This window comes from Taishania pollutisoli, from assembly GCF_014518315.1.
Lineage (GTDB): Bacteria > Bacteroidota > Bacteroidia > Flavobacteriales_D > Crocinitomicaceae > Taishania > Taishania pollutisoli.
Genome location: NZ_JACVEL010000003.1, coordinates 115,344 through 173,014, shown reverse-complemented (window position 1 = coordinate 173,014; position 57,671 = coordinate 115,344). Strand labels below are relative to the sequence as shown.

Sequence of the window (57,671 nt, the reverse complement as noted above, 5' to 3'; positions counted from 1 at the left end):
CTCAAAAAACAGTTCTGCCATTCAGGCCGGTGGTGGTGTACACTTCAATATAACGGAGCGGATGGATATCACATTTGTTGCCCAATACATGTTTCACCTCGGTCCGGATGTGCATGCGCACATTGAAAATGAACAGGTCATGCTTCACCGGGAAAAAGGAACCGGAATAGAAGGGCACTTGTTGTTAAATCTTGGTATTAACTATAAAATTGCAGACTTATGGCACGGAAAAAAGAAAAAATAAGCGTTCGGATTTTGCTTCTTTTCTGCTTATTCGGATCAACGGCTATGAGTCAGCAGCCTGGTTATATCAACCCGGGATTGTTGAGTGCTTCGACAACCCTCTCTCCGGCCGTTATGCTCAACAGAAGTGAGGTTAATTATTACGTAACCGGATTTTTGGAAGGAAGAATCGACAAACACATCAGTTTACGGGGAGAATTGCATTACATGCTTGGAAATGCCAATGACAAATTCCTGAAAAATAACCTGCGCAGCACATTTGGGATTCAGTATGGAATTCCGTTCGGTAATTTTGAATTACACGTGGGGTTTGCTCCCGGATTTTCTGTTATGCAATCCACTATTGATCCATCCAATACAGAATTTACCCCGTCTGCCCAGTTCAATTTCGGTGCGCGCTTTTATGTATGGAAACTCTTCCATTTCTTTACAAACATCAGCTATGTCCATTCAAAAATGAACAATCTTGACCGCGTTAACGGGATGTCAGACGAGTTAATGTTTTCTGTAGGATTGGGGCTTAATTTTCAGGTATTGAAAAAGTATCGTCAGCAACAATAAAAGGAGTAAACAACATTTTTTTACGTACTTTTAGCATGTGAAAATCGTGTTGGGAATAATCTATTTTGTTTACAAACTCTATCTGGGAATTCTATTCTCATTGACGGCATTGTTGTTTTACCCGTTTTTAGCATTCACAACTACCCGGGAAAAATATCACAAAGCTGCTTTTAACGGATTCGCTTTCTGGAGTATTTTATTCCGGATTCTTGCATTGTGGCCCTTGAAATTAAATCGTTCCGAAAAAGACCTTCCGAAAGGACCGTTTATCATTGTAGCCAATCATGCTTCGTATGCCGATATTTTCATCACACCTTCCTTGTTTTTACACCACCCACACCTGTTTCTGGGAAAGAGTGAAATTTTATCCTATCCCCTGATCCGCACGTATTTCAAGAATTACAACATTCCTGTTTTTCGTGATAATAAAATAAAAGCTGCGAAATCATTGATTGTAGCACGAAAAAAATTGAAAGCAGGATGGTCACTGATTATCTTTCCGGAAGGGGGGATTCCCGATCATGTACGCCCGAATATGCTACCATTTAAGGACGGCGCATTTATACTGGCAAAAGAAATGAATGTTCCGATTTTGCCCGTGACATTTGTAAACAATTATCGTTTGTTTACAGACCCGACCGATTTGTCAGGTTCTTGTCGCCCGGGATTTTCGAAAGTGGTTCTTCATCCGATTATCGAACCGGAAGAAATTCAGGAAAAATCAGTAGAAGAAATAAAAGACAAAGCATTCAATTTAATCAATGGAGCATTACCTGTTTCACGTGAAAAATAAACCTGCACTTCATTTTTAGCAGGAAAAGAAAAAATGATCTTAAAAGTTGGTCCTGAAAGAACCAAAACAGCGTTTTTTTTCGATTTAAGCACACTTTAAGACACTCGGAAGGAAAACACCTTAGAAGGGTGTCGTTCGTCGATTTTGGAGGACGTGTTTTTTGAGTAATTAAAAACAACTAATAAATTAATTATCAGTTAGTTAAATAAAAAATGGTTATCCTCCCCCCTTTATCCCCTCCAAAAAGGAAATAAAATCTATCGCAGGAAGAAAATGGGGGTGGGAAAATATTACCTTCCTAAAGTAATCAACAAAACAGAAATATCACTCGGACTCACTCCTGAAATCCGTGATGCTTGTCCGATGGTTGCCGGTCGGATTTTTGTCAACTTTTCTTTTGATTCGGATGAAATACTTTTCAAGGAAAAATAATCCATCGAATCCGGAATTTTGACATCTTCCAGTCGACTCATTTTTGCAGCCACTTCTTCTTCCCGCTGAATGTATCCTTCATACTTCAACTGAATTTCTGTCTGCATAACGATATCCGGGTGTACAGCCGTCAATTCCTGAGCCAGTACCTTTGATTCATTGCTTACGGGCAGTAAATCTTCCATCCCTATGTTCGGGCGTGAAATCAGTGAACTCAGTTTCACCTGCTGGGAAACTTCCGAACTGCTTTTTTCTCTCAGCACTGGATTAATCACATCCGGGGTTACTCCTTCCTTTCTCAACGATTGCTTCAATGCTTCCGTTCCTTTGAGTTTCTCCTCTACCCTTCTCAATGCTTCATCATCCTGTAGTCCGATGGCATGCGCCAAAGGTGTCAGACGAATATCTGCATTGTCCTGACGCAACAAAATCCGGTATTCCGCACGACTGGTAAACATCCGGTATGGTTCTTTCGTTCCTTTTGTAATCAGGTCATCAATCAACACACCGATATATGCTTCGTTCCGTGTGAGGATAAACGGACTTTCTTCTTTGATTTTTCTGGCCGCATTGATTCCTGCCATCAATCCCTGACTTGCTGCTTCTTCATACCCGGTAGTACCATTGATTTGTCCGGCAAAATAAAGATTTTCGATCAGTTTAGTTTCCAGTGTGTGCTTTAATTGCGTTGGCGGAAAATAATCGTATTCGATGGCATATCCCGGTCGGAACATTCTCACTTGTTCAAATCCGGGAATTGTTTTCATCGCAGCCAACTGCACTTCTTCCGGCAGGGAGGTACTAAACCCGTTTACATAAATCTCGACGGTATTCCACCCTTCCGGTTCCACAAAAATCTGGTGGCGGTCCCGGTCAGCAAAGCGATTGATTTTATCTTCAATACTCGGACAATATCTTGGTCCCGTACTTTTGATTGCTCCATTGAACATTGGTGATCGGTCAAAACCGGTTCGCAACAATTCATGTGTTTCCGTATTGGTGTACGTGATGTGACATGGTCGTTGTACTTCCAATGCTTTTGTATTTCCATAACTGAATTTGGAAGGATTTTCATCTCCGGGTTGTTCTTCCATTTTAGAGTAATCCAGAGATCGTCCATCCACACGGGGGGGGGTTCCTGTTTTCATTCTTCCGGATTCAAATCCGAACTGAATCAAATCTTCAGTGATTCCAGTCGCTGCTTTTTCTGCTGCACGTCCTCCGCCAAATTGTTTTTCTCCCAGGTGAATCAATCCATTCAAAAATGTACCGTTTGTCAACACAACGGCCTTTGATCGGATTTCAATTCCCATCTGAGTTTTCACTCCCACAATTTTATCCCCTTCCACGATCAACCCGTTGCACATGTCCTGCCAGAAATCCACATTCGGATTTCGTTCCAGCAACAAACGCCATTCCTCTGCAAACTTCATACGATCATTTTGCGTGCGCGGCGACCACATCGCAGGTCCTTTTGACAGGTTGAGCATTCGGAACTGAATTGCACTCAAATCGGAAACAATCCCAGAACCTCCTCCCAATGCATCAATTTCCCGGACAATTTGTCCTTTTGCCACTCCACCCATTGCCGGGTTACAGCTCATCTGAGCAATGGTATTCATATTCATTGTCACCAACAACACACTACATCCCATCTTAGCAGCAGCATTTGCAGCCTCACAACCGGCATGACCGGCACCCACAACAATTATATCGTATTCTTTTAACATTCGAAATTTTAAAATGTTTCACGTGAAACAATCTCCCGTGAAAAATAAAGTACAAAATTAGATAAAAACCAAGAGATAAAATAAAAAACGAACAGAATAAAAACAGTGTTTATGCATAGTAATGTTTCACGTGAAACATTACAATTAAATTAATTGTAACATTTGATCTTCTTTCGCACGCATCATCTGTTCTTCAGATTCTGATTTATCTTTATACCCACACAGATGTAAAACACCATGAACCACTACCCGATTCAATTCATGCAAAAAAGAAACGTTATTTTCTACTGCATTTTCACTCACGCGATCGACAGAAATAAATAAATCACCACTTACAAAGTCGTCTTCCGAATAATCAAACGTGATAATATCTGTATAATAATCGTGATCCAGGTATTGCTGATTAACGGTCAACAAATGTTCATCAGAAGTAAAAATCAAAGAAATATCTCCCAACTTTTTCTTTTCAAGGTTTGCCACCTGATCCAACCAGGATTCATAAAAATCGGGGTTCAGTTCTGTTAAAGTCTCTATTTCTTCAAAAAAAATATCTATCATAAAAGGAGTATTCTATTTATCACTGTAAGAAACGCAGTTTATTTATTAAAATAGATGATTACCCGTTTACCGTTGTTTTCAAATTCAACTTCATCTGCCAGGTTTTTCATCAGAAAAATGCCTCGTCCATTTTCCTTTTCCAGGTTTTCAGGAGCCGTCGGATCAGGTAATGTCGTATAATCAAATCCCATTCCTTCATCTTCCACACTAAAACAGAAAGACCCCGGGTTTTCGGCAGACTTGATAAATACCTGGGCGTTGGTTGTGTTTCTATTTCCATGTAAAATGGCATTATTGACAGCTTCAGTAACTGCAATCAATACATTTCCGAAACTTTCTCCCACTCCCATTTTGAAACAAACTGTATCGATGAGTGTTTCTACTTTTGGCATGGATTCAAAATTGGACGGAATGGATAATTCTTCTATTACGGTAAAGCCTTCCTTCATTTTTATTCGTATAAATCAAACAAACTATTCTACAAAACAGAATTGAAGTATTGATTGGCTTTGTCCTTGTAATATTTATTGTAAACCGGATCAACTGTTCGCAACAATTCAATTTGCTTCAATTTCTCCTTGTTATACTGATCAAAACGAATTAGGTTACTATTATTTTGATTTTTTCCTTCATTGGATTCTCTTTTTTCTTCGAAGCCACGCTCTCTCAATGCTTTTTCGGATTCCAATAAACGCGTTAAAATATCTTGCTGGCGACGGATAAATTCAGGAGAGAATCGTTTATTCACCAAATCATCCTGTTGTTTTTCCAATTCTTTCAGTAAAGGATTCAATTGATTTCCGGCACCCTTTCCTTCTTTGTTTAATTCATTTTTTAACTGCTCCAGCTTCTGACGAATCGCACTTTGCTCAGCTGCCATCTTAGCGATTTCTTTATTCCCCAATCCAAAACCACTTCCTTCTCCTTGTTTTTCACCAGGTGCATCTCCCGGTTTTTTACCTCCCGGATTCGATCCTTTTTCCAACTGCTCCAATTGTTTTTTGAGCATTTCTTTCATGTTGCCCATCCCCTGCCCGCTTCCCGGACTTGGTTTTCCACTACCTCCCGGATTTTCACAAGATCCTGATCCCTGCTGTTTCATCATTTGCTGCATTTGCTGCTGCATCTTCTGAAGAGATTCATTCAACATCAGAGCCAGGTTATTGTACGAAGTCATTGCCAATTGCTGGTGGGAAGAAATTTCTCTCATCTTACGTTCTCCTATTCCATCCAACGCTAATTTTTGATTGGACTTAATCCCTCTGAGTTCCTCATCTACAAACTTAGAAAGCATCGGTTGGCGTTTAGCCAGTTCATACAAACTATCGCTTACAGGAATTGTGTTGTCGACAATCGTTCGCTGTTCACGTGCATATCTCCGGTAATTCGGATCATTCTGCTGAATGGAAGAAAAACGATTCATGACTGCTTCCTGATCCAGGCTCAAGGTAACGAGTGATTCCAGAATTTCACGCAACAATTCCATGTCTTCTCCCTGTTGCTGTTTGTTTGAATCTTGCTGCGCTTTATCCATTTGCTCGGCCAGTTCTTTCATCTGTTCAGATGCTGACTTCTGGTTTTGTCCCGCTTTACTTTCTTTTCCTTTTGATAAATTTTCTTTCGCGTCGTTTAATTCTTTCTGAATAGATTGTTCTTTCTCTTCTGTAGAAGGTAAGTCCATTGGTCGGTTGAGTTCTTTATTTAGCTCATCCAACTTATCCAAATCGTCTTTCAGCTGATCAAATTGATCATTGATGTCTTTTTGTTTGTCTTCAGCAGCTTCTTTTGTCAATTTTTTTGACTCAATTTCTTGTTGTAATTTTTCCTGCTGTTCGGCTAACTTCTGCAATTCTTTTTCGATCGCATCAATTTTCTCATCCACCTGCATCTTTTTGAGCATTTCCAGGCTTCTGTCCAATTGCTTGTTCATTTCTTCGGAAGACATTTTCATTTCATCCAGTGCTTTCTGCTGTCCTTCCTTGTTATTTTGTTCCAGTAATTTATCAAGATCATCCAGTAATTTGCGAAGTTCGTCATCCATGAGCTGGTTCAGAAGTTCTTCTATCATCTGTTGTTTTTCCAGAAAAGATTCATCTTCCTGGGAAAGTTGCTGTTTTTCTTCTGAGCTATGCTGCAACATTTCTTTGGTTTGCTCCAGGGATTTCAATAAATCGGAATGTTGATTTTTCAATTGGTTCAACTGGTTCTTTTGCTTCCAATCAGAAGCTTTGGAATTCAATAAATCTTTCTGCAAACGCTCCAGATCTTTCTGAAAATCTTTCGTTTTATTGAGTAAATCAGCCAGGTTTTCCTTTCCCTGTTCCTGTGTTTTTTCCCGTTCCTGGTTTAATTCTTCCAATGTAGGCAGTTTGTACAGGAACGTTCTGCTACGTGTCGATTTACTTCCGTTCACTCCATCGTTGTCTGAAACAACAAAGTAATATTCTATTTGATCTTCCAGTTGAACGTTTTCACGCATAAAATCAACTCCAAAATCAAATGGAATCTCCAGACCGGTAACCGAGCGAACCGGTAACGTTTCAGTTCGTTTTTTACCATTTTTTGAAGTAATGGTATATACAAATTTAAGAGAAGTAAGTCCGTTATCGTCTCTGACCACTCCGGAGAAAAAACGCAGGCTTTTCGACAAGGAATCTTTTACTTCTTCCACCTGAATGGAAGGATACGCATCTTTGATGACATTGACATTAAAGTTCAGTGAATCGGTTACATTCATCTGACTTCCCTTCATTTTCAATGATACAACCGAAGAGTTTTTAAATTTTTTCTGAAAACGGAACCCCTGGTTGCTGAAATTCATCACTGAATCACCCAACTGAACGGAAACATGTTGTGTATTTTTTGTAACTACATTCCAGATAACCACTGCTCCTTCCGGAACGATCATATCTCCTGCATTGTTTATAATTTCATTGCTTTTCCCTAAGTATTTCGGATAAATAATTTCTGCTTTGAATTGTCCTAAAACAGGCCTTCCAAAAATAGAAAAATCATAATCTTTACTCGTGTATTCGTTTGCTTCAAAGTAAAAACTTCCCGACTCGCTCACTTTTGGTATAACGGCAGTAAATGTATTTCTTCCTGAAACGTTCATTAATTGTTTTCCCTGGGGAGAGATCAAATAGACTTTTTGAGGAATCTCCTCCCCTACCAGTTTTAATTGGAGTTCAATGTCACTTCCTTCGGCTACTTCTTTTTTAAAATCCTGTAACTGAAATTTAAATGGTGCTTCCGGAACATAGACTGTCGAATAATTTACCACACGTTTACTTCCTTCTGTAAACAAGTCCGGAGAAAAAACAGCAAGGATCAGAAACAATAAGAAAACAGGAGCGACCCATTTTGCATACTTCAAATTTTCCTTTACATCAATCGCATCCGAAAAAGGAATGGCGGATAAACTTTCCGAACGCTGCAGAACACTTGCACGCAAGAGTTCTATATTTCCTGTTTGTCCGGTCAGGTCATCATTTAATTGCAAGGTATTCAATAACCGGTCGGAAACATCCGGAAAAAACGTACCAATGATTTGTGACGCCTGATAGCGATTGATTCGTTTTCCGAATGCATACAGCTTTGATACAGGAACAACGATAAATTTAATGAGTACGAATACATTTGTCAGGATAAATGTAAAAAACAATACTGCTCTCACCGGAGTTCCGAAACGCCCGAAATATTCCAGGGTTGTTGTAATTAAAAACGTAGCCAATAAAATTCCTATGAACCAGATAATTCCTTTAATCATCTGATTTTTATAGAATTTACGGATAAATAAATCTATCTGGTCAATCAGTCTATCGAACGCGGCAGCAGACATATATGTTTACGTATAACTTATATAAACTTACTAAGTTATGAAGTATTTTACGAACGATAAAAGATTTAAGAAAAATTTAAAGTTACACTACTCAAATCATATTAATCCGGTTGCTCAATTCTTCGCGGTAAGAACCACCTATCGGAATCATTTTCTTTTCATCTTCCAGGTACAGATTTGGAAAATCAATCGATGCTATTTTGTCCAGTCTGACAATGAATGAACGGTGAACACGTACAAATTCATCCAGTCCCATTTTGATTTCAATGTCTTTCATAGTAGAATGGATGGTGTAACGGGTATCTTTTGTGTGAATAACTACGTAATCTTTCAACGCTTCTATGTAGTAAATATTTGATTTATTGATCTTTATCAATTTACTATTGGCTTTGATAAAAATGGAATCCGTCGTATTTGCTTCTTTATTTTCAACCAGGGAATGCAAAAAATCACGTTCCTTAATGACCTCTTGCTCTTTACCATGCTTGTAAATAGCCATCTCAATGGAAGTGTGAATGTCTATTTCTTTGAAAGGTTTGATAATGTATCCGTATGGCTCCGTTATTTTTGCTTTTGAAAGTGTCGCGCTGTCGGCATAAGCTGTCAGAAAAATCACGGGAATTTTAAATTCATTTTTAATATGGTCTGCCGCTTCTATTCCATTCATCTGTCCTTTCAACATAATGTCCATCAAAATGACATCCGGTTGGAGTGATTCTGCGAGTTCAATGGCCTTTTCTCCGCTCGGAGCAGCACCCACAACGCAATATCCTAATTTTGTAAGGCTGTTTTGAATATCTTTTGATACAATTGACTCATCCTCAACGACTAAAACATTAATTTTTCCCATTTATTTTATTCCTAAAGCTTCTCAAAACTAATTAAAAAATCAGTTCCCCCATCAATTTTATAATCCAAAGAAGCATCTAATTGTTCAACAAGCGTTACAACCAGCTGTAGTCCCAGTGTATCCGTTCTTCCTATTTCAAAATTGGCGGGAAGCCCGATACCGTTATCTTTTACACGCAGGTAAATAATACCTTCCTCCTCTTTCATGGAAATGATCAATTGGTTCTTTTTTACCTGTTTATTTACAAAAGCGTACTTGAGTGAATTAGTAATCAGTTCATTCATAATTAGACCGGAAGGAACCGCCTGGTCCAGTGAAATTTCAACCTGCTGCAGGTCGTAAATAATGTCTATTTTGTAATCTTCCCGTTGGTAAAGTGCGCTGAGATTAATTACCAGGTTTTTAATGTATCCTGCAAAATCAATGGATGAAAAATTAGTCGTCCGGTAGAGGTTTTCGTGAATAATGGCCATCGAACGGATCCTGTTTCTGCTCTCCTGCAAAATACTCAATGTTTTCGGATCGTATACAAATGAACTTTGCAGGTTGAGAATACTCGAAATCACCTGCAGGTTATTTTTCACCCGGTGGTGAATTTCTTTCAATAGAACTTCTTTTTCTTTCAGGGATTCAAATGTTTCTTTCTCTGCTTGCTTTTTGATTGTGATATCGTGACTCATTAGTGAAACTTCAGAGATCGTACCTTCAATATCATAAATCGGGTTCATAAATATTTCAATCCATTTGGATTCAATTTTATTATTGAATTCAATCTCAATTTGCCTGGATTTTCCATTCAACACTTTGATCAGGAGCTCCTGAAAAACAAGAATTTCAGATCGGTTAAACAACGACTTGAAATAATCTGTGATTTTCACCCCTTGCGTAATTGCCTCACCGATGATTCCTTCAAAATAATTCTGGCTGTGTTTGTTGAAATAAGTAATTCTTCCTTCCAAATCCAATGTCATCAGGAAAATGTTTGAAGAAGAATCGTAAATAGCTTTTGTCTTCAACAACAGGTTTTCCAGCTCTTTTTCCGTTTTTATACGCTCCTTGATTTCCTTCTCTAATTTTTTAGTATTCTCTTCGGCCAACTCTGCCCGCAGTACTTCTTTGGATAATTTCACCTGCAGGGAAACGTCTTTCATAATAATCAGTAACGCTTCCGTAGCACCAAAAATGGTATTCACAATTGTCAGATCCACCAAAAGGGATCCATCATTCAATTGAAGGTTCAGCTGACTTTGAATCGGTTTTCTACTTGTTATTTTTTGCTGTAAAAGCTGTTCAAACTGCACCTGATCTTCCGGAATAAACAGTGTTGCAACATCAATGTAATCTTTTCCTGTTAATTGATACACCTCATTGTTGGCATATAAAATCGTATCATCTTTTAAAATGAAAATTCCTTCCGGCGTACTTTCCAATACGGATTGAAAGTTACGTGTACTTTTTTCCAGTGCCCGAATGGTATTGTTCTTTTCTGTTACATCATGAATCACACATTGGTGAATCACCTGTCTTCCGATAATTAATTCAACGATCGCTACTTCTGCTTCTATCGGGTTAAATCTTCCTTTAAAAATCCAGCTGAACTTAACTGTTCCGGAATGTTTTAACTTATTTTTATAGAGCTTAAGTTTTGATTGTAGTTCATCCGTCATCATGTGGGTAAGGTCCCAAATCTCACTTGCAAGAAATTCTTCCTTTGGAATACCGAAGAGCTGCATTCCCCTTCTGTTTACATCAATTACTTTATCGCCGTCCAGGAGTAAAATGGCATCGTTGGATTCTTCGTAAATCAATTTGTATTTTTCTTCACTTTTCCGAAGTGCGTTAGAGGCCTTCTGAATTTCTGATACATCTACTACCGAACCTTCAATCAGATTATTCTGGGTATCAAAATAGAAGTTAAAAACAAGCCATTTAATGGTTCCGTTCTTTAATGTAAAATGTGTTTGATAATTGTTGAATCGTTGCTTTTGTGAAATGATATCAAGCAGCTCCTTCATTTCATCGTCATCGTCAACAAAGACAGTTCCTATCTGGAATGTTCCTTCAAACATCTGTTCAAAGGTTTTATTGTAGTTGACAAGGTTGAATGAAAGATTCAGTGTAAAAACGCCGGCCTGGTTTTCATTGTACAGGTTTCTGTATTTTTCTTCGCTCAGGATCAGTTCTTCCTGTTCTTTGATTCGTTCAGTTACGTTATTGGTTTTCACCAGGAAGTAATCTTTCTTGTGTAATTTGATAGTGGAAAGAATCAGCTCAAAATTATTTTCATTGATCTTAACAATTTTGGTGATGTACTGATCTTCATTCAGAGAAAGCAGGTTTTTGATATCATTCTTCGTGAGTTTCTCATTGAAAATTTCAGAAAATTCATCTTTGGTATTGTTCTCCTTACCAGTTAAGGTTACACCGATATTTTCATCGTAATCAAGGATCTTCACCCGGTCATTTTCAACTTTAAACAAGAAAAAACCAAATTTATCTCCTTGTGAAAGTTTCTTCAGGTAGCTATTGAAATCAAAAATGGATAAGAGCATCCTGTTACGTGCATACAATGCCAGAAGTCCGGACAACGAAAGGGCGCTGATAAAACCAAGCATCAGCTCTTTCGAAATCGGTTGTTCATCATTGACAAACTGGAACGAGTAAACAAGCATGGTCAATACAAAAACAATATAAACCATTCCGAAATAGAACCGCTGAATGACAAAAATACTGATCGCAAATAAACAGTAAAAACTGTACAGATCAATGATTCTGAAATTGTGTTCAACAAGATCCAGGAATGCAAAAAATGTCATCCCGAATACATGAAAAATAAAGAAAAAGAACAATTTATTTCTGAAATACGGCACATACCAGCAAAAAGCGATGTACAACGGAAAAATCAGTGTATACGAGAGCCCCAGGTAAAAATAGGTGATGGATATTTCAGTATCTTTAACCAGGTAGCAAAAGAAAGGACTGATGAGCAGGCATACCACCAAATTAATGTATGCCAATCGCTTAAAATCATTTTCTTTCTGACGATAGGGTCTGAAATCTATTTCGTTACTTCTTAATTTCTTTAAAAATTTAAACATTTATCTGATTATCAGAATAGAATTACTGAACAAACTATATCGTTTGGATAAAATTAAGTAAAATAATTTCAATGAGATGATTTTCAGAAGTTCCTACTCTTGATAAAGAATAAAAAGAAAGAATTTAAATATTTAAAATTTTTATTCCTTTTATTAAGGCTGTTAATATGTTCAAAGAATTTTTGAATTTTCCTTTTAATTCTTAAAAAGCGGAACTTATTAGTGAGTTATCAACGGAATTTTTCGTTCAAAATACTATGTAATATAGGTTTTTAGGAGGATTATCAACAATTATTAATCGTATATCAATGTTGATTAAATATTTTTGAAATATAGCCTTAATAATGTAGAAACATGGTGAATAAGTCACACTAAAAAACCTGCTAATTTTCTTTGATATGTGCGTTTTGATTTAGTATGGTAAAATAGTTTACTTTTCCTAACATTACTTTTTGATTTTTATAAACACTAATTAACAATTTTATAAAAATTCAGGTGGATAATTTATTTTTAAACCCCTTGAATAATATGGCTGTACAGATGGACTGGATTCAGTAATGTTGAAAAGTACAGACGAATGTTGATTGGCAATGATTGTTAATATTCGGAACAGATTATATAAATAAAAGGGTTGTTTTTAGATTCTATTCCGGAAGTTCAGAGGTATTTTTCACTACGAAAAAATGTCACCACTTAACAGTTAATAGAGGTAATTCATGAATCTGTGGTTATGGAACAACGAACAGCACTGTACAAAAGTAGCTTCACTACAGTCAAGCATTTGTGCAATTTATTCAACACGATTTTATCACTCAACTTTTAGAAAAAACTTAAAATAAAGAAGCCCCCATCGATTGACGGAGGCTTCTTGTTTAATTTAGAGTGGTAAATCAGTTTACCCATTTATCATTTTTCATTTCACCAAGAACAACAACTTCTTTTGTTCTTGCATACTCTTCAGCAGCCATTAACATCTGCTCTTGAGTATCTCTTCTGATGATGATTGCTCCTGAACCTGGATTTTTCACTTCAATGTAAAATCCATTTTTTAATCTGGCAGGTTTTGAAGGTGGTCTTCCCATGATTTCAACAATTTATTTATGTAACCGTAATTGCCATAAATTTATAAAAATTCATGAATTTTCAAAGGATATTTAACATATTTTGTGCTTAAAACGCTTTGGAAAAGAAGATACTATCTCCCTGAAATGTGTAGCTTATTTTTCCGGAATAAATGAGTTGTGCCAACAGATAATCCAGTTTTTCCCGCTTGATTTTAGTTTGTTTAACCAATTTTGTTAGCGATAGCTGTTGTGCTTCAAGTTGATCAACCAGGTCATTCATTTCAGCTGTCATTTCAGTCTCAGCCGGAACTTTGTTTTTTACAATTTCCAGGTATTTTTTGAGAACAGAATTTATTTTAAAAATGGTTTTATCGCTCCGGATAACCACATTCCAGTTTCCCTCTTTGTCCTGACTGGAGTGGATGTTTTTACTTGTTGCAACACTGATTTCAACAACAAACTTATAAGTGGATTGATGCACATTGATTTCAAAAGGAACAACAGGTTTACACAAATTTTCAGTAATGTACATCAATGTACTGTAACTTTCAGAAGGTTCAGTTCCGATCACTTTTCCGTTTTTCTTTACTCCAATGAAAACAGATCCTCCTTCCGTGTTGGCAAAAGCACATAAAACATCGGCTATTTCGTGTAAATGTTCCGTATTCAGTAAAAATTCTGACTGTTGTCCCTCTCCGGCATGAATGCGTGCTTCCAGTGCATTTTCCATTTTTATTCTTGTAAATAAAAAAAGAGTTTAACTGCTTAAACTCTCTTTTTGAATGAATCTATTCTGTTTGTATTAATCGTCGTTTCTTCCCAGTAACATGGAGAGGTAATAAATCACAGTTGTGATGGCACCCAATGCAGCTACTACATAAGTTGTTGCAGCCCATTTCAAAGCATCTTTTGACTGTTCGTATTCACCATGTGTGGAAATACCGCTGTCTTTGATCCACGCTAATGCACGTTTGGATGCGTCAAACTCCACCGGAAGAGTAACAACACTAAACAAAGCAATGGCTCCGTAAGCAATACATACAATCCATAAAAGTGTATCAATTGGGAATAAGTTGTGTAAAAAAGCACCTCCAAAAATTGTTGCCATCATAATGACATTCAAAATCATACCGCTTGCATGTTGCAACGGAACCATTTTGGAACGCCAGTTCAACGGAGCATAAGCCGTTGCATGCTGTACTGCGTGACCACATTCGTGTGCCGCTACTGCTGCTGCTGCTGCGTTTCTTCCATTGTATACATCCTGTGAAAGGTTCACGGTTTTATTCATCGGGTTGTAGTGGTCTGTCAATTGCCCTTCCACACAAATCACTTTTACATCATAAATACCGTTGTCGCGGAGCATCATTTCTGCAATTTCCTTACCTGAAAGTCCCCGTTGAGAAGGAATTTCACTGTATTTCTGAAACTTTCTTTTCAAAATGAACCCTACGAGCAAACCCAGCCCCATAAAGACCAATCCAATGATCATTGCCGGTCCGAAAGAAAATCCTGTCATTTTTCTAAAATTTTAATTTAACGTAAATATAGAACAGTGACAGCAAATTCCATACATTTTCCTGTTAAAGAATGTTGGCATGCCATTTTTACACTGATCTCTGACAAAAAGACCTGCTTTTTAGCTGAAAGAATCGGTTTTAGTGCACAATACGTCAGTGCAGCTTTGCCTGGATCAAATTGATGAATTCTTTCCGGGTAGCATCGCTATCCAGGAAAATACCCGTAAAAGCGGAGGTTGTAGTGGTGGAATTTTGTTTCTGAACACCTCTCATTTGCATGCACATATGTGCACATTCAATTACAACAGCAACACCAACCGGGTCCAACGTGCGTTGAATACAATCTCTGATTTCGAGTGTAAGGCGCTCCTGAACCTGCAATCTTCTTGCAAAAGCATCAACAATGCGCGGAATTTTGCTCAAACCGACAATTTTTCCATTCGGAATATAAGCAATGTGCGCTTTTCCGAAAAACGGAAGCATGTGATGTTCGCACATCGAGTATACCTCAATGTCTTTAACGATGACCATTTCCGAATATTCTTCATGAAAAATAGCCTGGTTCATGATCTCATCCGGGTTCAGGTCATAGCCATGGGTCAGGTATTGCAATGCTTTAGCCACACGCTCAGGTGTTTTTTCCAATCCCTCCCGCTTGGGGTCTTCTCCGAGCTGCGTTAAAATATCCGTATAGTGATTCGCAATGCGTTCAGTGAGCTGATCGTTGTATTCAATTTTCTCTTTCATAAACTGATGGTTGATTGAAAGTTAATAGATATCCTTACCGCCGTAGTATTCAACGAAATTATTTTCTGTTTCTACCAGCTTTATTTTTACCAATTCTCCCCCTGCGGCATGAATCGGTTCTTTGATCCGGTCCCAAACCTGAATCACAATATTTTCAGTAGATGCCAGCATTCCCTGTAAAAAAGGAACATCTAAATTGAGGTTTTTGTGATCCAACGGCTCAATTACTTCCTGTTTGATAATTTCACTCAAGTCTTTCAGATTAATCACAAAACCGGTTTCTTCACTGGGAAATCCTTTTACGGTAACATAAATTGTAAAATTATGCCCGTGCCAGTTTTTGTTACTGCATCTTCCGAATACTTCAAAATTTTTCTCTTCTGACCAATCTTCCCTCCACAACTTATGTGCAGCGTTGAATGTTTCCCTTCTTGTTATATAAACTGTCTTCACAAATCAAAATAAAGTGCAAAGGTAGTAAATTAGAAGCAAGTTAGAAAAAGCTGTAAAAACAAGAAAGTCACTCAGATCATTCTGAATGACTTTCTTGGTTCAATCTAACCTGTTGTTATTTTTCAACAGCTAAAAACGTTCCGTTTTTGTCAAAGATAAGATCTTTTCCGTTGTTGAGCCCGATTTCTTGCCGATCATTTGATTTGGATGACCATTCTTTGATGACTGCTCCCGGGTAATTGGCAGCAACGTATTGCTTTATTTGCGCCGGAATAACACTTGCAGGAAGGGCTTGATTTGACTCTATTTCGATGATTTGATTAATACTGTTAAATGTTAATTCCACACCATTTTTCAAATTTATTTCATAAACAAAAGAAGGTGTTGACTCCTTTTCTTTATAAGCATCCTTGATGGAAGTTGCCGGGAAATGTTGTGTCACATAGGTAGTGATTTCAGCGGGAATGCTTTCCAGGGCAACCGATTCTTTTTGTTGGGAAAAACCGGTTGTAAGCGCAGTAAGGAAAAATGTAAAAACGACAAATAAATTTTTCATGACGATTTTTGTTTAGTGTTCTTGGTTTTAATGACGCAAGTTACAACATTTAGTTGGTTGATCTCTAAATTATTCACAAAAAATAACGATTAATGACCACCGGAGACAACCTTGGCTCCTTTTTTATGGCGAATCAGGAATACAACGGGAATACAGATTAAAATCAGGCAACCCACAATGAAAAATCCCTGGTCATAACTCACAATCATTTGTTGCCGGGTCAGTAAGTTATCCAGGGTCTGGTTGGCCATCTGTTGTGCTTCAATCAGTGAATATCCCTTGGATTGAAAATTTTGAATGAGCAACTGTATGCGGTCGGAAACAACATCCCGGTATTGGTTAATGTGTGCCACCATGTCGCCTCTTACTACTCCATTTGAATTGGTTAAAAATAAATTGATGAGTGCAATACCAAATGAACCCCCTAACTGACGGATCATATTGGAAAGTCCGATTGCCTGCGGAACATCTTTTCCGTCAATGCCCGAAACGGCAAGGGTTAAAATCGGTGACATCATGAATGCCATACCGATTCCTCTCAGTACAAACGGCAGGTAAAAATCACTTTCTGCGGAATCAGGAGATGAGAAGGCGAGCATCATCAGGAAAATGAAGGTCATAGATACACCCGAAATGATGATGGATTTAGGATTGACACCCGATCCCAGCATTTTTCCGACAATCGGCATGGCAAATGCGGAACACAAAGCTCCGGGAATCATAAACAAACCGGTTTGGGTTGCTGTCCAACCCAGGGAAATCTGCACAAACAGCGGAAAAATAAATACCGTTCCGAACAACATCAATCCCAGCATAAAATTCATGATTGAACCCATTACCATGTTGTAATTTTTGTACAAACGGATGTTAACAGCCGGATAATCAATGGTCAGTTCCCGGTATATAAAGGCCACCAGGCAAGCAATGGAAACGATTGTAAAGAAGGTAATTTCATGACTTTCAAACCAATCCTCGGATGTCCCTTCTTCCAGCACATACTGCAAAGAGCCGACAGCTCCGATCAAGAAAATAATTCCCCACCAGTCTATTTTTTTCGGTTTGACGGCTCCCGGTCGGTCTTTGACGAAGTTGTAACTTAAAATAGTTGCAACGATTCCGATCGGAATGTTGACAAAGAAAATCCAATGCCAGGAAAAGTTATCAGTGATATAACCTCCGATGGTGGGACCAAATGTAGGACCGAGAATCAATCCCATTCCGAATATGGCATTCGCCGTGGAAATTTTTTCCGGAGGAAACGCCTCGACGATAATTGATTGTGCGGTCGAAAGTAATCCACCACCACCTAATCCCTGGATGAACCGCCAGAATACAAGCGTCCACAAGCTGGTGGAAAGGGCACACATCAGGGAAGCAAATGTAAAAACGATGACTGACCCGGTGAAGTAATTCCGGCGACCGAACAGGTCACTGAACATACTCGTCAGTGGAATAATGATTACATTGGAGATGGCATAAGAAGTAACCACCCAGGCAATTTCTGTTGTTGTTGCTCCCACACTCCCACTGATTTCCCGCAGCGAAACATTTACAACAGTTGTGTCTAATAATTCAAGAATAGCGCAACTGATAGCAGTGACGATCAGAATCCATTTTTCCGCTCCTTTCGGATAGGTGATGGCCTCTTTTGTTAATGCGATACTATTCACGGTGTGTTTTTAGTTAACTTTTACAGATACGTAGGCACTCAGTCCCGGAAATAAAACTTCTGCCTCTTTTTCCGATAACTGATCAATCGTAATTTTTACAGGCACCCGTTGAACAATTTTTACAAAATTTCCGGTTGCATTGTCCGGAGGAAGCAATGAAAACTTTGCACCTGTTGCACCGACGAATGAATTGAGTTTTCCCTTGATCTTTAGTTTCGGGAATGCATCGATCTTGATTGTTACCGGTTGCCCGATTTGCATGTGTTCTATCTGTGTTTCTTTGAAGTTGGCAGTAATCCACAGATTGGTATTGTCAATAACAGAACAAACAGGTGATCCGGTAGTAATAAACTGCCCGACTTCGATGCTTCTTTTGGTAACAATTCCGTCGCAGGGAGCTTCTATTGTTGCATAATCCAGTTGTGTTTTAGCCAGGTTTAATTCTGCTTCCCGTTGACGAATCATGGCTTGTGCCAGTGACACCATTGCTTCCTGTCCCATTGCCTGTGATTGGCTTCCTGCAGATTGAGATTGAGAAACTTTCAGCATTTTCAATGCCGAATCATATTGTGCCTGTGCAACTTCCAGTTCAGCGGTCGCGTTGTCCCATTCTGCTTTGGTCGCCGCTTTTTCTTTATACATGTTTTGCACGCGCTTGTAATCTTCCTGAACCTTTGTTAAACGGGCTTTTGCAGAGTTGATGGATGACTGTGACGTTTCGGTAGAAAAGACGGATGCGAGGGCATTTTCCCGGGAGGCATTCGCGTTATTCTTTACAGCATCCAGGTTGGCTTTTGCATTTTCGAGAGCTGCTTCGGCTTGTGCAACTTTTGTCAGAAACTCCGTTTCATCAACGGTGATCAGTAATTGTCCTTTTTTTACCGGTTGATTGTCTGTAAAATGTACTTCTTTTACATAGCCCGAAATGGCTGTCCGGATGGGAATGATGTCTGCATCGATCTGGGCGTTATTGGTCGATTCTTCTCCGCCGCTCATAAAAAACAAGGCACCGGTGATGGCAATGACAGCAAGCGCACCGATGATAATGATCTTTTTTCGTTTTCCTTTTTTGTTTTCGTTTGTATTTTCCATTTTCGAGCGATTTAAAAATTGAATGAACCGGATGTTGCATTGATTGAAGAAATCAGGTTCATCCGTTGTATTTCGTGTACTTTTTTATTTAATGTTGCCTGTAATTCGGCGTTGAGTTGTGAGAGGTAATTGACGACAGTTATTTTCCCGTTTTCCATCTGGGAAGAAGCGGTTGCGGTTACCCGTTGTCTTTTCTCGATGATTTCATTGTCTTTTTCAATGATGCGGGAGTAAGCTTCCAATTGGGATGTTTGTGTGTTCAATGATGCCTGAATGTTGAATAAAAAAGCTTCTTTTTGAAGTTCTACCAGGCTTTTATTTAATTCCAACTTTGTCTTTTCGCGGTTCAACCCGTACAGTGAACTGATGTTCCATCTCAAGGTAAGATTGGCGCTACCGAAGAAGCGCAAATCCTGGTTGATGAAATTCGGTCCCGGTCGTCCGTAATTCCCGGATGCACCCAATGAAAGTGTTGGAATCGCATTTTTGTTGATCAGCTTGTAGCGTTGTTCCAGTAGGGTTGTTTGCAAGTCAAATAACTTCATTTCAGGACGGTTGATTTCCAGTTGAATGGCCTCCCCTCCGATCGGCTGTACCATCAATTCTGTCTGATCACTTATTTCTTTTCCGGTATACAATGAAAGCGTTTTGTACAATCCCAGCAATTGAAAAACAGACTGATCAATGTTTTGTTCGGTTTTTAATATTTCCGCAGACAGTTCGTCCAGTGCACTGGGCAGTACCATTCCGTTTTCAACACCCAATCGGATGTTTTTAGCGCGATTTTCCAGGTCCTCTTTGTACAACTGCAGGACGTTTATGTTTTCTCTACCCAGTAAAATATTGATGTATAACTGATTGATCCGTTCAACCAGTTTGTACAATTCAACTTCATTTTGCCGAATGGTTATTTCAGAAGAAGTCCGTTCTATGTTTCCCTGTGCTTTGATTCTTCCACCGTCAATGAGGGTTTGCTCCAGGCTGAGCGCCGTCATGTAAGCGTCGTGCGGAAAATCAATATTCATTCCCGGAAAATTAAATTGAACAACTTCCGTGTTATAGGTCGCCTGTGCCATAAAAGAGAGCTTTGGAAGCCAATTTTCACGCACAGCTTTTTCGTTTTGTTCGAGGAGCTGAGAAGTAACCGCATTTTGCCTGAACAAAGGATAATTTTCTTTCGCCCAATGAATACAGGAGTCAATCGTAATGGTTTCCTGTCCGGTAACAGTGGCACTGCTGATGGCAAGAACACAGATGACACGAATTAATTTATGCATACATCATTGAAATTTAAAGGTTATGAACTCTTTTACCGAATCTTTTATTTTTTCGATGTTGTCGTGTGTATTTCCCCATTCATAACCGTGTGAAATGAACATGTTTTTATAAATGGGCCCCGCAATAAAGGGGTAAGCACACAGCGATTGCAGGTTGATCATGAAGACAAACGGATCGAAGGATTTGATTTCTTTTTTATCCATGGCATCCTGTAATACATCAATCAGGAAGGGTTGATTGCTTTTGATTTGCTTGATTTTTTGTTTGAATACATCCTGGTTGAGCGTCACTTCTTTGAGAATGAAGATCGCCATCATCGGGTATTCTTCTAAAAACGTAAACATATTGTCGACAAATACAAACAGCCGGTCTTTTACAGGAAGTGAAGTATCTCCGATGACCATCATTTGCTCAAAGTATTTTTTCAGCGCACCTTCAAATACCGCATCAAATAATTTTTCTTTGTTCCGGAAATAATAGTGTAATAAGGCTTTATTGATACCGGCGATATCTGCTATCTCCTGCATCCGGGCACCATACAGACCATGCTTGGTAAATACCTCTTTTGCTGCTTTTAAAATTTTTACTTCCGTTTTTTCGTCTTTCAATTTCATTGTTTAACCTTATAGTTTAACCAAATGGTTAATTTTGGCAAAAGTAAATGATTTAATCGGGATATAAACAAAAAAGTAGAAATTAACAGATTTTTTACGATTGCTAACAACCTGAATGTGTGTCGATCAGGTAAAAACGGAAGAATGGTAAGGGTTAGCTTTTGTAGATTTTCAAGCGTAGCGGAGGCAATTCAGAATCAAAAATAGCGGAAACGAGATAAATTCCGTCCGGTTGACGGGATAAGTTGATTTCTTCACAATCAGCAGGATGTTCAATGATGATTAAGGCATTACCGAAGAGATCAAAAACAATGATTTTGATGACTTTAAATTCGAAGTCGGTAAAAGAAAGCCTGAAAACACCTTTTATCTCTTGTTGAAGCACACTCATTGTCAAAATGATTTATACAAAATAAGAGAATAATAAATGCGGATACAATACGCTGTTTTACGTAAAAACAAGGGAAATTATACGGCGATGAAACGGATAAAAAAGTACTTTTATCAAGATTTAGTCGTTCTAATACCAATCATGCGAAAGCCAAGGGCAATTGTTTCTGTTACCAATGACCTCTACACGGATCAACGTGTGGATAAGGTATGTACGTTCCTGGTGAGTCGTGGATATGATGTGCTTTTGGTTGGAAGAAATCGCAAAAACAGTTTGAAACTACCGGAACGCAATTACCGGATGCACCGGATGCACTTATTGTTTGATAAAGGTGCATTGTTTTATGCAGAATATAACCTGCGCTTGTTTTTCTTTTTGTTGGTCCGGAAGGCAACCATTTTTGTCGCTAATGACCTGGATACACTGCTGGCAAATTACACTGCAAAAGTGTTTAAGCCCGGTACCGGGTTGTATTACGATTCACACGAGTACTTTACGGAAGTTCCGGAATTACAAGGGAGAAGGGCGAAGAAAGTATGGGAAAAGATAGAGGGCTTTATTTTTCCGAAGTTGAAAACCATTTATACGGTCAATGAATCCATTGCAGAAATGTACCGTAAAAAATACGGAAAAGAAATTTTCGTCGTTCGAAATGTATCTCCGCTCTGGAACGGAACGGATTTGTCGGGAAAAGCAGAGTTAGGTCTTCCGGAAGATCGTCCCGTGATCATTATGCAGGGCGCCGGAATCAACATCGACAGGGGAGGAGAGGAGGCTGTGGAAGCAATGAAATATGTGGAAAATGCCTGCCTGGCCATTGTCGGAGACGGGGATGTTGTTCCGCAGCTGAAAGAATACGTGACGGAAAACGGATTACAGGAAAAAGTCCTGTTTTTCGGAAAGCAACCGTATCAGCGAATGATGAACTATACCCACCATGCAACAATCGGACTGACACTCGATAAAGACACAAATATCAATTACCGGTTTTCATTGCCTAACAAACTCTTTGATTACATCCATACACATACAGCTGTTATCTGTACATCACTGGTTGAAGTAAAGCGAATTGTGGAAACGTATGGTGTCGGGCGTGTGCTGGAAACACTAAGCCCTGAAGAACTGGCGGCAACCATCAATGAATTACTCGCTGATGCGCAGGAATTAACTGAAATATGCGAAAATTGTGAGCAGGCAAAAAAAGTGTTGAACTGGAAAAATGAAACAGAGGTATTGAAACAAATCTATCCGAAAGTTGAATAGCAAGGTCATTCATATCGTTTCTCTGGACGTTCCGTTTCCTCCGGATTATGGTGGAATGATTGATGTTTTCTATCGAATCAAAGCATTACATAAACTCGGGTTTTCGATTCATTTACATTGTTTTACCTATGGAAGAGGAAAACCGGTAGAATTGAAAAACTATTGTTCGAAAATTCATTTTTATGAACGAAAAAAACGAATGTCGGATTTCTTTTCATCCCGTCCGTTTGTTGTCCAGACCAGAAGATCAGACGATCTGTTGAAACGATTACTGGCAGATGATCACCCTGTTTTGTTGGAAGGATTGCATTGTTGCTGGTACCTGGAACATCCGGAAATACGGAAGAAAACAACGATTGTCCGGACGCACAATGTAGAACACGATTATTACCAGGAGCTGATGAAGTCTGCTGCCGGATTCAAAAAATTGTTTTTTCGCTCGGAATACAAGAAGTTGAAACGTTACGAATCCATTTTATCACAGGCCGATTATCTGCTGGCTATAAAAGAGGGGGACAGGGCGTATTTCGAAATCCTCAATAGCAACACATATGTGTTGCCGGCTTCGCTTCCGAAAATGGAACAGCAAGAGATAACCGAACCAAAGGGCTATTGCTTGTTTCATGGAAATTTATCCGTTGAAGAAAACAATGCATCCGCCCGGTGGTTACTGGAACATGTAATTCCGAAACTGAATGGGATTCCAGTTGTGATTGCCGGAAAGAATCCGGGGCGGGAGTTGGTTGAAGCAGCAAAAAAATGGCGTGTAAATATCGTTGTCAATCCGTCGGAAGCACACATGAATCAATTGATTGCCGAAGCGCGGATTCACGTGCTTCCTTCCACACAGGCAACAGGATTAAAGTTGAAATTGCTGGCGGCATTACAGACAGTGGGAACCGTAATTGTCAACTCCAACATGATTCAGGGAAATGACCTTGGGCAGTACTGTATTGTTGTTGATTCAGCGGAAGAATTTGTCGCTGCAATTCAGCGGGAATTTCATAAACCGATTGATTTAGCAGATCGAAAAAGGCAGATCGAAGCATTCTTAGCGCAACACGATACAACAGATGCAATCGTCCGGGTTTTTCGTGAAATACACCTGATGTAGATAGTTTTTACTAATTTCGGCTAACAAAACCAATGCATTGTAATGATTAAAAATTTCCTCAAAGACCATTTTCTTATTCTAAAAATCAGGAATCGATTCAACCCTTCTGTTCAGATTACCCAACGACAATTATTCCTGGATTATCAGAAGCGGGCGGAAAAGAATGAATTGCCGGCATTTTCCGATACCGGGTTCCGGGTGTTTTCCCAGTTTGAAGAAGACGGACTGTTGTTGTTTATCTTTTCTGTAATTGGTATGGAAAACAAACAATTCGTGGAAATTGGATCAGACGATGGTGTGAACAGTAATTCTGCTAACCTGTATTTTAATTTCAGATGGCACGGGCTATTCATTGACGGAAATCCCAAAGCGATAAAACGGGGAAAAAAATTTTTCAGCAAGTATCCGCACACATGGTTTTACCAACCGACCTTTGTTTGTTCAAAGGTAAACCGGGAAAATGTCAATGAATTAATAACAAGTGCCGGCTTCAGGGGTGAAATCGGGCTGTTATCCATTGACATCGACGGAAACGATTACTGGGTATGGGACGCAATTACTGTTGTTGATCCGAAAGTGGTGATCATCGAAACACACAATGAATTCGGGATGGAAAACATCGTGGTTCCGTATGATCCACATTATTTTTACCCGGGAAAACATCCTGTTTATCACGGTGCGTCACCCGTTGCGATGACCAAACTGGCCAATAAAAAAGGATACCGCCTGGTGGGAGCCAATGAACTGGGATCCAACTTTATTTTTGTCAAAAACGGACTGGCCGATGAGCTGATCCCGGAAGTGAGCGTCGAATCGGTCTTGAATCACCCTTCCATTCAGAAAGGACATCAAACATTCCTTCCGATCAAAGATTGGGAATACATCCGGCCGTGATTACAAATCGCGTTTTTTCAGTAACCGGTACGACAGCCAGATAAACAGCGCGGTGTAGAAAACGGTAGAAAGGACAAACATCCAATCGACGGATGAGGACACAAAAATCGATTTTCCGGTGATAAACCCTTGTGGATTCATTGTCGGGAAATTGATCAGGTTGGCAGAAGACTTCAGCGGTAAAAAATTACTTATAAAAAAGCCTTCCGGATCTATATTTCCATTGTTGCGCGCCATGATGATCAGTACTTCAACAACACTGATGATTCCTTCAACGACCCACCAGACAAACAGTCCCAGCAGGGAAAAAGCGCTTTTTCGAAGCAATAAGGCCAGGAACAAACAGAAAGAGAAGAAGAAAGCTAACTTTATAAAGTAAGCACCGATGAATTCAACACCTCTGAAAACAGCATCCTGCGAATTGGAAAAAACAAATCCGAGGATCAACGAAATCGCAAAAACAAATAGGGTGGAAACGGCTGCAAAAATAAAATTTGTCAGGAGTTTAGATTGTAAGAACTCTTTTTTACTCAATCCGTCGATGAGGTTTTGTTTAAGTGTTCCGTTGGAAAATTCATTGGTAACATTCATGATGACAATGACCCCCAGGAAGATTTTTCCGATGGCAACGACGTACGCAATGTTTTGCCAGATGTCCGGAAAATTGAAAAATCCAAGTTGAGCGATGTCCAGTTCTATACCGCCGATTTCCGGTTTAATGTAGGCCAATACTACACCAACAGCAGCCAACATAAGGAAGTATAGGATTGTAAAAATGCGGGCTGATTTATAATAAAAAATCTTGTTCCACTCAATATTCAGTAGTCGTTTCATCCGTTTTGATTTTTGGTAATTTGTAAAAATTGCTGTTCCAGGCTTTCTTTTCGTTTCACAAGGTGTTTGAGTACAATCCCCTGCTCAAACAATTGCTTGTTCAGGACTTCCCCGCTCAGGTCTTCTCGCAGAATTGCTTTCAGCAAACCGTTTCCGTTTTCGGAAGAAACCCGGTCGAAATGGGGCAGGGAAAGCAGTACTTCTTGCAAGCGGTGGTTGTCACCGGAACTGATTTCAAAATACCCGAACCCGGCAGTCATTTCATCTACACGACCACTGTAGAGCGTTTTTCCTTTTTCCAGGATGACGACATGTGAACAGACCTTTTCCACTTCATCGAGTAAGTGACTGGCGAGAATAATGGTGGTTCCCATGGATGCGATCTGCAGAATAAGTTCCCGGATCTGAATGATTCCCTGCGGATCCAGCCCGTTGGTTGGTTCATCCAGGATCAATACCTCCGGATCGTTCAACAGTGCTGCCCCAATTGCCAATCGCTGTTTCATTCCCAGTGAAAACGTGCGAAATTTATCGTGCTTTCGGTCAAACAAGCCAACGAGTTTTAGTTTTTCGTCAATTTTATGTTTTGCAGCACCTTTGATTTGCGCAACGATTTCCAGGTTTTTTTCAGCAGACAGGTACGGATAAAAATTCGGACGTTCGATGATGGCCCCGATTTTTTTGAGGGAATTGGTCGTAGGATCTTCTCCGAACCATTTCCAGGAGCCGATTGTCGGATTAACAACATTCAGGATGATTCCCAATGTTGTTGATTTTCCGCTTCCGTTTGGCCCGAGCAATCCGTAGATATTGCCTTTTTCTACGGAGAAACTCAGGTTGTCAACGGCAGTCATTTTTCCAAATTTTTTGGTCAGGTGGCCAATTTCAAGCACTTTTTCCATAAGTATTTTTCGTACAAAGTTGTTCGTTAAATGTATTCATTATTTTGATTCCGTTAGTAACACAATACAGAATACAGGAAAAGTAACGCCGATTTTTATCATTTGTTATGATTGCATTACGATAGGGCATAAAAAAACCACCTGTGTTTTTCACAGATGGTTTTTATTCAGCGTTTTGCTTGAATTATTTCTTAGCTGCGCAACAAGACTTTGCTGATGTAGAACCAGAGCAAGATTTCCCTGAAGTTGTTGTTGTTGCAGTTGATGACTTTTTCTCGTCTTTCTTCTTTTTATCCTTATCTCCGTTGTTTACAACTGTATAATTAGAAGACGTTGCAGCGTAAACAGCGTTAGAAACGTATCCTCCAGCTACAACAAGAGCCAATGCCAATGCGATCTTTTTCATAATTTTAATTTTAAGTTTTGTGCTACTAATGTATACTTTAATTGTGTTTTCAACAAATTTTTAACAGAATTTTATGCTTTATTCCACAATTAAGATGTAATTATTCTTTTTTCCTTTTCCAAGTAAGACATATTTCCCATTGATCAGGTGCTCATCGGAAAAGGCAAATTCCTCACCGACTTTTTCCTTATTAACAGAAATGGCACCTGCTTTTAACTCTCGGCGCACTTCGCTGTTGGAAGACAGAAAACCTGTCTTTCCGGCCAGTGCATCGAGGATTCCGATGGATTGGAACTCTTCTTTTGAGATCGTTGCCTGTGGAACTCCTGAGAAAACAGCAAAGAAATCACGTTCTGACAAGGCCTTCAGATCGTCAGACGTCGATTTTCCAAACAAAATATTGGATGCGGCGATAGCTGTTCTCAACGCTTCTTCTCCATGAACGGCAATTGTGATATCTTCTGTCAGTGCTTTTTGAAGCAAACGCAAATGCGGTTCTTCCTGGTGCTTGCTGATCAATGCTTCAATTTCTGCTTTTGGGCGGAATGTAAAAATTTTGATGTAGTTTTCTGCATCAGCGTCACTTGCATTCAACCAGAACTGGTAAAATTCGTACGGACTGGTTTTTTCCGGATCCAGCCAAATGTTCCCGCTTTCGGATTTTCCGAATTTCGTTCCGTCTGCCTTTGTGATCAACGGACAGGTCAGGGCGTATGCTTTTCCGCTTTCTTTCCTGCGAATTAATTCCGTTCCGGTAGTAATATTTCCCCACTGGTCGGAACCACCCATCTGCAACGTACAGTTTTTTGCTTTGTACAAGTGCAGAAAGTCATATCCCTGAACCAGCTGGTAGGTGAATTCTGTAAAACTCATCCCGTCGTTGGCCTCTCCCGTCAAACGTTTTTTAACGGAGTCTTTCGCCATCATGTAATTGACGGTAATGTGCTTTCCGACATCGCGGATGAACTCCAGGAATGAAAATTCCTTCATCCAGTCGTAATTGTTGACCAATTCTGCCGCGTTGGGCGCATCGGAATTAAAATCCAGGAATTTTTCCAATTGCTTTTTAATGCTTTCCTGGTTGTGACGCAATGTGGCCTCATCCAGCAAGTTGCGTTCGTCGGATTTTCCGGAAGGGTCTCCGATCATCCCGGTAGCACCACCAATCAGCGCCAGAGGCTTATGCCCTGCATTTTGAAAATGCTTCAGCAACATCACACTTACCAGGTGACCGACATGCAATGAATCCGCTGTCGGGTCGATTCCAACATATGCTGAACGCATTTGTTCCAGCAAATGTTCTTCCGTACCCGGCATTACGTCATGGAGCATTCCTCTCCAGCTTACTTCTTCTATAAAATTTTTCATTGATGAAACGGTATTGATCCTCCTGTTTGATTCCTCATTTCAATGTCCGAAAAGTGCTCATGTTGAACGAGGAAAATAGATTCAACTCCCCCTTTGGAGGGGCAGGGGGAGGAATGGGAGGACGATTTATTAGTTATGCTTTTACAGCAAATTTCTCTTTGTAATCAATAACGCTTTGCTCGAAAATGCGAATTGCTTCTGCTTTGTTCAGGAATCCTTTTACCTCTGTTGATTTCTTTTCCAGTTTTTTATAATCTTCAAAGAAAACGCGGATTTCATCCAAAACATGCGGATTCAAATCCGACAAATCGTTGATGTGATTCCAGTTTTTATCACCTTTTGCAACAGCAATGATCTTGTCGTCCATTTCTCCTCCGTCGATCATTTGCATCACACCGATGATTTTGGCTTCAACCAGGCACAATGGCACAATCTCAATATCAGACAAAACAAGGATATCCAATGGATCTTTATCATCGCAATAAGTACGTGGAATAAACCCGTAATTTGCAGGATAGGACATGGTAGACGCGATCACTCTGTCCAGCAGAATCATTCCCGTTTCTTTATCCAGTTCATATTTTGCTCTGCTATTTTTAGGTATTTCAATGATTCCTGTTACTACTTCTGGTGCGTTTTCTCCGAAAGAAACATCATGCCATGCATTAAAACTCATGTTGTCAGATTTTAATTGTGATTGTTTATTTGTATTTACTTTTTATTGGTCGTCAGTTCTTTAAAAACTTCTTCCAATGATTTTTCTTCAATTTTTAATGTCAGTGTCAACCAGTTGTTGTCAGAAGCATACTTGGAAATAACCCTTCTCAGGTCGATTTCTTCAATTGTTTCCAGCAACCATCCACCTCTTACCTGTTCCACTTTTCGCACATGCGGAACTTTCTGCAGTTGTGATTTGCTGATTTGGTCTTCAAACTCAACATAAACAGTTTGAACAGTTGTCCGCTTTTGCAATTCGGAAGCTTTGTTATCGGCAACAATTTCTCCTTTGTTGATGATCACCACCCGGTCGCAGATTGCTTCCACCTCTTGCATGATATGCGTGGAGAGCATCACTGTTTTTTTCTTCCCGATGGACTTGATCAAATCGCGGATTTCCACCAATTGATTCGGATCCAGACCAGAAGTCGGTTCATCCAAAATCAACACCTCCGGATCATGAATAATGGCGGCCGCCAAACCAACCCGTTGACGGTATCCTTTGGACAGCATTCCGATTTTCTTCCCTTGTTCGACTTCCAGGCCAACTGCTTTGATCATTTCCTCCACACGTTGCCGCACGTTTTTGATTTTGTAGATGTTCCCTACAAATTCGAGGTATTCTTTTACGTACATGTCCAGGTACAGCGGGTTGTGTTCGGGCAGGTAGCCGATTTTTTTACGCGTTTCGAGCGAATCGACATCTACCGGTATGCCGCACACCTTTACTTCTCCTTCGCTGGCAGGAATGAAGCCGGTAATGATCTTCATGGTTGTGGATTTCCCGGCACCGTTAGGTCCCAAAAAACCAACAATTTCTCCGGAATTAACCGTGAAGGAAGCATCTTTTACCGCGGCTTGCTCACCGTAATATTTGTATAAATTTTTTACCTCAATAGACATGCAACAAGCATTTTGAACGCACGAAGATACACAATATTGAGTTTTTTATGAAAAGAAGGAGTATTTTTTGTCTGCTTTTCTAAAACACGGAGTAACAAAAAACCACGGATAAAATATCCGTGGTTCAGATGATCTGTATAGTTGAACAGAAACTAGTCTTTCAACCCCTTGAATTTTTTAGACAATTCTTCTAATTGTTTAATGTTCTTTTCTGCTTTTACAATTCCCGCATTGTCTTTGTTTTTTTCCACTTCCGCAAGTACAGCCTTTTCTGCATTTAAACGCACATCAATTTGTTGCAACAGGAAGTCAACGTTTTGAGGAAAGAACATTTTGGTGTACATCCCGCCACTGTTTTTCAAGTAATTGTATGTATCAAATGATTGTTCCATTAATGCATTATCCTGTCCTGAAAGATAGCTGGTAAACAGGTTCATCATTCCCAGCTCGTCAAATCCGGACATGGTTCCATTGGTCAGGTTTTTCTGAAAGAAAGAGAACTTGCCTGCATCTCCGTTTTCGGCGTACAACCCGGCAATTCCGACAATCATATTTGTGGAACGTTCATTTTCCAACTCAGCAGCCTTTTGCATCGCCAATGTCGGATTCACCTTTCCAAGGTATTTCAGCGCAGAGGAAACGACGCTGTACGAGGAGTCTTTCAGTGAAGCCAGGTAAATGGATTCAGCATTTTCTACACCCATTCTGTCAATAAAGTTCAATGCCGCAGCACGTACCGATGATTCCGGATCGCTTGTTGCCAATGCTTTGATGAGTTCAATTGCCTGCTGCTTGTTTGCATCTTTCAATCGGACAGCCTTTTCAATGGCCGTACTTCTGATAGACCAGAACGGATCTTTCAAGGCGTCCAGAATCAGTTTTTGTGCTGTTTCGTCTATCTTTTTCGTTCCAAAGTTCAATGCACGTGTCCGCGTTCTCCATTTTTCGGAATTATAGTATTGCTCGACAAATTGAGCTTGTGGCTTTTTCTCGTTTACTTCTGCCAGCAATGCTTCCTGGTAATCTGTGATCACTGTTTTAAGTGTTCCTCTTACCGGGAAACGAAATTCATTCTCAATTTTATCAACGGTCACATTGTGAACCTGTTTTCCTTCCGAATCAACAACCGCAATTTGCATCGGCAATTTAAAAATAGGGAATTCCGCCAGGTTTTGTTTTTGCGCAATCGAAACAATGACCTGCCCGTTTTCTTCCCGTTGATTGATGTCTAATGTCGGATGACCGGAAGCCGTAAACCACTGTTGGAAAAACCAGTTCAGGTCTTCACCGGTAACTTCTTCAAATGCCAATCGCAAGTGATGATACTCGGCAGCTTTATACTTGTTATCAGTCAGGTACTTGTTCAGTGAAAGGAAAAACGCTTCATCACCGACGTAACTTCTCAGCATGTGCAGGATACGTCCCCCTTTGTTGTAAGAGTGACCATCAAACATTTCTTCTTTTTCGTCGTAATCATACCAGATCAGGTCATGATAACCCTGCATCTGTGCTTGTTGCAAGTACCCGTTTGCCTCAGAACTTGCATGAAAATCCGCTTCATCTTTTCCGTGTTTGTATTCATCCCACAGGTATTGCGAATAATTGGCAAATGCTTCGTTTAACGGGAGGTTGGACCAGGATTCGCAGGTTACCAGGTCGCCAAACCAGTGGTGAAATAATTCATGTGCAATAATGGATTCACTTGTTCCGTCCAGTGATTCACGATCCGTTTTGTAAACAAAATCACCAAACACAACCGCTCCGGTATTTTCCATTGCTCCGGAAACGTAATCTCTCACAACAATCTGGTGGTATTTATCCCATGGGTATTCAACGCCTAATTTTTCAGAGAAGAATTGAATCATTTCAGGTGTATGTCCGAAAATGGATTTGGCATATTTTTCCCATTCCGGTTCTACGTAATAATGAACATCGATTTTTTTCCCGTCCTTTCGGGTATACGTATCTTTTACGATTTTAAATTCACCGATTCCCAACATAAACAGGTACGGAGCATGTGGCAATTCCTGTTTCCAGTGGTCGGTTCTTGTTCCATCTGTGTTTTTCTTGCTGCTTACCAATTTTCCGTTGGAAAGCGTTACAAATTTATCTTCAACGGTCACAAAAATTTCCTGTGAGGTTTTTGCGTTTGGTGCATCAATGGTCGGGAACCAGACAGAACTTGCTTCCGTTTCTCCCTGCGTCCAGATTTGCGGCATTTTATTGGCTTCTGAGCCGTCATTGTTGATAAAATACAATCCCTTATCAGAAGTGATTGCTGCGCTTCCTCCCGTTTTACGTTCGTTCGGTTTGGCAATGTAGTCTACAACGATGGTGTACTGCTCATTGCGGGTATATGTTTTTCCCAGTTTAATCTTCAGGAAATCATCTTTGTAGGTGTATGTCAAATCCTTTCCGTCGAGTTTAACAGAGTTAATCGTCATTCCTTTTGCATCCAGAATCAAGCTGTCGGAAGGATAAAAATGAGGTTTTGCAGTGATGGTTGCTTTTCCGTACAAATATGCCTTTGCCCAATCCACGTTTACATCCAGACGGGTGTGGATCAGGTTGGTAAGAATGGTTTCAGAGGCGTGAAAAACAGCACGTTCCGTAGGAATACTCTTGGATGGCTCTGCCACCTCTGTGGTCGGAGGAGGAGTCGGAACTGTCGCAACAGGACTGATGGGAGCATCCGTTTTCTTTGCTCCGCATGCTGTGAGCACTAATAGGGCAACTGCAAAATATGATTTTCTCATTTTCAAAAGTAAATTACATGGACAAAAATGCAAAAATTAATAGAACAGCAGATAAAAATGTGACGAATGGTCAGGATTTGTTGTGGAAAAGGTCCTTTTCTGTTTCGGGGTTTGTTTTTAGCGATAAACAACGGAAATTCTCAAATACAGGGATGACAGTATAAAATGAAAGCAATGATTCCTTATCTTTGACAAAAAAACACAGGTAAATGACACACGCGAAATGGAACTTTGACGGACAGGAAACACTTGCAAGCGATGGTGCTGTTATTAAATGGGAGGATGAGACTTTTTTCACGATCTCCTACAACGGGAATACATTTTTCGGAGAGATCTTAGAGGAAAATACAGAGAGCAACCTCTTAAAGTTAAAAATCAACCACCGCGTTTTTACCGTTGGTAAAAAAGGACCGTTAGATGAATTGATTTCTTCCCTTGGGATGGACGTGCCGAAAGTTCGCAAGTTAAAAGAACTGCAGGCTCCAATGCCGGGACGTATTGTTAATATTGCTGTGCAAGTCGGGCAGGAAGTGAATGTCGGAGATGAAATCTTATCATTGGAAGCCATGAAAATGGAGAACGTTTTGAAAGCGGAAGGAACAGGAATTGTAAAAGAAATTTTTGCAAAACCGGAACAAGTGGTTGAAAAAGGGCAGGTGATTATTGAATTTGAGTAAATCTTTTATCAAGATAATTTTATAGAATACAGATTCCCCGAATGAAACTTTGTATAGCCGAAAAACCTTCTGTTGCGAAAGACATTGCTGAAATTATCGGGGCAAAAACCCGTCGTGACGGATACTACGAAGGAAACGGCTATGCGGTTACATGGACCTTCGGACATTTGTGCACCCTCAAAGAACCGCACGATTATAAAGAATCCTGGAAGTTTTGGAGGTTGGAGGATTTACCGATTATCCCCCCTAATTTCGGAATTAAAGTCATCAAAGACAATGGAGTCCAAAAGCAATTTACAACTATTGAGAACCTGGTCGCACAATGCGAAGAAGTGATCAACTGCGGGGATGCCGGGCAGGAGGGAGAGCTCATCCAGCGTTGGGTGTTGCTGAAGGCAAAATGCAAGGTTCCGATCAAGCGTTTGTGGATTTCTTCATTAACAGAAGAAGCAATCCGGGAGGGGTTTGATAAACTAAAAGATTCCACACAATACGATAATTTATACGCGGCAGGGAGCGCCCGTGCTATTGGTGACTGGATGTTGGGAATCAATGCAACGCGGCTGTTCACGGTTAAATTCGGAAGAGGACAATCAACCTTATCTATCGGACGCGTACAAACACCGACGCTGGCATTGATTGTGCAGCGGCAGAAAGAAATTGATGCATTTCGGGGAGAAGACTACTGGGAATTGAAAACCAATTACCGGGAAACAGAATTTCTGTGTCAGATCGACCGGTTGAAAACGGCGGAAAAAGCGGAAAAGGGACTGGAATACCTCAAAGACAAAGAATTTGAAGTAACATCCTTTGAGCAAAAAGAAGGAAAAGAAGGTAATCCGCGCTTGTATGACTTGACGTCTTTACAGGTGGAATCCAATAAAAAATATGGGTATTCGGCAGATGAGACACTACGTCACATTCAAAGCTTATACGAAAAGAAAATCGTGACTTATCCACGTGTGGATACAACTTACTTGTCAGAAGATTTACACCCGAAAGTTCCGGGAATCCTGCGTCAAATGACTTATTATTCCCGCTTGACGGAAAGTCTGCTCACACAACCGATCCCCAAACTGAAATCCGTTTTCGACGATAAGAAAGTAACGGATCACCACGCCATCATCCCAACGGGAATCGTACCTTCCGGCATTACTCCGGATGAGCAGAAAATATATGACCTGGTTGCACGACGCTTCATTGCGGTCTTTTACCCGGAATGTAAAGTTTCAAATACGACCGTCATGGGTAAAGTTGGTGATTTACAGTTCAAAGCAACCGGAAAGCAAATCATCGAACAGGGATGGCGGGAAGTGTATGCTGATATGAAGGCAAAAAAGGAAGCGGAAGAAGATAAGATTATGCCTGCATTCACCGAAGGGGAGAAAGGGCCTCACGAACCGTTCATTCACCAGGGGAAAACGACTCCGCCGAAGTATTACACGGAAGCAACATTGCTGCGGGCGATGGAGACGGCCGGTAAACAGGTAGAAGATGAGGAAATGCGGGAACTGATGAAAGACAATGGAATCGGGCGTCCGTCTACGCGGGCAAATATCATTGAAACGTTATTCAAACGAAAATACATCGAGAAAAAACGAAAGAATATTATTGCCACACCAACCGGAATCGCATTGATTGATACCATTCAGAATGAGTTGTTGAAAAGTGCTGAGCTAACCGGATTATGGGAGCGAAAACTGAGATTGATCGAAAAAGGAGAATACCAGCCGGATGTATTCAAACAGGAGTTGTACCAAATGGTACGTGAACTGACCGATGAGGTAATTTTTAATACAAGTGCGCAGTCCTTCAATATTGAAGCTGCACCTGCTCAAACGGCTCCCAAGCGCGAGCGAAAACCCGCAGAAAAAGTGAACCTGGAAGAATTGGATTGCCCGAAGTGTAAATCGGCAAAAATTATGAAAGGTAAATCGGCAGTGGGATGTTCTGATTTTAACGTTTGTGGGTTTAAAATACCATTTGAATTATTGGGGAAAAAATTAACCGAAGCACAATTAATTCAGTTGATAACGAAAGGAAAAACAAACCAGATAAAGGGGTTTGTGATTCCGGGAAGCAGTGAACCGAAGAACGGGAAATTGATTTTAGATGCTACCTGGAATGTGGGATTGGAATAAAAGTCAATTGTGAATTATCAATCTGTTTCAATCAATAACCCACAATTGACAATAGTATTATAAGCTGGTTATTCTATTCAGCTTGTTGCCGTTTTGAAGAAATCGCGGAAGGTTTCTTTTCACTGGTACTTCCGGTATTTTCTTTTGATTCCGTTTGCTGTACCTGAATTGTTTTACGGGTTGAGTTTAAAGGGACTGCTGTTGCCGGACTTTCTTCTGCCGGTGTGCCAACTGCCGAATGCTCTTCCGAAACGGGAACTTTTCGATTACTGCCGGAGGTTTGTTGAGAAAAAGATGTTGCGGAACAAATACATACAACACCCATCAAGATAATCGTCTTCATAATCATCAGTTTAAAACCATAATTGTCATTTCTCCGGGGTTAACATCAGTTGAAGGGTTTCCACCAATCGTTACAGTAGATGTTCCCGAAGACCTGTTTGTTCTAAGATCAATAGTGTGCGTTCCTGCCGGAAGGCTGATCATTGTGTTAAGCGCACAGATACCAAGCCCTGTTGTAGCAGATGTATTGGTTATAAACATTCGGTTCCACCCACCATTTGCCAACGGATTTCCATTCACATGCACAACCATATCAACGGTCGAGTAACCAGTTGTTGTCATCGTTGTGTTTAATGCCCCGATACTTGCCCACACAATTACTGTTGCAGGAGCAGCTAACGTAAAAGTTTGCGTCATACCAGGTTGTAGTGTTAATGCAGTAGACGCTATATTTGTTCTACCCGCAGTTGAATAAACGTGGTATTTTTGAATAACTCCGGATGGTCCTTGTGGTCCGGTTGCCCCTGCTGGTCCAGCAGCTCCAGTAGCCCCCGCTGGCCCTTGTGGCCCTGTTAAATTAGCCGTCGTAAAACTGGTTCCATCACTGTAATTAATGGTAAACGTACCATTTCCATTATCGACAGTGGAAACAACACCAACGCCATTTGTCCCATTCGCTCCTGCTGGCCCTTGTGGCCCTGTTAAATTAGCCGTCGTAAAACTGGTTCCATCACTGTAATTAATGGTAAACGTACCATTTCCATTATCGACAGTGGAAACAACACCAACGCCATTTGTCCCATTCGCTCCTGCTGGCCCTTGTGGCCCTGTTAAATTAGCCGTCGTAAAACTGGTTCCATCACTGTAATTAATGGTAAACGTACCATTTCCATTATCGACAGTGGAAACAACACCAACGCCATTTGTCCCATTCGCTCCTGCTGGCCCCGCCGGTCCTTGTGGTCCCATAGCTCCAGTTGCACCTGCTGGTCCTTGTGGTCCTGCCGGTCCTTGTGCACCCGTTGCTCCTGTTGTCCCCGCTGGCCCTTGCGGTCCGGTTGCTCCAATCGCTCCGGCAGGCCCTGCCGGTCCTTGTGGGCCTACTGCTCCTGTCGCTCCTGTCGCACCAGCGGGTCCTTGTGGTCCTGCCGGTCCCTGAGGGCCGGTTCCACCGGAATTACATAAATTTTGCCAGGCTGCAGCAGTACTTTCGTAAAAGAAAAAACAATCTACATCGATATCGTAAACAAGTAATCCTTCCGTGGGAGTTGCAATTGCTGTTCGTTGAGCGGTTGTCAAACGAGGCACCAATACTCCCTGATTGGTTGATTGTATGTCCAATGCAGCATTCGGGTTTGGAGTTGTTGTTCCGATACCGACATTGTTTTGTGAGAAAACAGCAGATGTTGTCAGACCAAGAACAAGTGCGTATAGTGAAAGTTTCAGGGTTTTCATAATTCGTTATTTAATAGATTATTTATTTCCGTTTATTGTGATGTGGCCGTGTTTAACAACATCCGTTGTATTTTGTTTTGCTTTCAGTGAATAAAAGTAAACACCGTCACTGCATTTATTTCCATTAACCGTTCCATCCCATGCCTGATTCGGATCGTTGGTTTCAAAAACGAGCTCCCCCCACCGGTTGGCAATGAACAAATTAAAATCCGTCAGACCGGAGGACGTAATAAAAAAAACATCGTTGACCCCGTCACCATTTGGGGTAAACACATTGGGAATGCTAAACGGATGTGTTGTATTGATCAAGGCATACTGAAAATCACTTGTTGGAAACCCCCAGCTATTCTTCTGGATAAATTTGAAATTACCGGAAGTGTTTTCAGAGGTGTTGGTAACATCCTTCCATTGTTGTTCGGAACCATACCAGTGAGCAAAACTTGTCCAGTCATTATCTGCTGCAGGAACAAAGAAGAGTTTAATATCCGGATCAGAAGTACCGCTTACCCGGTCAATGGAATGGAAAAAAAGCGGGTTTACCACATCAATGGTCGATTCATGCTGTGCCAGGAAATAATTTTCATTGTCGGTGGAGAAGTTATTGAAACGCACTTCATATACCTGTTCCGCCGCTGTATTCGGATTCATCATCACCGGCCGGTAGCGACGTGTACCATCACTCGAACCTACAGGAAACAGGTAATCTGTCTGCTGATTGGTTTTTCGAATGAGAAAACCGTTGGTTGAGCTGCTTACAAAGCCTTCATTGTTGAATGTTGTTGCATTTGAAATCGCAGTCGGGGCAGTATTGTCAACCATGAAGAGATGAATACCGGTATGTAATTCCCGGTCATTTAAATTCAACACACCTGTTGTTCCGGTCGTTGCGTTTACATTTACCAGTGTTTTTCTTCGATTGGTGTTTGTACCGTTCCCGGAAAGGGTCAGGTTGTTGAACGTTGTCATCGTTCCTGTAGTGGATGTAATCAATTGTTCAGTGTTTCCGAACAAAATCACTTCACCGGCATTTCCGTTAAATGTAGCATCATTGATCCAGTCTTGTTCTACCCGGTAGATCCCGTTTCCCGAAACAATGGAATTGGAATTGATCTCAAAATTTCCGGGTTGGGCAAAAGTAGAATTTTTTGTTGCTGTCAGCGTACCCTGATTGGTTAGCTGTGTTGCATTGGAGAGTGTTATGCCACCATTGCAATACAACACTCCGCCAGTACTTACATGTAGTGTTCCGCCGTTTGAATAGATGGTTTGCGCATGTATAAAAACAGATGGGATGGAACAAATAAGAGTTAATAGTTGCTTTTTCATTTCACTCATAGATGGGTTATACCATCACAGACGTAAAATGCTGTTTAAAGGATGCATGAATGTGAAATTATTAAACCGTTAAGGGTTGTTTGCACAAAAATTTCATAAACCAAGGTGTTCAGAAGGTGAAAATACGGTTAATACCACCTGAAGAATCCGGCAATCATCCCCTTTGCCATCGGGGTATTTCCCATTTGGCGGGTAATTTCATCAGCAAACCCTTGTTTGGTATAGACTTTTGTTTTTCCGGTATCGTATTTAAACGCGCTGTCTTCCACTTTTGTGAATTCAACGGATTTAGCAAAATAAACAACCCCTCCGTCTTCCGTTGCCAATCCTAAGATTGTTCCGGGTAAGCCGCTAAATGTCTCCGGTCCGACAGAAGGAACCAGTTCTTCCGCGTACCACGCATACAGGTTAGTGGAATCGTTCTTGCGATAAATAGCCATGCGACATTCATAACCGGCCAGTTTTCGGGTGTTGTCTGTCATTGTCCACGAAATTTTATTGACCGTATCCTGGATGAAAATTTTATTTCCCATCATGTCGAGCATGGTCATCCGGTCTTTTGTGACATGGTTTGAGTAAACGGTGTTTTTAGTACTCAACATATCAGCCGGATTGTTTGTCATGGCCGCTTTTGGGACAAAAACAGATCCGTTTTCATTGAAAGTCAGCACAAACTCATCGACGTTGTATTTCTTTTCCTCTGCGATCTGTTTCAGGAACGGCGGCAGGTTCGGAATTTTCAACAAATTGGTCTTGCGTTCATACACAATCTTTCCTGATTCGATAAATTGTCCGAATCCAAGGGTGATGGTCAACAGGAAAAAGCCCGCTGACATTATTGATTTAGAAAGGGAATTTCGGTTCATCTTCTCGTGTCTTATTATTGTTAAATCGATACGTCAGTTTCAATAAGAAATAACGTGTAATTACTTGTGTTCTGTTGTCAACAACCATGTTTCCGGTTACGGTACGTCCTGCGTTCACATTTTGATTCAGAATGTCATTTCCGATGACGGACAACAACAGGTTTTCCGTTTTCAGGAATGTTTTTCCGATCTCAGCATTCCAGATGAAATAACTCAGGTTGTATCCATCTGCCAGCTGACCGTTGATGGTGTATCGGAAGTCGGATTTAATAATAAACCCTAATGGCATTCGCCAGGTAATGCGTCCGTTGTAGACCTGAACACCATAAGGGGTATTGGACGCGGTGCTCAAAGAACTCTTCGGACTGTTCCAGTCGTAACGCCCTCCGATGTTAAACTCCAGTGAATCCCAGAAGAAACGGAATTCTCCACCCCCTCCGATGTTGATGTTATCCGTTATGTTTTTCTCGTTGTTAATGAAATTGGAGTAGTGGTTGTATCCCGCAATAATGTTCGGATGTACCTGGATTGTTTTTCCTTTCAGCGGAATCCCTGCACCCCCATATACGCTTCCGTAGAAGTTTCCGTCCACATTGACTGTTTGTGTCACCATCCGTCCGAATTGGTCATACGTGGTTGAGCTTGCAAATGCATTGTTATCCAGGTATAAATTTGTTCCTGCCCAGATAAAACTTCCTTTCATCGGGTTCCAGGAATTGAACCAGGCATTCAGGCTGTGTCCGTAGTTTGGAACCAGGTCCGGGTTACCGATTTTTAACCTGTTCGGATTGGAGTTGTCCTGTACCGGTTGCAAATCATTGATGGCAGGCTGGTTGGAATAGGTATTGTATGTTACCTGGAATTGTTTGCTCATGCTCGGCCTGAACTGGTAACGGGCACTTGGTAAAATGTTGGTGATGTTTTGGTGAATGCTGTTATTGTTGACCATATTGATGTTGGCAATATCCACATTTCTCACATCTGCACGAATGAATGCCATGTGCTTGGTTTTGTCAAACTGGAATTTCAATCCTGCTTTGTGCTCATTTCTGTTGGTTTCAAAAATGTTGGATAAATCAGCGCGGTACTCCGAATACGTTCCATTGGCAAAATCGTATGTGGATTTATCCTGGTCAAAATTTTCAATTTTGTAGTTGTACATGATCGTTCCTTTGAACAGTTCCCCCAATGGTTCGGTATAGGATGCAAAGAAGTTGTTAGTCATCTCTGTATTCAGGTTTCCTTTCGACTGATCGACCGTGTCGTTCAACATTGGAATGGCAGGAATGGTTGTACGAGTCAACAGATTTCCAGCAGTTTTGTTATCGACATAATTAAAGTAATAATCCACTTTTACTTCGCGTCTCGGCTTCATGAATTTTCGTGTCAGACTCATGGTCAGTTCACCGTCAATTCCTGTAGATTTGTTTTTTGTATTGGCGAATGACTGCAACGAAGGAATACTGTCCTCTCCCAGATAGCTCGTCAGGGTATTGTTGTCTGTAAATCCTTTGTCAAAGCGAAATGTTGGACGTACAACTAAATTGGTGAGTGAATCCAGTTGAGAATCCAATGAGAAATTAATCGTGTGACTTTCATTTCGCGAAAGATTGTTGGTTGAATCATCCGTAAAGTAAGTGGTATCTGTCAAAAAGAATTTTGTCCGGCTTCCGGAATACGTTTGCAGTTCCGTGTTATAATACGTATAGTTGAAACCGATTTTCGTATTTTTCTTTTTACCGATTTTGTCGGAGAAATAGATTCCGGCTTTCAATGTTCTTGGAATCCCGTTGGCAGAATTGTTTTCAAACGGGTTAAACGGATTGCCGTCAGTTGATTCATTGTCGAGTCCGAACCGGTTGGCGTCTCCCCATCCGAAATTGGACCGGGGGGTGTTTGTTCCCAACGCAAATACGGACAACTTTTGTGTACTGTTGAACCGGTTGAAGAGTAATTCTCCTTCGTAATACGGACGTTTTATATTGGCGAGTCCGAAATCGGAGGCTGCGGATGCTTTTCCGAAATACCCTTTCTTGGCATCGTCTTTCAGTTTCAGGTCGAGTACTTTTATTTTATCTTCACTTCCAAATTGCCCGACATCTGTTTTCTCATATACTTCCACCGTTTCAATGGCATTGGCACCTAAGTTTTTAGTGGCAATGGTCGGGTCGCTTCCAAAGAATTCATCCCCGTCGACTAAAACTTTTGAAATTTCCTGTCCCTGGGATTTGATTTTTCCATCCTGGTCAACTTCAATTCCGGGAAGTCTTTTCAATAAATCTTCCACAACGGCATTCGGTCCTACTTTGAATGAGTCGGCAATATATACGAGGGTGTCACCTTTAAAGTAAATAGGATCTTTATAGGCGTAAATAACCATTTCTTCAATCTCGGTAGCTTTGTTGGGCATTTTTATAAGCGGGATGTCAATTTCCAGGTTTTCAGGATTACCGATAATGAAAAAACTACGCTCATCGTATTTTGGATGGCTGATGGTTAACATGAACGTGTCCATCGGAAGGTTGTTCATTTCAAATTTTCCGTCCTGATCTGTTCGTTGAAAACCCAGCAAAAGTGAATCCTTTACACGAACCGCCATGGCAAGTGAATTGGGTAGGGGAGTGACACCATTTGTATCAACGACCACACCGGAAATACGCATTTCCTGCCCGAAAGAGGTGTACGATAAAAACAAAGTCGTACATATAATTAAAAGTCTGTTTAACATGTTCAGTTGAAATTACCGAAACAAATGTAGCGATTCAATATAAACAAGCGAAAAAGAATATATTAATGGTTGAATGACGGTGTTGAGTGGTTGAATAAGCGGTTTATTCTGTTCCAAAAGAAATTTTCGTTAAATTTTTATTGATATATTAACATTTGATTAACTTTATAACAAAATAAAACGATAACTCGAAGCTTATGAAGAAATTAACACTCCTTTTTTCTGCGGTTTTAATAAGTATCAGTGCATTTTCGCAAAGCTATAAATATAGCTTTTCAATAGAAGGTGTAGAAGATGCAGTAAGGGGAAAAGAGGTAATGGGGGACTATGTACATCCCTTTTTTAATTCAGGAGGAAACAGCCTGGTCAGATTTAAATTCTACGTTGATACAAAAACGTACAAAGTTGAAACCAAACAACAGGTTTCAGAAGAATCACTATCCGATTATTTTAATGACAAAGGATTGACAGTTCTATCCTTTAAGGAGGAGGAATAACAACGCAAGTTCAAAAACAAACGAAAACCACTTTATGAAACAAGGAACGAAGTTCAAAAAAACGAGACTGCTTTTTTGTTCTCTGGTTTGTCTGGTACAAACAACCGTCATTGCCCAACCGGCAAATGATGCATGTGCAAATGCCACAACATTAGCATGTGGCACAACTAATTTAGCAGGTACAACTGTATCGGCAGCCCAAAGTCCTGCGGATCCGGCCGGGTGTGCAAGTCGCCGGGGTGTTTGGTACCGGTTTACCGGAGATGGCCAGCAAACAACAATCTCATCAACAGCGAGCGGATGGGATCATGAAATGGTTATCTATTCAGGAGCTTGTGGTTCACTTACAAATATTGTTTGCAGGGATAATAACGGGTCAGGAGGAACAGAAACGTACACGTTCACAACGGTTAACGGTACAAACTATTTGATATATATTGCGTACATGAATACAAATGGGAATGCGTCAGATACTGGTCCTTTTACCATTTCCAGAACCTGTTTGGCAATAACAGTACCACCGAATGATGCATGTGCAGATGCGGTTAGTTTACCGTGTGGAACATCCAATTTATCAGGGACAACTAATTTTGCGGTACAGGGCCCTGTTGACCCGGCCGGGTGTGCAAGTCGGTATGGTGTCTGGTACCGGTTTACCGGAGATGGCCAGCAAACAACGATTTCGGTGACACCAACAGGATGGGATCCGGAGTTGGTTGTATATTCGGGTTCGTGCGGTTCACTTACAAATATTGTTTGCAGGGACGGAGGCTCTTCGGGAGCAGTAGAATCCTATACGTTTGTAACGGTTAACGGTACTACTTATTATGTATATGTGGGCCACTACAGCACAAGTGGGGCATCAACAGATACCGGTCCTTTTACCATTTCCAGAACCTGTGTGCCGGTAATACCACCGGCCAATGATGCGTGTGCAGATGCGACGAGCTTACCATGCGGAACGAGTAATTTATCAGGAACGACCAATTTTGCGGTACAGGGCCCTGTTGACCCGGCCGGATGTGCAAGCCGATATGGTGTGTGGTATCAATTTACGGGAGATGGTCAACAGACGACAATAACGGTTCCGGCAACTGGTTGGGATCATGAATTGATTATTTATTCAGGTTCGTGTGGTGCGCTTACGAATGTTATATGTAAAGATGATGACGGAACCGGCGGAACGGAGACATATACATTCATTACTGTTTCCGGCACATCCTATTATGTATACGTAACCTATTATAGTACAAGTGGAACATCGACGAATACTGGTCCGTTTACCATTTCACGATCCTGTATGCAAGCGCCTGATATTGCTCAACCCGGAGGGCAGGTTTGTGATGATGCGGAACCGTTTTGCACAGATGCTTCGATCTTATTCCCGAATATAACAGGTGTTACATCGGCACAAACAGGACCAAATTATGGTTGTGTGACATCAACATATAACCCGGTGTGGTATTACATGGAAATTCAAACAAGTGGAAACCTGCAACTGACTATTTCCCAGGAAGATGTTAACGGAACAGGTATTGATGTGGATTTTACGATGTGGGGACCGTTTACAAGCCCTACTGCAGCTTGTAATTCAATTGAAGCGGGAACAGCACCAATCCAATCAGGTTATTCAGCATCTGCTACTGAAACTGTTGGGCTAGGGGTTCAGGGAGGAAGCTATTTGAGCAATACAGGCTGTATCGGGGTAACAACTCCTCCTGCAGCAGCAGCAGGAAACACCTATGTTGTTATGATTACAAACTATGATGGAGATCCGGGGTATATCAGCTTCTCACAAACAGGTGGATCAGCTGCAACAAACTGCAATATTGTTGTATTAGGTGATATATTACAATTTACAGGGGAGAATAAAAATGAAGAAAATAAATTGTATTGGGAAGTAGACCATGAAATGAACGTGTCACATTATGTTCTAAACAGAAGTACAAACGGAACAGATTGGACAACAGTAAAAACGATTCCCAGCGAAGGGGTGTTTGAGTCAGATAAAAAATACGAGGTAACGGACAAAAATTACAGGTATGTCCAGAATTATTACCAGGTTATTTCTGTAGATTACGACGGAAATGAAGAAAAATCACAAATTATTTACATCAATAATGCAGAAGATGGCAGCGGGAAAACGCTATTAAAGATTGTAAATAATATGGGGCAAACGGTAAATGAATCCTATAAAGGATTGAAAATTTACATTTATTCCGATGGCACAACCCTGAAGAAAATGTCTTATTAATTCGTGATCGGGGGTAAGAATCCTGGATACTTGTCCCCGGCACAATTCAAATCAATTAGAAGCAGCCGCTCCTTTGACAGAAATCGGTTCAAAGTAAGGATTAAACTCTGCCATAAAAGTTCCTTTCGGTGTGGTAAAGCTAACCTCGTATTTCAACAATTCATCGTTTTCCCATACACCGTTGACGCTGTGAATGACATCCAGCAAGGGATCATATTTGCGGTTTTCCACCTGGATAACAGCAAACTGTTCCAGGATCTTTTTTGTTTCCAGTGAACGGATGGTTCGCGCAATGAGAAAGGTATTGAGCATGTGCGTCAAAAATTCATTTTGTTCGTACGAAGGTCGTCGGGACATTTCCTCATCAAAAAACGTATAAAATTCATTCTCTTCCTCGGTCGGACCATAATTCGGATAGAGAATCGATTCCCGGGTGATGTAGGATTTAAAAATCCGGAGCAGATCCGACGGGAATTCGTAGGATTGTGTAATGGTAAATCCCGTTACCGTATCACTGGTTCCGAAATTTACATCCGCATAATAAACATTAGAGGTTCCTTGCGTTTGAATACTGTATACGTGGTGTTCAATGTATGCAATTTTTTCCTTGCTGTTGGCAATCACATTTTTCTGGTTGTTGATTTTTTCTTCCAGGTCTTTGTCAAACCTTCCCGACTGCTCATTTTCAAACTTGATTTCATACAGTGAATCCAATAGTCGGTGGTGGTAAGGCTTGATCAATGTTGAAGGAGCAAAAACCAGTGATTGATACACAACACTGGAATCTTTGTAAGAATCACGAATGTATTGGCTGACGGCATTTTTTCGTTTCTGGGAAAGGTCTTCCCGGGTTTCTGTAGGAGTATACTGCAAACCACAGGCAGAAATCAGTACGAGCGCAACCAGGGAAACAACCAATGAGATTTTCATGCAAAATGTTTTCTCAAAAATAATGATTTTGTTTTTGGTGAACAATTTGATAACCGAAGATTAACAATCTTACGTTATTTCTTTCAGAATGACGGGCGATGTAAAAGAAAACGAATACGATTTAGCGGAATGATTAAACAACAACAGGGCAGCTTAACAAGCTGCCCTTATTTCATCTGTGTAGTTGTAGTTTATAATTTCCTTTTCCTTGTGAATCGGTGGCGAAGATAGTATCTTCTTTCCATGCACAGGAACAGGTGAGGAGATTCGTCGGTGAATAATTAATAAGTGTCTGTCTTTATTTTATAACCGAAAAATTAGCATTTGTTTTTTACATGTTCTGAATGTAATTTAACACCAATTCTTTTCGTCGGGAAGAAACCGGAATCTTATCCCCATTGCTATTGACCAATACACCGTTTTCACCTCTTTCGTAGCGAATCGCATGTTTCATGTTAACTAAAAAGCTTTGGTGGACACGTAAAAAGTACGATCGGTTGATCAGTTCTTCGTAATCAGACAAGGTTTTGGAAACCATTATTTTTTGCTGGTCCTTGAGATAAAATTTGGTGTATGATCCGCTTGCTTCACAGTACAAAATATCGTCAATGGGTACGATGTGGATGCTTTCGGTTGTTTTTAATGCAATAGTGGCACTGGGTTGTTCCACTCGAAAATGCTGCATGAATAGATCCATTCTGTCTGCGATCTTTTCCCGTTCAATTCTTTTTCCGGCCCGTTTTACCGCTGCTGAAAATTCATCGAACATAATCGGTTTCAACAGGTAATCCAACGCCGAAAACTTAAATGCCTTCACAGCAAATTCCTCATAAGCGGTGATAAAAATAACGGGAATGTCTGTGTACACCATGTCGCGGAGTACCTCGAATCCGTTTCCATCCTTTAGCTGAATATCCAGCAGGATTAAGTCCGGTTTTTGTGCTCTGATACTTGCCCCCGCAGTTGCAACACTTTCGGCTTCTCTCAGGCTAAGGTTGTCAAACTCCATTCGCTCCAACATTTTTTTGATGGTTCCGCGTGAGTTTTTTTCATCGTCAACAATCAGTATGTCCATGGTGCGTGCTATTTTAGTGTGATAAGGGGAATGCTAAACGAAATAGTTGTTCCTTGTTCAGGTTGTGATTCAACGGTAATCTGGACTTTGTTACTTTTTCCTTTGTTTAATAAAGTCAGTCGCTCCCGGGTAATCCGCATGGCTTGTGAAACATGAGAACCGTCCTGTTCGGTTATTTGTTGCTGAGAGAATCCCCGGCCATTGTCCTGAATCCGGATGATAATGCGCTGGCCTTCTTTTGTATAGTCAATTGTTAAAACACCGGTGTGGTTGAGGTTCCTGAATCCATGTTCAAACGCATTTTCTACAAATGGCTGTACCAACATAGGAGGAACCAACGTACTGAACAAATCAATGTTTTCATCAATGTGGAGGGTAAATTCAACTTCATTTTCAAAACGAAGCTGTTGCAGTTTTACATAGTCATTCAACCACTGAATCTCTTTTTCCAGCGGTATTGCTTCCACCTGTGAATGGTCCAGGATTCCTCTCGACAGGCGGGCGAAAGAAGAAAGAAAATCTCCTGCTTTGTCACTGTCATTGGCGTACATATAATGCTGAATGGATGAAAGGGCATTGAACATAAAGTGCGGATTCATCTGGGAGCGGAGTAATTTTTGTTGTAACTGGAGGTTCTTTTCCCGTGCCCTTACTTTACTGTTTCGGAAAATAAGCAACGAAACGATCCCGATAAATAGTGAAAGTAACAGTAAACCAATCAAGAGGTATTGGTTGTTTTTTAATTTCAGTTGACTGACCTCATTTGCTTTTTTCAGTTGTTTATTTTCGAGTTCTTTCTTTTCTGTTTCATACTTTTCTTTCATGTCGGCGATTCCCAGCTGCGTCCGCTCATCGTACATCGCAAACTCGTGATTAACAGCCTGCTCATAAGCTGAAATTGCCTGCTCATATTGTCTTAATGCTTTGTAACAAACAAAAAGAGAGTAGTGTAACATTCCTTTTTCATTGTCCAGCCCTTGCCTGGATTCAAGAAGTGTCAATGCTTTATTTGCTGCCTCTATTGCCTGCGGGTACCGGTTACTTTCCCGGTAGAAAACACTTTTTATCCGTAAATATTTTGCCTGGATGACCTCACTGTCAATTTGTGAAAAGTAAGCACCACTTTCTTCCAACAGTCGTTCTGCCTGATTTGGACTTCCAAGAGTTAACGCAAGAATAGCCGCATTTGCTTTTCCTTCTGCCAGTAATCCTACGTCGTTGAACGATTGCTGAAGTATAAAAAATGTATCAATGTAATGCTGACTTTTGACGTCATCACCACTATTCAGATAAAGTGTGGAGAGTGTAATTGCTGTGATAGAGGCTTCCCTTTTTGCACCGATTTTTATTAACAATTCAAACCCTTGTTTATGCAATTTTATACCTTCTTCAGGTTGTGAACCAAAAACAAACAGACCGACCTGACTCAGACACAAGCCTTCCTGGAGCTTGTTGTTGATGGAAACACTCAGATCCAATGAGCGATAAGCAAATTCAGTTGCCTGTTCAATGTTGCTGACTTTAAATGCATTGAATCCTTTTTGACGCAACGACTTACACATTCCCAACTGATTGTTGTGACGGAGAAAATAGGTGTATGCCTTATCCGCATATTCCGTTGCTTTATCCATCTCTTGCTGCCGTTCATAGTATTTTGCATACAATAAATCGGCAGTAGCAACGCCATACGCATTGTTTCGTTCCCGGCTGTATTGATCAAGCCGGTCAATGTATGCTTTGGTTTCTTTTTCTGATTTCTGCCAGATACTGAGGTTAATGACTTGTTCCCACAATTCTATCTTCTCTTTTTCAACGGATGTGTGCGGTATTTTTTGAAGTAACTGATCTATTTCATGTCCTTTGGAGATAAAGCAGACGAAACAAAACAAGAGTAACGCAATGAGTTTAGAAAAATTCATGTGGAAATAATTTTTATCAGACAGCGAACCATCGATGAAGTTTTTGTTCTAAAAATAGGATTCATAACACTTACGGTTTTTTATATAATCAATTGCCAGCATATTTATTAGCAGTTGATTAAGGAAGAATGAAGTGCATACTTGTGCTTAAATGTATGGAATTTTATTTGGGTTACAACCATTCAACCCGCGACAAAAAAAATGCTCCTGCTTTGTGGCAGGAGCATTTTGCTATCATATGAACCTAAAATTTACCGTTGCTTAAGCAACCGAATAGTGATAGATGACTTTCCGTCATAAATTTCCAACAGGTATACTCCCGATGCTTCCTGACCCAAATCGATCGTAAGGATATTGTTAGAAAAAGTAGTGGCAGGTGTTAATTCCTGACCCAAAGAATTCATTACTTTGATGGTTGCAGTATTTACGGATTCTCCTTGTACCATGAATACCCCGTTCCCCGGATTTGGATAAACAGACCATCCGTTTTGTTCTACGGATTCAATTCCAACCGAATTGACCGGCACACAATCAGATGTTTCCGCACATCCGTTTGCAGTGATTGCTACTGCGTAATTTCCGTTTTGAGTGGGTGTGAATGACTGAGACGTTGCTCCTGCGATTGGTGCATCGTTGTTGTCGCAATCGATCCATTGGTATGTTGCACCGGATTGAGTTGCGGTTAAAACAATCCCACTGGCAGTAACGGTTGTATTCACATCATTGATTGTCAAATTCAATGTAATGGTGCTGTCACAGTTGTTAGCATTTGGAATAACCTGCGTATACGTTCCGGAAGTGGTGTACGTTTGTCCGTTCAGGGTATAACTTCCGCATGCTGTTTGCGTCGATGTTGATGAAGTTGGCTGATTGATTGTCAGGTTCAACGTAATCGTACTGTCACAGTTTGCTGCATTTGGAATAATCTGCGTATACGTTCCGGAAGTGGTGTACGTTTGTCCGTTCAGGGTATAACTTCCGCATGCTGTTTGCGTCAATGTTGATGAAGTTGGCTGATTGATTGTCAGGTTCAACGTAATCGTTGAATCACAATTATTTCCGTTCGGAATTACGTGTGTGTACGTTCCGGATGTTGTGTACGTCTGGTTGTTCAGTGGCCATGTGTAAGCTTCACATTCAGTAATAGTAACCGAAGAACTGGTTGGCTGATTGATCGTTAAGTTCAACGTAATCGTACTGTCGCAGTTATTCGCATTCGGAATGACATGTGTGTATGCTCCTGAAGCTGTGTATGTTTGATTATTGATCGGCCACGTGTAAGCTTCACATTGACTCATTGTAACAGAGGAATTAGTCTGCTGATTGATTGTCAGGTTCAACGTAACAATGCTGTCACATCCATTCGCTGCTCCGCCGACAATTGTATGTGTTGCTGTCGTGCTTGTGTTATAAGTTTGTCCGTTTCCTGTTGTCCAGGTGAAATTGCCACATGCGGTTTGTGAAATAGTATGAGTAACAGGAGAACAGTCCGGATTTAGTTTCACCAAAACAATATCTTTAGTCCCGGAAGAGGTTACCGAAAATGTGTCAAATGTTTTTGTGCCATTTAGTGTCCCCGTTGCATATACATGTGTTGAACTGTTTTTAGCTAAGAACATTTCATTGATAGGTATACTTTTAGCCCAAAGAATATTCCCATTTGTATCTATTTTTATAAGTTGGGAGCCACTTACAGTAATTCCAGGTGCAATTGTAGTGCTGTTGGCGAATGATGCGGAAACATAAATATTCCCACCACTGTCTGTTGAGATCGCATAGAACTGATCTGTACCGGTTGATCCCAATCGTTTTGCCCACAAGATATTTCCGTCGGGATCTCCTTTTGCTACAAAACAGTCGTATCCGCCTGCAGAAGAAAGAAAGGTAGTTCCTATTACAGTTGATATTTCGAAAGCACCTCCTATATATATATTCCCAACAGCATCTGTTCCTAAACTCTGGGCGGATAGGTTAGATGATATAAGATTTCCATTTTCTATCGTGTTGGCCCACAACACACTACCGTTTGCATCCATATTAAAGTAACAGGCAGCTCTTCCTTCTGTTGGATTCAAGGTGATTGTACCGATCTTAACTGAATTCCCATATGTGGTCATTGTCACCAGAATATTACCCGTATTATCAACCTTTACTGATCCATCAACATCTATATCTCCGGTCACGTCTCCAAAACTTACTCCCCAAAGCCCAGTCCCATTTGGCCCAAGTTTGATGATATAACAGTCTTTTTCCTGTCCACCCATTGAGGTTATATTAATACCACCTAACTGAAACGAATAACCATTATAACTTCCAGTAACATAAACATTGCTGTTTTCATCTACATCAATGTCATAGCATCCCCCATATGCTGTAGTCCCCGATGAACCTTTTGCCCATAGAACAGTTCCGGAAGCATTCATTTTCACCACAAATCCACTTTGGGCACTATTACGAGTGAGAACATAAGAATTAAATGTAATTGTGGCCGTTGAAAATTGACCAACGACATAAATATTTCCATTATCGTCTACCTTAATGGATGTTCCTAAACTATAACCACTTCCGGTTCCTCCAAATCGTTTAACCCACTCAACAGTTCCGTTTGCATTCGTTTTTGAAATAAAAACATCGGCGGTTGTTCCGATGGGAGAAGAACCAATTGATCCAAACGAAGCAACACCACTGACATGCCCCGTTGTGTATACATTGCCGTTATTGTCAACATATGCGGCCCTTCCTAAATCGTCAGCCGTAGCACCACCATAATTATGTACCCAAGCTGTTAAAGGAGCTTGCCCAAATAAGATGATACTTTGTAAGAAAATGATACTCAACAAAATCTTTTTCATTGTATAAATAATTAATTAAACTAAAATTTTACTACTCTAAATGGTTGCTTATTGATGTTCAAAATATAAACACCGTTTGGCTGTTCATTCAGGTTAATTATGATTTCTTTTCCGGAATGGGTGGATTCATACACTAATTGTCCTAAAGAAGAATAAACTTCGATTAAAACATCATTGAATACCTGCGCGGGCGAAACAGTAAACACCCCACTACCCGGGTTCGGATAAACGGACCAGTCATTTTGTTCGATTGTTTCAATTCCAACCGAATTAACCGACACACAATCAGAGGTTTCCGAACATCCATTCGCAGAGATTGTTACTGCATAGTTTCCGTTTTGAGTGGGTGTGAATGACTGAGACGTTGCTCCTGCGATTGGTGCATCGTTGTTGTCGCAATCGATCCATTGATATGTTGCACCGGATTGAGTTGCGGTTAAAACAATCCCACTGGCAGTAACGGTTGTATTCACCTCAATGATTGTCAAATTCAATGTAATGGTGCTGTCACAGTTGTTAGCATTTGGAATAACCTGCGTATACGTTCCGGAAGTGGTGTATGTTTGTCCGTTCAGGGTATAACTTCCGCATGCTGCTTGTGTCATTGTTGATGAAGTTGGTTGATTGATTGTTAAATTCAATGTAATCGTCGAATCACAGTTATTCGCATTCGGAATCACGTGTGTATATGTTCCGGATGTTGTATACGTCTGGTTGTTCAACGGCCACGTGTATGATTCACATTCTGTAATTGCAACCAAAGAGTTGGTCGATTGATTGATCGTTAAGTTCAACGTAATTGTCGAATCACAGTTAGTTGCATTTGGAATTACATGTGTGTATGTTCCGGAAGAAGTGTATGTCTGGTTATTCAACGGCCATGTGTACGATTGACATTCGGTAACAGCAATTGAAGCACTTGTCGGCTGATTGATTGTCAGGTTTAATGTGATTGTACTGTCACAACCAGCAGCATTCTCCAACACTTGTGTGTAAGTACCACTTGTTGTGTAAGTTTCATTATTGAGTTGAAAACTTCCGCATGCTGTTTCAGTAATCGTGTGCGTTGTCGGATCACAGTTGCTTAAGCGCACCAAGTATGCTTCATCATTTGATGTTTCTGTTAGTGTATAGGAATCAAATGACACGGTTCCTGTAAAAGATCCCCCTACATAAATAGCATTGTCCGGACCTACGGCAAGGCTTCTATTCAAATCGCCACCCGTTGATCCGAATTTTTTTGCCCAGACAAATGATCCTGCGGGTGTGTACTCGGAAACGTACACATCAAAACTTCCTGCAGAACTTCCTGCAACAGACGTCCCGGTAAACTCCCCGCTTAAAACAATGTTTCCATCTGGTTTTACCGCAAGACAACTGTTATATGCATTTACAGTTGATCCTACTTTTTTTAACCAGAGCACATTTCCGTTGGTATCTAATTTTGAAAAGACCGCATCTATATTTGAAGAAGATGAGGAACTCACACTAAAACCTCCAAAAGATAACGTTCCCATAAATGTTCCGGAAACATAAACGATTCCGTCATCAGTTAGTTTGATACCTATCCCTGTCCCTGATCCGGTACTGTTCATTTTTTTTGCCCAAATAACATCTCCGGTAGGGCCGAGTTTTACAATATAAAAATCCGAACTTCCCGTTGCCGTCAGGGAGGTTGATCCGAATGCAACCGTATTGGCAAATGAACCGACATAGTAACTATTTCCGGATGCATCAATGGCTATACCATGGTTTTCATCCTTTCCTATTCCGCCGAATTTTTTACTCCAAACAACATTCCCGGCGGTATTAATTTTCATAAAAATAAGGTCTTCTGCTCCTGCAGAGTTGTAGGTTGTCGATCCGATCGTGATAGAAACCTGAAAACGTGCTCCGATGTATACATTTCCGTTGTCATCTACCTCCATATTCCCATTATATCCTATATCATATCCACTGTTTCCATATTTCTTTGCCCAAATCACATTACCGTTGGAATCCAGCTTGCAGAGAAATAAGTCCGTTGCTCCGGATGAAGTTAATGTTGTCGATCCGAATTCGACTGTTTCTGAAAAAAGCCCATATATATAGATGTTTCCAGCTACATCTGTTTGCACATCGGTAACGACATTAATAGGTAATGATGAAGTCTGTGCGTATTGTTTCGCCCATAATACATTTCCAGCTGCGTCACTTTTGTATAGAAAACAATTTCCACCAGTTTGATAATTAAGCGGGATGCTTCCGAATGTCGTTTGAGTAAATCTTCCTACGGAAAAAATATTTCCAACCGCATCGATGTGTATTCCTTCAACGGAACGCCCATATTGATGCACCCAATCCGCCTGAGGTGTTTGATTAAATGCATAAATACCCGTTATAAACATCAATGCAACTGTAATGAGTTGTTTCATAATCACTGTTTTTTTAATTAAAAACGGTGTAAAATTATTCAAATTCATTCAGAAGAAAGGAGAGTACTTCGTGTTTGAACACATTCGTTTGGTATTTGCAGGGAACTGTTTGGTATTGATTATTTGGAAGCGATGAAAGTCAGTAATTCTTCTTTTTTCTTGGCAGAAACAGGAATGGAACTTTCATCGTTCATAATCACAAGGTTGGTTCCTTTTTGATAGTAGAAGAGATGGTTTAGATTGATGAGGTGACTTTGATGCACGCGCATAAACCCATCCGATGAAAGTGTTTCATCAAATTCTTTGAGTTGTTTGGCAACCACAATTTTATGGCCGTTTTGCAGGAAAAGAGTGGTGTAGCTGCTATCTGCTTCACAGCGAATAATGTCTTTTATGTACAGAGCATAGATCCGGTCATGGGTTTTAACAACAATTTTCTTGTCTTCCGGTTGTTTGAGGTTGTCGAGCAGGGTTTGAATTTCAGCTTCTGAGTGATGTAACTTCTGTACTTTGTTGACCGCCTTTACCAGGTACTCGGGAGAAATGGGTTTGAGCAGATAATCGACAGCGCTGTATTGAAAGGCGCGAATGGCATATTCCTGGTAAGCAGTGGTAAAAATCACATGAAACGGAACCGTATCAAACAAAGAAAGTAGGTTAAAACCCGTTCCGTCCCCCATTTGTACATCCAGGAAAATTACATCCGGTTGATGTTTCTGAATAGCGGCATATCCTGTTTGAACAGATTCGGCAGTTCCTGCAATCTGAATGGTAGGACAATACAACCCCAACATGTTTTCGAGTAATTCCCGGCTGTTTCCTTCGTCGTCGATAATGATTGCTTTCATGGAGTTATAATAAGGTTTGATAAGGAATTTTGAACACAACTTTTACACCGTGCTGCTCCGGGTGAAGGTCCTTTAAATTAATTACTTCAAAAACAGTATTTTTCCCTGTGAGTGTTCTGATACCGGAAATCCGTTCGTGTGTAATTCTTGTTGCGAGGGATTCGTGACTTCCGGATTTTTTGACAGCTGTATCCAATCCGGTTCCGTTGTCTTCTATTTCAAAAATGAGGTAATCCTTTTCTTTATTAAAACGAATGGAAATGATTCCGGTTTCTTGACTTTTAAACAAGCCGTGTTCCAAAGAATTTTCAATAAATGGTTGTGCCAGCATGGGTTGAATCAATACATTTTCTTCGTCTATTGATTCATCGGATGTGATTTCCCAGGTTAATTTATCTCCGAAACGGAGCTTCTGTATCTCCAGGTAACGTTCCAGCAATTGTTTTTCTTCTGCAAGGGTAATCTGATCTTTTCTTGAGAAGGTGAGAATCATGCGCATCAACTCGGAAAAGCGACTTAAGTAGGTGGAGGCGTTGAGCGCATCTTGTTTATAAATGAAATTTTGGATGGAGTTCAGTGAATTGAAGATAAAGTGTGGATTCATCTGGGAAACCAACAATTTCTGTTGCAACTGCACATTTTTTTCCCGTGATTTAATTCTGTTGGTTCGGATAATAAGTAAGGAGACCAAAACAATTAAGACAGAAAGTGATAGAATTCCAATCAATAAATACCGATTGTTTTTTAATTGTAATTGATTGATTTCATTTGCTTGTTTTAACTCTTTATTTTCTTGTTCTTTCTGTTCCGTTTCGTAGAGTTCTTTTAGTTTGGAAATGTTATTTTGCATCTCCAGTGTATTGTTTTCTTTTTCGAGTTCAACGGTTTTTTCGTAATACTTCAGCGCTTGTGCAGTATTTCCGAATGCTTTGTATGTTTTGTAGTATTCACTGTTGATGTAGGCTTCCGTTATTTTGTCGCCACTGATCAACAATTGGTCTGCTAATTCCAATTGTTTGAGTGCCTTTTCCTGATCTTTCAATCCGGTGTAGGAAGCAGCCCGGTAGATGTATAAAATAATGAGGGTTTGCGTATTGTTTTGCTCAATATAAAATGACAGCAATTTATCGGTTAAATTTAATGATTGCTGATATTCATTCTTCTTGTTGTAGAGGTTGGCCAGGTTGGCCTCACACCCTGCAATAATGATTTTATCTCCCAGTTCTTTCTGAATGGTTAATGCTGCCTGAATAGTAGGATACGCTTTTTCATATTGCTCCTGCTCACAGTAGAATGATCCTAAATTAAGATAGATCAGAGATTCACCACGTTTATCTCCCAATTCTTTTCGAATACGGATGGCTTTTAAGTAGTAGTCTTCAGCTTCTTTGTAGCGTTTATTTTTTCCCATTAAAAACGCAATTGAGGACAGTGTTTTTCCTTCTCCTGCTTTATCATTTAACTCTTCGTAGGAGCGCAATGATTTTAAATACATATTAATTGCAGTCTCTGAATCACCCATTTTTGAGTAATACTGTGCATATAGCGAATTAATAGGGATGAACTCAGCCTTATCGGTTTTAGTACTAAAAAAAGTTTTGGCTTTTTCAAGTGAACGTTTCATGTTCAGCCAGTCATTGTTTCGATAGTAATATTCTCCATACAACTGATATGCCTGACCTGTTCTTTTGTTGTCCGAAATTTTTGTTGTCAGCCGTAAGAGTGTATCCGTGTATTTTTTGGAATACTCCAGATCTGTAAAGAGGTATATTGAAGCAATCTTTTGCAGTGCAATCGTTTTGTTGGTATCTTCTTTCATGGTCGGAAGCGCTTGCAGAAGGCTGTCCAGGTTTTGCGAAGTGGCTGTAAACGAAACAAAGAGAGAAAACAATACAAAAAGCGATTTCAAGTAGTACATAATAGCATGTTTTTTATACAGTTAGTTCACAATCGGGATATATTTTTCACGGCCAGTTCCCGACTTTCTTTATCCATCCGTACATAATCGTCCAATGTCGGATTAAAAACAACCGGCATGTCGCGCATTACCCGTTCGTTGATAGCAGCGATGTCTAAAAAACCAATTTTTTCTTCTAAAAATGCCTGAACAGTAATTTCATTGGCGGCATTCAATGTACACGCAGCAGTTCCTCCCTTTTCCATCGCCTGGTATGACAGGTCTAAATTTTTAAACAATTGCCGGTCTGGTTGTTGAAATGTCAGCTGCGGGTAATCCATAAAATTGAAACGCGGGAAATCCGTCTTCCAGCGATTCGGATAAGTCAAAGCAAACTGAATCGGGAGCTTCATGTCCGGCACCCCCATTTGAGCTTTCATGGCTCCGTCTTCAAACTGAACCAGTGAGTGAATAACCGATTGCGGGTGAACAATTACATCAATTTGCTCCGGCTTCAATCCGAACAGCCATTTGGCCTCAATGACTTCCAGTCCTTTGTTCATCATCGTTGCCGAATCAATGGTAATCTTTGCACCCATGTCCCAGTTCGGGTGCTTCAATGCCTGTGCTTTTGTTACGATTTGTAACTGCTCGTAGGTGAATCCGCGGAACGGTCCTCCGGAAGCGGTCAGGTAAATTTTTTCAATTTTATTGTGAAACTCACCAACTAAACACTGAAAAATGGCCGAATGTTCAGAATCCACCGGGTAAATATTCACACCGTTTCGCTGTGCTTCGGTAGTAACCAGTTCTCCGGCAACAACCAATGTTTCTTTGTTGGCCAGCGCAATGT

The 57,671-nt window shown here is 40.5% G+C and carries 47 protein-coding genes (2 of these 47 cut by a window edge); 10 read left to right on the top strand and 37 right to left on the bottom strand.

Annotation, left to right across the window (positions count from 1 at the left end):
- The 3 genes in view from H9Y05_RS06175 to H9Y05_RS06165 are tightly spaced (at most 46 nt apart) and all read left to right on the top strand, a layout consistent with a single transcriptional unit that may run on beyond the window.
- Nucleotides 1-244, top strand: partial view of an outer membrane beta-barrel protein gene (locus H9Y05_RS06175; RefSeq protein ID WP_163490184.1) — the 3' end only. 401 nt of this gene lie to the left of the window's left edge; 244 of the gene's 645 nt are visible here — the last part of the coding sequence; its start codon lies off the left edge, out of view; the stop codon is at nucleotides 242-244.
- The gene (locus tag H9Y05_RS06170; RefSeq protein ID WP_163490185.1) at nucleotides 220-804 is read left to right on the top strand and encodes an outer membrane beta-barrel protein; all 585 of its coding nucleotides are present in this window, start codon (nucleotides 220-222) and stop codon (nucleotides 802-804) included. Before H9Y05_RS06175 ends, H9Y05_RS06170 begins: the two co-directional genes overlap by 25 nt.
- A 46-nt stretch (nucleotides 805-850) precedes the next feature.
- Nucleotides 851-1,597, top strand: coding sequence for a lysophospholipid acyltransferase family protein (locus tag H9Y05_RS06165; RefSeq protein ID WP_163490186.1), 747 nt, complete (start codon nucleotides 851-853; stop codon nucleotides 1,595-1,597).
- A 290-nt stretch (nucleotides 1,598-1,887) separates the two neighbouring features.
- On the opposite strand, the gene mnmG is transcribed toward H9Y05_RS06165, so the two are convergent.
- The 17 genes from mnmG to H9Y05_RS06080 form a co-directional block, all read right to left on the bottom strand.
- Nucleotides 1,888-3,759: a tRNA uridine-5-carboxymethylaminomethyl(34) synthesis enzyme MnmG gene (gene mnmG, locus H9Y05_RS06160; protein ID WP_163490187.1), complete on the bottom strand. Its 1,872-nt coding sequence runs from the start codon at nucleotides 3,757-3,759 to the stop codon at nucleotides 1,888-1,890.
- 144 nt (nucleotides 3,760-3,903) lie between these two features.
- The gene (gene ybeY / locus H9Y05_RS06155) at nucleotides 3,904-4,317 is read right to left on the bottom strand and encodes an rRNA maturation RNase YbeY (RefSeq protein WP_216713774.1); all 414 of its coding nucleotides are present in this window, start codon (nucleotides 4,315-4,317) and stop codon (nucleotides 3,904-3,906) included.
- Between the two features lie 38 nt (nucleotides 4,318-4,355).
- A complete protein-coding gene (locus H9Y05_RS06150) occupies nucleotides 4,356-4,766 on the bottom strand; it encodes an ATP-binding protein (RefSeq protein ID WP_163490189.1) in 411 nt (136 codons plus the stop codon).
- A gap of 29 nt (nucleotides 4,767-4,795) precedes the next feature.
- Nucleotides 4,796-8,086, bottom strand: coding sequence for a hypothetical protein (locus H9Y05_RS06145; RefSeq protein ID WP_216713773.1), 3,291 nt, complete (start codon nucleotides 8,084-8,086; stop codon nucleotides 4,796-4,798).
- A 163-nt stretch (nucleotides 8,087-8,249) separates the two neighbouring features.
- Entirely contained in the window at nucleotides 8,250-9,008 is a 759-nt protein-coding gene (locus tag H9Y05_RS06140; protein ID WP_163490191.1) for a response regulator, read from the bottom strand.
- 11 nt (nucleotides 9,009-9,019) lie between these two features.
- Nucleotides 9,020-12,106 (bottom strand): PAS domain S-box protein, encoded by a 3,087-nt coding sequence (locus H9Y05_RS06135; RefSeq protein WP_163490192.1) that lies wholly within the window; start codon nucleotides 12,104-12,106, stop codon nucleotides 9,020-9,022.
- An 890-nt stretch (nucleotides 12,107-12,996) separates the two neighbouring features.
- Nucleotides 12,997-13,188, bottom strand: a complete 192-nt coding sequence (locus tag H9Y05_RS06130; protein WP_163490193.1) for a hypothetical protein — start codon at nucleotides 13,186-13,188, stop codon at nucleotides 12,997-12,999.
- Nucleotides 13,189-13,276: 88 nt separating this feature from the next.
- Nucleotides 13,277-13,900: an AlbA family DNA-binding domain-containing protein gene (locus H9Y05_RS06125; RefSeq protein WP_163490194.1), complete on the bottom strand. Its 624-nt coding sequence runs from the start codon at nucleotides 13,898-13,900 to the stop codon at nucleotides 13,277-13,279.
- A gap of 72 nt (nucleotides 13,901-13,972) precedes the next feature.
- The gene (locus H9Y05_RS06120) at nucleotides 13,973-14,689 is read right to left on the bottom strand and encodes a zinc metallopeptidase (protein ID WP_205729524.1); all 717 of its coding nucleotides are present in this window, start codon (nucleotides 14,687-14,689) and stop codon (nucleotides 13,973-13,975) included.
- 154 nt (nucleotides 14,690-14,843) lie between these two features.
- Nucleotides 14,844-15,437, bottom strand: a complete 594-nt coding sequence (gene folE, locus H9Y05_RS06115; protein WP_163490195.1) for a GTP cyclohydrolase I FolE — start codon at nucleotides 15,435-15,437, stop codon at nucleotides 14,844-14,846.
- Nucleotides 15,438-15,458: 21 nt separating this feature from the next.
- Nucleotides 15,459-15,890: a 6-pyruvoyl trahydropterin synthase family protein gene (locus H9Y05_RS06110; RefSeq protein WP_163490196.1), complete on the bottom strand. Its 432-nt coding sequence runs from the start codon at nucleotides 15,888-15,890 to the stop codon at nucleotides 15,459-15,461.
- Between the two features lie 115 nt (nucleotides 15,891-16,005).
- Nucleotides 16,006-16,446 (bottom strand): PepSY-like domain-containing protein, encoded by a 441-nt coding sequence (locus H9Y05_RS06105; protein WP_163490197.1) that lies wholly within the window; start codon nucleotides 16,444-16,446, stop codon nucleotides 16,006-16,008.
- Nucleotides 16,447-16,535: 89 nt separating this feature from the next.
- Nucleotides 16,536-18,116 (bottom strand): DHA2 family efflux MFS transporter permease subunit, encoded by a 1,581-nt coding sequence (locus H9Y05_RS06100; RefSeq protein ID WP_216713772.1) that lies wholly within the window; start codon nucleotides 18,114-18,116, stop codon nucleotides 16,536-16,538.
- A gap of 9 nt (nucleotides 18,117-18,125) precedes the next feature.
- Entirely contained in the window at nucleotides 18,126-19,208 is a 1,083-nt protein-coding gene (locus H9Y05_RS06095; protein ID WP_163490199.1) for an HlyD family secretion protein, read from the bottom strand.
- An 11-nt stretch (nucleotides 19,209-19,219) separates the two neighbouring features.
- Entirely contained in the window at nucleotides 19,220-20,485 is a 1,266-nt protein-coding gene (locus H9Y05_RS06090; protein ID WP_216713771.1) for a TolC family protein, read from the bottom strand.
- A 3-nt stretch (nucleotides 20,486-20,488) separates the two neighbouring features.
- Nucleotides 20,489-21,100, bottom strand: coding sequence for a TetR/AcrR family transcriptional regulator (locus H9Y05_RS06085; RefSeq protein WP_163490201.1), 612 nt, complete (start codon nucleotides 21,098-21,100; stop codon nucleotides 20,489-20,491).
- Nucleotides 21,101-21,254: 154 nt separating this feature from the next.
- Complete coding sequence (locus tag H9Y05_RS06080) at nucleotides 21,255-21,491, bottom strand: hypothetical protein (protein WP_163490202.1); 237 nt, start codon at nucleotides 21,489-21,491, stop codon at nucleotides 21,255-21,257.
- Between the two features lie 141 nt (nucleotides 21,492-21,632).
- On the opposite strand from H9Y05_RS06080, the gene H9Y05_RS06075 reads away from it, so the two are divergent.
- From H9Y05_RS06075 to H9Y05_RS06065, 3 genes are read left to right on the top strand one after another with little or no spacing between them, the layout of a single operon-like run.
- Entirely contained in the window at nucleotides 21,633-22,754 is a 1,122-nt protein-coding gene (locus tag H9Y05_RS06075; RefSeq protein WP_216713770.1) for a glycosyltransferase, read from the top strand.
- Nucleotides 22,747-23,868: a glycosyltransferase gene (locus tag H9Y05_RS06070; protein ID WP_216713769.1), complete on the top strand. Its 1,122-nt coding sequence runs from the start codon at nucleotides 22,747-22,749 to the stop codon at nucleotides 23,866-23,868. The genes H9Y05_RS06075 and H9Y05_RS06070 overlap by 8 nt, the downstream gene beginning before the upstream one ends.
- A 42-nt stretch (nucleotides 23,869-23,910) precedes the next feature.
- Nucleotides 23,911-24,762, top strand: a complete 852-nt coding sequence (locus tag H9Y05_RS06065; protein WP_216713768.1) for a hypothetical protein — start codon at nucleotides 23,911-23,913, stop codon at nucleotides 24,760-24,762.
- Here the strand turns inward: H9Y05_RS06065 and H9Y05_RS06060 are convergent, their stop codons facing one another.
- From H9Y05_RS06060 to H9Y05_RS06030, 7 genes are all read right to left on the bottom strand, one after another.
- Nucleotides 24,763-25,596 carry an ABC transporter permease gene (locus tag H9Y05_RS06060; protein ID WP_216713767.1) on the bottom strand — a complete coding sequence of 278 codons (834 nt, stop codon included), beginning with the start codon at nucleotides 25,594-25,596 and terminating at the stop codon, nucleotides 24,763-24,765.
- Nucleotides 25,593-26,498, bottom strand: coding sequence for an ABC transporter ATP-binding protein (locus H9Y05_RS06055; RefSeq protein WP_163490207.1), 906 nt, complete (start codon nucleotides 26,496-26,498; stop codon nucleotides 25,593-25,595). The genes H9Y05_RS06060 and H9Y05_RS06055 overlap by 4 nt, the downstream gene beginning before the upstream one ends.
- 184 nt (nucleotides 26,499-26,682) lie before the next feature.
- Nucleotides 26,683-26,904, bottom strand: a complete 222-nt coding sequence (locus H9Y05_RS06050) for a hypothetical protein (protein ID WP_163490208.1) — start codon at nucleotides 26,902-26,904, stop codon at nucleotides 26,683-26,685.
- A 78-nt stretch (nucleotides 26,905-26,982) separates the two neighbouring features.
- On the bottom strand, nucleotides 26,983-28,272 hold the full coding sequence (gene tyrS / locus H9Y05_RS06045) for a tyrosine--tRNA ligase (RefSeq protein WP_216713766.1): 1,290 nt from the start codon (nucleotides 28,270-28,272) through the stop codon (nucleotides 26,983-26,985).
- A 133-nt stretch (nucleotides 28,273-28,405) separates the two neighbouring features.
- The gene (locus H9Y05_RS06040) at nucleotides 28,406-28,948 is read right to left on the bottom strand and encodes an inorganic diphosphatase (RefSeq protein WP_163490210.1); all 543 of its coding nucleotides are present in this window, start codon (nucleotides 28,946-28,948) and stop codon (nucleotides 28,406-28,408) included.
- Nucleotides 28,949-28,983: 35 nt separating this feature from the next.
- Complete coding sequence (gene gldA / locus H9Y05_RS06035; protein ID WP_163490211.1) at nucleotides 28,984-29,892, bottom strand: gliding motility-associated ABC transporter ATP-binding subunit GldA; 909 nt, start codon at nucleotides 29,890-29,892, stop codon at nucleotides 28,984-28,986.
- A 152-nt stretch (nucleotides 29,893-30,044) separates the two neighbouring features.
- The gene (locus tag H9Y05_RS06030; protein ID WP_163490212.1) at nucleotides 30,045-32,648 is read right to left on the bottom strand and encodes a M1 family aminopeptidase; all 2,604 of its coding nucleotides are present in this window, start codon (nucleotides 32,646-32,648) and stop codon (nucleotides 30,045-30,047) included.
- A gap of 209 nt (nucleotides 32,649-32,857) precedes the next feature.
- On the opposite strand from H9Y05_RS06030, the gene H9Y05_RS06025 reads away from it, so the two are divergent.
- Nucleotides 32,858-33,325 (top strand): acetyl-CoA carboxylase biotin carboxyl carrier protein subunit, encoded by a 468-nt coding sequence (locus H9Y05_RS06025; RefSeq protein ID WP_163490213.1) that lies wholly within the window; start codon nucleotides 32,858-32,860, stop codon nucleotides 33,323-33,325.
- Between the two features lie 41 nt (nucleotides 33,326-33,366).
- Nucleotides 33,367-35,466: a type IA DNA topoisomerase gene (locus tag H9Y05_RS06020; RefSeq protein WP_163490214.1), complete on the top strand. Its 2,100-nt coding sequence runs from the start codon at nucleotides 33,367-33,369 to the stop codon at nucleotides 35,464-35,466.
- A 73-nt stretch (nucleotides 35,467-35,539) separates the two neighbouring features.
- Here the strand turns inward: H9Y05_RS06020 and H9Y05_RS06015 are convergent, their stop codons facing one another.
- The 5 genes from H9Y05_RS06015 to H9Y05_RS05995 all read right to left on the bottom strand — a co-directional run bounded on the left by H9Y05_RS06015 (nucleotide 35,540) and on the right by H9Y05_RS05995 (nucleotide 42,132).
- Nucleotides 35,540-35,809 carry a hypothetical protein gene (locus H9Y05_RS06015; RefSeq protein WP_163490215.1) on the bottom strand — a complete coding sequence of 90 codons (270 nt, stop codon included), beginning with the start codon at nucleotides 35,807-35,809 and terminating at the stop codon, nucleotides 35,540-35,542.
- 5 nt (nucleotides 35,810-35,814) lie between these two features.
- A complete protein-coding gene (locus tag H9Y05_RS06010; RefSeq protein WP_216713765.1) occupies nucleotides 35,815-37,203 on the bottom strand; it encodes a collagen-like protein in 1,389 nt (462 codons plus the stop codon).
- Between the two features lie 18 nt (nucleotides 37,204-37,221).
- Entirely contained in the window at nucleotides 37,222-38,529 is a 1,308-nt protein-coding gene (locus H9Y05_RS06005; RefSeq protein WP_216713764.1) for a gliding motility-associated C-terminal domain-containing protein, read from the bottom strand.
- Between the two features lie 137 nt (nucleotides 38,530-38,666).
- Complete coding sequence (locus H9Y05_RS06000) at nucleotides 38,667-39,404, bottom strand: GLPGLI family protein (RefSeq protein WP_216713763.1); 738 nt, start codon at nucleotides 39,402-39,404, stop codon at nucleotides 38,667-38,669.
- Nucleotides 39,382-42,132, bottom strand: a complete 2,751-nt coding sequence (locus tag H9Y05_RS05995; protein ID WP_163490219.1) for an outer membrane beta-barrel protein — start codon at nucleotides 42,130-42,132, stop codon at nucleotides 39,382-39,384. The genes H9Y05_RS06000 and H9Y05_RS05995 overlap by 23 nt, the downstream gene beginning before the upstream one ends.
- 197 nt (nucleotides 42,133-42,329) lie before the next feature.
- Here H9Y05_RS05995 and H9Y05_RS05990 point away from each other — a divergent pair, with 197 nt between their 5' ends.
- Together H9Y05_RS05990 and H9Y05_RS05985 are read left to right on the top strand one after the other, a co-directional pair.
- Complete coding sequence (locus H9Y05_RS05990; RefSeq protein ID WP_163490220.1) at nucleotides 42,330-42,629, top strand: hypothetical protein; 300 nt, start codon at nucleotides 42,330-42,332, stop codon at nucleotides 42,627-42,629.
- Nucleotides 42,630-42,663: 34 nt separating this feature from the next.
- A complete protein-coding gene (locus tag H9Y05_RS05985; protein ID WP_216713762.1) occupies nucleotides 42,664-44,883 on the top strand; it encodes a hypothetical protein in 2,220 nt (739 codons plus the stop codon).
- Between the two features lie 51 nt (nucleotides 44,884-44,934).
- Here the strand turns inward: H9Y05_RS05985 and H9Y05_RS05980 are convergent, their stop codons facing one another.
- The 8 genes from H9Y05_RS05980 to dxr form a co-directional block, all read right to left on the bottom strand.
- The gene (locus H9Y05_RS05980) at nucleotides 44,935-45,813 is read right to left on the bottom strand and encodes a hypothetical protein (protein ID WP_216713761.1); all 879 of its coding nucleotides are present in this window, start codon (nucleotides 45,811-45,813) and stop codon (nucleotides 44,935-44,937) included.
- A gap of 331 nt (nucleotides 45,814-46,144) precedes the next feature.
- On the bottom strand, nucleotides 46,145-46,888 hold the full coding sequence (locus H9Y05_RS05975) for a LytR/AlgR family response regulator transcription factor (protein ID WP_163490223.1): 744 nt from the start codon (nucleotides 46,886-46,888) through the stop codon (nucleotides 46,145-46,147).
- Between the two features lie 8 nt (nucleotides 46,889-46,896).
- The gene (locus tag H9Y05_RS05970) at nucleotides 46,897-48,807 is read right to left on the bottom strand and encodes a sensor histidine kinase (protein ID WP_216713760.1); all 1,911 of its coding nucleotides are present in this window, start codon (nucleotides 48,805-48,807) and stop codon (nucleotides 46,897-46,899) included.
- Nucleotides 48,808-49,058: 251 nt separating this feature from the next.
- Nucleotides 49,059-51,659 carry an SBBP repeat-containing protein gene (locus H9Y05_RS05965; RefSeq protein WP_216713759.1) on the bottom strand — a complete coding sequence of 867 codons (2,601 nt, stop codon included), beginning with the start codon at nucleotides 51,657-51,659 and terminating at the stop codon, nucleotides 49,059-49,061.
- Between the two features lie 20 nt (nucleotides 51,660-51,679).
- Entirely contained in the window at nucleotides 51,680-54,073 is a 2,394-nt protein-coding gene (locus tag H9Y05_RS05960) for a T9SS type A sorting domain-containing protein (protein WP_216713758.1), read from the bottom strand.
- Between the two features lie 119 nt (nucleotides 54,074-54,192).
- Nucleotides 54,193-54,921, bottom strand: coding sequence for a LytR/AlgR family response regulator transcription factor (locus tag H9Y05_RS05955; RefSeq protein WP_163490227.1), 729 nt, complete (start codon nucleotides 54,919-54,921; stop codon nucleotides 54,193-54,195).
- Nucleotides 54,922-54,925: 4 nt separating this feature from the next.
- Nucleotides 54,926-56,839, bottom strand: a complete 1,914-nt coding sequence (locus tag H9Y05_RS05950; protein ID WP_216713757.1) for a tetratricopeptide repeat-containing sensor histidine kinase — start codon at nucleotides 56,837-56,839, stop codon at nucleotides 54,926-54,928.
- A 26-nt stretch (nucleotides 56,840-56,865) separates the two neighbouring features.
- Nucleotides 56,866-57,671, bottom strand: the 3' portion of a protein-coding gene (gene dxr, locus H9Y05_RS05945; protein ID WP_216713756.1) for a 1-deoxy-D-xylulose-5-phosphate reductoisomerase. 358 nt of this gene lie beyond the right edge of the window; only the last 806 of its 1,164 coding nucleotides appear in the window; the start codon falls outside the window, past its right edge — the gene reads right to left on this strand; its stop codon occupies nucleotides 56,866-56,868.

Bases quoted from the DNA above. Each gene is read 5' to 3' on its own strand.
- H9Y05_RS06170 (WP_163490185.1), top strand. From the start codon at position 220: ATGGCACGGAAAAAAGAAAAAATAAGCGTTCGGATTTTGCTTCTTTTC.
- mnmG (WP_163490187.1), bottom strand. From the start codon at position 3,759: ATGTTAAAAGAATACGATATAATTGTTGTGGGTGCCGGTCATGCCGGT.
- ybeY (WP_216713774.1), bottom strand. From the start codon at position 4,317: ATGATAGATATTTTTTTTGAAGAAATAGAGACTTTAACAGAACTGAAC.
- H9Y05_RS06150 (WP_163490189.1), bottom strand. From the start codon at position 4,766: ATGAAGGAAGGCTTTACCGTAATAGAAGAATTATCCATTCCGTCCAAT.
- H9Y05_RS06145 (WP_216713773.1), bottom strand. From the start codon at position 8,086: ATGATTAAAGGAATTATCTGGTTCATAGGAATTTTATTGGCTACGTTT.
- H9Y05_RS06140 (WP_163490191.1), bottom strand. From the start codon at position 9,008: ATGGGAAAAATTAATGTTTTAGTCGTTGAGGATGAGTCAATTGTATCA.
- H9Y05_RS06135 (WP_163490192.1), bottom strand. From the start codon at position 12,106: ATGTTTAAATTTTTAAAGAAATTAAGAAGTAACGAAATAGATTTCAGA.
- H9Y05_RS06130 (WP_163490193.1), bottom strand. From the start codon at position 13,188: ATGGGAAGACCACCTTCAAAACCTGCCAGATTAAAAAATGGATTTTAC.
- H9Y05_RS06125 (WP_163490194.1), bottom strand. From the start codon at position 13,900: ATGGAAAATGCACTGGAAGCACGCATTCATGCCGGAGAGGGACAACAG.
- H9Y05_RS06120 (WP_205729524.1), bottom strand. From the start codon at position 14,689: ATGACAGGATTTTCTTTCGGACCGGCAATGATCATTGGATTGGTCTTT.
- folE (WP_163490195.1), bottom strand. From the start codon at position 15,437: ATGAAAGAGAAAATTGAATACAACGATCAGCTCACTGAACGCATTGCG.
- H9Y05_RS06105 (WP_163490197.1), bottom strand. From the start codon at position 16,446: ATGAAAAATTTATTTGTCGTTTTTACATTTTTCCTTACTGCGCTTACA.
- H9Y05_RS06095 (WP_163490199.1), bottom strand. From the start codon at position 19,208: ATGGAAAATACAAACGAAAACAAAAAAGGAAAACGAAAAAAGATCATT.
- H9Y05_RS06090 (WP_216713771.1), bottom strand. From the start codon at position 20,485: ATGCATAAATTAATTCGTGTCATCTGTGTTCTTGCCATCAGCAGTGCC.
- H9Y05_RS06085 (WP_163490201.1), bottom strand. From the start codon at position 21,100: ATGAAATTGAAAGACGAAAAAACGGAAGTAAAAATTTTAAAAGCAGCA.
- H9Y05_RS06080 (WP_163490202.1), bottom strand. From the start codon at position 21,491: ATGAGTGTGCTTCAACAAGAGATAAAAGGTGTTTTCAGGCTTTCTTTT.
- H9Y05_RS06075 (WP_216713770.1), top strand. From the start codon at position 21,633: ATGCGAAAGCCAAGGGCAATTGTTTCTGTTACCAATGACCTCTACACG.
- H9Y05_RS06065 (WP_216713768.1), top strand. From the start codon at position 23,911: ATGATTAAAAATTTCCTCAAAGACCATTTTCTTATTCTAAAAATCAGG.
- H9Y05_RS06060 (WP_216713767.1), bottom strand. From the start codon at position 25,596: ATGAAACGACTACTGAATATTGAGTGGAACAAGATTTTTTATTATAAA.
- H9Y05_RS06055 (WP_163490207.1), bottom strand. From the start codon at position 26,498: ATGGAAAAAGTGCTTGAAATTGGCCACCTGACCAAAAAATTTGGAAAA.
- H9Y05_RS06050 (WP_163490208.1), bottom strand. From the start codon at position 26,904: ATGAAAAAGATCGCATTGGCATTGGCTCTTGTTGTAGCTGGAGGATAC.
- tyrS (WP_216713766.1), bottom strand. From the start codon at position 28,272: ATGAAAAATTTTATAGAAGAAGTAAGCTGGAGAGGAATGCTCCATGAC.
- H9Y05_RS06040 (WP_163490210.1), bottom strand. From the start codon at position 28,948: ATGAGTTTTAATGCATGGCATGATGTTTCTTTCGGAGAAAACGCACCA.
- gldA (WP_163490211.1), bottom strand. From the start codon at position 29,892: ATGTCTATTGAGGTAAAAAATTTATACAAATATTACGGTGAGCAAGCC.
- H9Y05_RS06030 (WP_163490212.1), bottom strand. From the start codon at position 32,648: ATGAGAAAATCATATTTTGCAGTTGCCCTATTAGTGCTCACAGCATGC.
- H9Y05_RS06025 (WP_163490213.1), top strand. From the start codon at position 32,858: ATGACACACGCGAAATGGAACTTTGACGGACAGGAAACACTTGCAAGC.
- H9Y05_RS06020 (WP_163490214.1), top strand. From the start codon at position 33,367: ATGAAACTTTGTATAGCCGAAAAACCTTCTGTTGCGAAAGACATTGCT.
- H9Y05_RS06015 (WP_163490215.1), bottom strand. From the start codon at position 35,809: ATGAAGACGATTATCTTGATGGGTGTTGTATGTATTTGTTCCGCAACA.
- H9Y05_RS06010 (WP_216713765.1), bottom strand. From the start codon at position 37,203: ATGAAAACCCTGAAACTTTCACTATACGCACTTGTTCTTGGTCTGACA.
- H9Y05_RS06005 (WP_216713764.1), bottom strand. From the start codon at position 38,529: ATGAAAAAGCAACTATTAACTCTTATTTGTTCCATCCCATCTGTTTTT.
- H9Y05_RS06000 (WP_216713763.1), bottom strand. From the start codon at position 39,404: ATGAACCGAAATTCCCTTTCTAAATCAATAATGTCAGCGGGCTTTTTC.
- H9Y05_RS05995 (WP_163490219.1), bottom strand. From the start codon at position 42,132: ATGTTAAACAGACTTTTAATTATATGTACGACTTTGTTTTTATCGTAC.
- H9Y05_RS05990 (WP_163490220.1), top strand. From the start codon at position 42,330: ATGAAGAAATTAACACTCCTTTTTTCTGCGGTTTTAATAAGTATCAGT.
- H9Y05_RS05985 (WP_216713762.1), top strand. From the start codon at position 42,664: ATGAAACAAGGAACGAAGTTCAAAAAAACGAGACTGCTTTTTTGTTCT.
- H9Y05_RS05980 (WP_216713761.1), bottom strand. From the start codon at position 45,813: ATGAAAATCTCATTGGTTGTTTCCCTGGTTGCGCTCGTACTGATTTCT.
- H9Y05_RS05975 (WP_163490223.1), bottom strand. From the start codon at position 46,888: ATGGACATACTGATTGTTGACGATGAAAAAAACTCACGCGGAACCATC.
- H9Y05_RS05970 (WP_216713760.1), bottom strand. From the start codon at position 48,807: ATGAATTTTTCTAAACTCATTGCGTTACTCTTGTTTTGTTTCGTCTGC.
- H9Y05_RS05965 (WP_216713759.1), bottom strand. From the start codon at position 51,659: ATGAAAAAGATTTTGTTGAGTATCATTTTCTTACAAAGTATCATCTTA.
- H9Y05_RS05960 (WP_216713758.1), bottom strand. From the start codon at position 54,073: ATGAAACAACTCATTACAGTTGCATTGATGTTTATAACGGGTATTTAT.
- H9Y05_RS05955 (WP_163490227.1), bottom strand. From the start codon at position 54,921: ATGAAAGCAATCATTATCGACGACGAAGGAAACAGCCGGGAATTACTC.
- H9Y05_RS05950 (WP_216713757.1), bottom strand. From the start codon at position 56,839: ATGTACTACTTGAAATCGCTTTTTGTATTGTTTTCTCTCTTTGTTTCG.